This is a genomic window from Rhodoferax sp. BLA1, assembly GCF_013416775.1.
Lineage (GTDB): Bacteria > Pseudomonadota > Gammaproteobacteria > Burkholderiales > Burkholderiaceae_C > Rhodoferax.
The window spans coordinates 287,293-342,192 of sequence record NZ_SZVI01000001.1; the positions used below are offsets into that span (position 1 = coordinate 287,293).

Below are 54,900 nucleotides of genomic sequence, written 5' to 3' on the forward strand. Positions count from 1 at the left end.
CGATGGTGGCTTCGGAATGGTTGAACTCAAAGGCCTTCTTCTTCTCGAAGAGGTCTTGGTACTCGGGTTCACGAAACAACATTTCGTGGTCAATGACTTTGTCGGCAACTTGAGGCATGGTGGGCTCCAAAAGTGGTTAAAGGTTGGCGGCTGGCAGTTTTGCGTGGCACCCACGGAACCGGCTAAGCCGGGCCGTTGGGTGCGCCCCTTGAGGGGTATGCGGCTACACGCAGTGAGCAAGCAACGGGGAGAATCAGGCCTTCCAGGGGGCCTTGGTCAACCCCCAGACCGGGCTGGAGATCGCCATGTCCATGTCACGGGCAAAGATGGCAAAGCCGTCGTAGCCGTGGTAAGGGCCGGAGTAGTCCCAGCTGTGCATCTGACGGAAGGGCACACCCATCTTCTGGAACACGTACTTTTCCTTGATGCCTGAGCCCACCAGGTCGGGCTTGATGCCTTCCACAAAGTGCTCGAACTCGTAACCCGTCACATCGTCATAAATCAGCGTGCTGTCCTTGACGTAGTGGGTGGTGCGCTGGTAGTCGTCGTTGTGGGCGAACTCGTAGCCGGTGCCCACAATTTCCATACCCAGGTCTTCGTAGGCGCCAATCACGTGACGCGGACGCAGACCGCCCACATACAACATCACTTTCTTGCCTTGCAGACGGGGTTTGTATTTATCGATGACAGCCTGCATCAGCGGTTTGTACTTGGCGATCACTTCTTCGGCCTTGGCCTTGATGCTGTCGTCAAAGTGGCTGGCGATCTCGCGCAGGCTGGCTTCGATTTTGCTCGGGCCAAAGAAGTTGTACTCCACCCATGGGATGCCGTATTTTTCTTCCATGTGCCGGCTGATGTAGTTCATCGAGCGGTAGCAGTGCAGCACATTGAGCTTGGCCTTGGGGGTGTTCTCGATTTCAGCGATGGTGCCGTCACCGGACCACTGCGAGATCACACGCAGACCCATTTCTTCGAGCAGGATGCGGCTGGACCAAGCATCACCACCGATGTTGTAGTCACCAATGATGGCCACGTCATACGGGGTCGACACAAACTGCGAGGTGTGGCCGGTGTCGGTGCGGTCAAACACCCAGTCGCGAATGGCGTCATTGGCCAGGTGGTGGCCGAGCGACTGGCTGACACCCCGGAAACCTTCACAACGCACGGGTACGATGGTCTTGCCTTCGTACTCCTTGCTCTTTTTCTTGGAGACGGCCTCGATGTCGTCACCAATCAGGCCAATCGGGCATTCAGACTGGATCGAGATGCCTTTGTTCAGCGGGAACAGCACCTGGATCTCGTCAATGATTTTGTCGAGCTTCTTGTCGCCGCCAAAAACAATGTCTTTCTCTTGAAAGTCAGAGGTGAACTGCATCGTCACAAAGGAGTCGATGCCGGTGGTGCCGATGTAGTAATTGCGGCGGTTGGCCCAGGAGTACTGGCCGCAGCCAACCGGGCCATGGCTGATGTGCACCATGTCCTTGATCGGGCCCCAGACCACCCCTTTGGAGCCCGCATAGGCGCAGCCACGAATGGTCATCACGCCGGGCAGCGACTTGATGTTGGACTTGACCCCGCAATCGGGGCGGCCTTCTTCAAAGGTGCTGAGGTGTTTGGCGCGCCGTTTGGCCATTTTTTCGGGGTAGGCCTTCAGCACTTCTTCAATCAGGGCCTTGTTGGTGGCCTTGCGCTCTTCAACGGTGGCGGTCATGGGGTAACTCCAGTAGGTGATGTTGTGGGTGTGGTGAAAGTCCCGGCCTGGTCACGTAGCGCAACGCAGACCGGAATTCACACCTCTTAGGCAGCGGCGAGCTGCGCTGCGGCGGCTTGAGCGGCGGCCAGTTCTGCGGCGGCCTTGCCGACCAGGGACTCGTCGATCACATCCATGATCCCGAACTCCATCAGCATGTCTTCGAGCTGGTCCATCGTGATGGGGGTGGGGATGGTGCCGTTGCCCGCGTTGTTGTGGACCTTTTGCGCCAGCGTGCGGTATTCACCGGCCTGTTTGGAGTCAGGGGCGTATTCGATCACCGTCATACGGCGCAGTTCAGCGTGTTGCACCACGTTGTCACGCGGCACAAAGTGGATCAGTTTGCTGCCCAGCATGCCCGCCAGCGCGTCGGCCAGTTCGTATTCCTTGTCGGTCTTGCGCTCGTTACACACCAGGCCGCCCAGACGCACACCACCCGAGTTGGCGTATTTCAGAATGCCCTTGGAGATGTTGTTGGCGGCGTACATGGCCATCATTTCGCCAGACATGACGATGTAGATTTCCTGCGCCTTGTTTTCACGGATGGGCATGGCAAAACCGCCACACACCACGTCACCGAGCACGTCGTAGGACACATAGTCCACACCGTCGTAGGCACCGTTTTCCTCGAGGAAGTTGATCGAGGTGATCACACCGCGGCCAGCGCAACCGACACCTGGCTCTGGGCCACCGGATTCAACACAACGGATGTTTTTGTAACCAATCTTCATCACGTCTTCGAGTTCCAGATCCTCCACCGAACCCGCTTCGGCGGCCAGTGACAGGATGGTGTCCTGCGCCTTGGCGTGCAGGATCAGACGGGTGGAGTCGGCTTTGGGGTCGCAGCCGACGATGAGGATTTTCTGGCCCAGGTCAGACAAGGCTGCCAGGGTGTTCTGGGAGGTGGTGGACTTGCCGATGCCACCTTTGCCGTAGAAGGCGATTTGCCGAAGTTTAGCCATTGCAGTACTCCAATCAGGAAGGGTTAAAAGAACCAAGCTTGCGTAGCCGCGACTTGTGTCTGCCTGGCGTGTCCGATGGTCTTCTTCTTGTAGTCACGTTTGGCTGGATGTGAGCCCGCGCAGCCTGTTCATTGCAGCTTCCGTGCCATGCCGTTTGGGCCACGCCTCAAAGCCGGTGTCACACCCTGTTTTCATTGGGAAAAGCTGTTTTTCTCAGGGCAAAAACCTGGCGTTCCGGGTTTTGTTAACTTCCCGACAAAACCCCTGACCGTGTCGCAAAAATCCCGGTCGCAGGCGCTTGGGATGTGTGTTTGTGTCGGGTTTGCAGCGGGTTTCAGGTTGGTACGGTCATTGCAGTTAGAGAGGGGCTTGTATCAAAGCTATCTCTGCCAGCTCAACCACCCAAAGGACCTCCCATGACCGCCACCCTCGCCCGACCAGAGATCGACGACACCGCTTTTGCCCGCCTTGAGAACGAAGGGCGGCTGCTCAACCCCTTGCACAAAGCGATCACCGGCGTGCCCGGCCGCGTTGGTTTTCGGGGTGAGCTGGCGCTGCGCTTTGCCCCCAAGCTGGCCGACGAGGCGCGCCCACCCGAGCTGATGTGCCCCCAGGTCATGGCGATTGCCAATGTGGGCGAAAGTTTTGTGCCGTTTTTTGCCGGTTACCTGCTGAGTTTTGAGAGTCTCAAGGACGTGGCCGAGGTGTTGGGCGACACCTTGAGCGCCAGCGGCAAGTACTTCTTGTTTTGCGACAACATCGACCTGTCCAAAAAGTACCAGGTGCCCTACAACGGCGCCACTTTCTACGTGTTGCCGATTCTGGAGTCCACCGTCTACAACGAGTTGCTTGACCTGTTGTACCTGGAAAAGAACTACCTGAAGAAAAAGGACACCGCAGGCAAGCTCGACGCGGTGGCCAATGCCGCGCTCAAGTTCAGCGCCAACTTTGAGACGATTTCTTACGAAGAGGGGCTCAAGCTCATGGGGCCGGTACGCAACCCCAACGAGAACCGTCCTGTTTGAGCGGTGGCTGGCAGCTGCGCAACCCGATCTCAAAGCTGCGATGCTCGCCGTACGGGAGTACGGCTGTGCGCCTCGCTCTGACCTCGGGCTTCTCGCGACGCCATCCATTCGCTCAAACGTGAGCAACTGCTCATGGATGTCGACTCCGATGAACTTGATCAGCCCCAGCGCTGGTACGGCACCAACCTGGTGGGGGTGCCCTCGCTCTTACTCGGCAGCGCGGCGTTCAACGCCCACCCGGTGCCCTTGGCCATTGCGGGCACACGTGAGTCGCACATGGGGCTGTTTGCGCTGCTGGAACGCAGCCAGGACCTAAGCGAGGCGCAGGACATGTTCACCCACTACATGGCGATTGCGTTTGGGCTGCGCAAGCCTGATGCGGATGAGCTGCGCAGCATGGGTGCCTCGGAGCAACGGCGCTGGCACAGCAGTTGGCGCAAGCTGCTGCAGGGTTGGGGCATGGATGCCAACGGGGTGGCGGGTGCGGTGCTCAAGGGTTGGGTCGAGAGCCGTTTTGGGCTGGTGCCGAGTTTTCACAAAGCGCCTCTGGTGCGTTTCCCGTCGCCGGCCTGGGTGACCTACCTGCAGGAAAAAACCGCCAGCCGCCACAACAATAACAACATCCACCAGCAGCTCGACCTGCTGTACGAGTTCTGCCAATGGGCGCTGCGCCGTGGCCTGCTGCCGGGGGTCACACCGCAGAGCAAACACCTGCAACTCTGGCGTGGCAGCAACCGCTGTGAAGAGCAGGTGATCCATGGCCGGCTGCAAAACCGGCGCTGCACCGTGCGACTCAATAACCTGGTGTCGTTCAGCCTGAGTGCGCAGGACGCCTCGGTGTTTGGCGACTGGGTGTTTGAGGTGCAGGTGCCGGTGTGCAAGGTGCTGGTTTTTCCCGGCCTTTTGCCCGGCCAGGTGCTGCAGGGTGAGCAGGAGGTGCTGGCCCTGGGTGGCAACTACGAGGTCACGGCACGTTATGCGTGAACCCCTCGACCGCGCCCTGGGCGCTTACCTCGGTTTGGCCATTGGCGACGCACTGGGCGCCACCGTCGAGTTCATGCGCCCGCGCGAAATCGCCCACCAATACGGTGTGCACCGCGACATCATCGGCGGCGGCTGGCTCAAACTGGCGCGTGGTCAGGTCACCGACGACACCACCATGAGCCTGGCCCTCGGTGAGGCGCTGCTGCAAGCGGGTGCACCCGCGCTGATCGCCCATGCACATGGCGACGAGACCCTGACCCGGCGCATCGGCCAGGCCTATGTGCAGTGGTTCAGAGCCAAACCGGTGGACTGCGGCAACACCTGTCGGCGCGGCATCATGCGCTTCATGCACGAGGGAACACTCTCGGGTGAGCTCAACCCCGGTGACGGCGGCAACGGCGCGCTGATGCGCAACCTGCCCGCCGTGCTGGCCACCCTGGGCCACGACGGCTTGTTTGAGCGCCTGTCGATCACTCAGGCGCGCCTCACCCACCACCACCCCTTGTCCGATGCCGCCACGCTGGGCCTGGGCCAGTTGCTGCGCCTGCTGCTCACCGGCGCCAGCCACCCAAGCTGCCAGGCCTGGGTGGCCCAGTGGGTGGCCAACAACCCGAGTTTTGGCTTCACCACCTACCGAGGCCGTGCCACCGCCTATGTGGTCGACACGGTGCAGACCGTGCTGCACTTCCTGACCCAACACGAGGACTTCGAGGCCGCGATGGTGGCCACGGTGAACCAGGGCGACGACGCCGACACCACCGGCGCGCTGCTGGGCATGTTGGCCGGTGCCCGCTGTGGCGCCACCCGGCTGCCTTCGCGCTGGTTGCAACGCCTGCGCCCCGACGTGGTACGCGTCATCACCGACCAGACCTATGGTCTGCTGGCCCTGGCGGCCAGTCTTGACCCCGAGCCAATATCCGCCTCCACCTGAGAATCGCCATGGCACACATCAGCTTTTATGAAAAACCCGGCTGTGGCGGCAACGCCAGGCAAAAGGCTTTGCTGCTCGCCGCCCACCACACCCTTGATGTCAAAGACCTGCTCCAGACCCCATGGACAGAGGAGGAGCTGCTCCTGTTCTTGAGCCCTCTGGCGGTGCCGGACTGGTTCAACCGCGCGGCACCCCAGGTCAAGTCCGGCGAGGTGGTCCCCGAGTCGCTCAGTGCCGATGCCGCGCTGGCGCTGCTGTTGGCACAGCCTTTGCTGATCCGTCGGCCATTGATGGCTGTGGGTGAGCAGCGGATGGTCGGCTTTGACACCGCTGCGGTGCACGCCTGGGTCGGCCTGGGGGACCAGCCACCACCTGGCTCGCTCGAAGGCTGCGCCGCAGCCGCTGGCCACTGCAGCTCACCCCTTTGAACTGGAGATCACCATGCCCCTGTATGACTACCAATGCCAGGCCTGCGGCCACCACTTTGAGGCGCTGGTGCGCTCTGGCAGCACCCCCGCCTGTCCAGCCTGCGCCAGCGTGGCGCTGACCAAATGTGTCTCACCGATTGCTCCTGCCGGCAAGATCGAAGCCATCCGTATGGCGCACCGCCGTGTCGCCGCCGCCCAGGGCCTGTTTGACAACTACAGCCCATCCGACAAAGCCAAACTGCTGCAAGGCAAGAAAAACATCTGATCTGACATGAACACCGTTGACCGCTACCGCAGCTTCAAAGGCATTGACTTCGACGGCCAGGCCGCCCGCATGATTGCCCGCATCGAGGCCCACACCCAGGGGCTGGACGACCCGTTCTGGGCCTATTTCTTCCAGCGCCGCAACGCCACCGAGGGCATGCGTTACGACGACCAGTTGCTGCTGTCGAGTTTTGTCAACCAGATCCGCGAGCTGCTGGAAGCCAGACACGACGAGACCGGTCTGGCCTGGCTTGACCAGCTCGAAACCGAGTGTTTCTGAGCCGTTTGCCCTGGCGGGTTTGCCACGACCCTGGCGGTTTTGCCACACCGATGCGACGGCCTTGGCCCGCGCCAGAAGCCTATATCGCTATCTAATTAAAAGCATTCAGCCATTCATAAATAAGGGCTAGAGGCCAATTTCCTCCATAACCTCTCCAAAAAACCGGCTTGGGCGCGCTATTTGCTTTTATATACAGCGAGCACAGGATGTGTCGGCTTCGCTCCATCTGCGCCAACACCCCACCCTGTTTCACCACCGACGCTGGCACCTGCCACACGCCGGACCACCTTGGAGGCTGGAATGTTCCCTACACAAGCTGCATCGTCTTCTCTCGAAGTTCAGGCCCACTGCCCGTTTGCCCCTGAGCCCCAGGTGGCCTGGAGCGAGGCTTTGCCCGCGCTGCTGAAACCGCTGGTGGTGGCACCGGTGCACTTTCGGGTGTTTGAGGACTATGAGCTGCGGGCGGGTCGTATCACCGGCTGCGACGAGGCCAACCAGCCTTGTTACTGTGCCTCGTTTTTTGTGCTGACCGATCTGCGCTCGGACGACGACGAGGTGTTTTACGAGACCCCGGTGTACACCGAATTCGTCACCGCCTGGCGGTTGATTGACCAGCGCTGGCTGGTGTGCCACACCAGCTTCAACCGACTCAAGCCCGGCGGCAAAACCACCCGCTTTTCCGTCAGTCAGACGATGCCCAGGTAAAACCCGAGCCCAGCCAGACTGTGCCGTTTGTCAGTGACTGTGTGCCATTGCCGACAAGGCTTGATATCGTTATGTAGGCATTGATACATTGCCTTAGACAATGCTTTGGGCAACAGGACGCCTCTGTGCCTGTATGTTCAGGGAGGAACCCGCAAACACCAGGGAAAACCTCAGTCATCAACTTATCAAGCTCACGTGGCACGTCGTTTGCTTTTGTATATAACGACAACCAAGGAAAGATGTCCATGCACACCGCCCAGCCCCTGCCCCAACAACTGGCCAGCATCACATGAGCCCCACGTCCACCCAACTCACCGGCAAGTTACACATCGACACCGCTTTGGGCAGTTTTCTGGGCGACAAACGCATCCGCCTGCTCGAGGCCATCGACAAATGTGGCTCCATCTCTCAAGCCGCCAAGGCGGTGCCCATGTCTTACAAGGCGGCCTGGGACGCGGTGGACGACATGAACAACGTGGCGCCTGAGCCGCTGGTCAACCGCTCTGCGGGTGGCCGCCACGGCGGTGGCACCGAACTCACGACCTTTGCGCGGCGGCTGATTGCGTTTTACCGTGCGCTCGAAAAAGAGTCCCAGCTGGCGCTTGAGAAACTCACCAGCAACCTCCAACAAAGTGGCGTCTGCGATGTGGACGACTTTCGGCAAGTCTTGAGGAGAATGTCCATGAAAACCAGCGCGCGCAACCAGTTTGCCGGCACCGTCACCGCGCTCAAGGAAGGCGTGGTTGACACCGAAGTGAGCATCCGCCTGGCGCCCGACCTGCAACTCACCGCCATCGTGACCCGTGAGTCGGCCGAAAACCTCGGGCTGGCACTCGGTCGTGATGTGCTGGCCTTTGTCAAAGCCTCTTCCATCTTGCTGATGGCCGGTGAAGATGGCCAGATCTCGGCACGCAACCGCTTTGCCGGCACCATCACCCACCTCCACCAAGGGCCGGTCAACGCCGAAGTCACGCTGGCCATGCCGGGTGGTCGGCATGTGATCACCGCGGTGATCACCGACGACAGTGTCAAGCGGCTCAAGCTCGCCGTGGGCCAGCCTTTGACCGCGGTGTTCAAAGCTTCCAGCGTCTTTCTGGCCGCTGTCGACTGATGTTTGTTTTTTCCACAGGAGTTCCCATGAAAGCTTCCCGCCTGCTGCCAGCCTTGCTGGCCTCCCTGATCTGTGCCGCCGTTGGCGCCCATGCCGACGAGGTCTCGGTCGCGGTGGCCGCCAACTTCACCGCGCCGATGAAACAGATCGCTGCCGATTTTGAGAAAAACACCGGCCACAAGCTGGTCGCTTCGTATGGCGCCACCGGCAAGTTTTACGCCCAGATCAAAAACGGCGCACCGTTTGAGGTGTTGCTGTCGGCCGATGATGAGACCCCCACCAAGCTGGTGAAGGAAAACGCCGCTGTTGCGGGCAGCCAGTTCACCTACGCGATTGGCACCCTGGTGCTGTGGTCGGCCAAACCGGCCATTGTGGACAGCCAAGGCCAGGTTCTGAAAAACGGCGGCTTTGACCACCTGGCACTGGCCAACCCCAAACTCGCCCCGTATGGCGCTGCGGCGGTGCAAGCCATGCAGGCACTGGGTGTGTATGACAGCCTGGCAGCGAAGGTGGTGATGGGTGAGAACATCAGCCAGACCCACCAGTTCATCAGCACCGGCAATGCTTTGCTGGGTTTTGTGGCGCTGTCACAGGTGCTGGTGGACGGCAAGATCGAGGGCTCACACTGGGTGGTGCCGACCAAGTTGTATTCACCGATCCGCCAGGACGCAGTGATCCTGGACAAAGGCAAAGGCAAACCAGCGGCAGAAGCGCTGATCAAGTACCTCAAATCCGACAAGGCCAAAGCCGTCATCAAAACCTTTGGTTACGCCTTGTCCTGACAGGCCCCGCGTGGTCGGCATGAAACTGGCTAGGCTGATGCAGGATGTACTTCACAAGGATGTCAGGCCATGAAGATTGCCATTGCCACCAAGGCCAACGGCACCCAGGTGTCCGGCCACGCCGGGCAAGCCACCGACTGGCTGGTGTATGACTGCCAGCCCGGTGCCCCCTTGCCCGAGCCGCAGCACATCCAGCTCACCAAGGCCCAGTTGCCGCACCACTTCCAGGACGACGGGCCGCACCCTTTGCATGGGGTCGAGGTGGTGGTGGCCGCCAGCGCGGGTGATGGCTACATCCGCCACCTGGAGAAATGGGGCGCACAGGTGCTGCTGACCGGCGAGAGTGATCCGTTAACCGCCCTCCAGAAGATTCTGGCCGGTGAGGCCCTGGCCGACACCCGCTTTGACATCACCACCACGCTGTGCAAGCTGCGTGACCTGTTCTCGCGTCATTAACATGCTTGTGCTGAACGACGCCCAGCTCAACGCCCTGCTGCAGGACGACGTGCCTTTTGGCGACATCACCACCGACAGCCTGGGTATCGGCGGCCAGCTGGGTCAGCTCAGCTTTCAGACACGCCAGGCCATGACCGTCTGTGGCTCCGAAGAAGCCTGCCGCTTGTTTGAACTCGCGGGCGCCCAGGCCACGCGGGTGCTGCCATCAGGCGCAGTGGCCCAGGCGGGTGAACTGCTGTTGCAGGCACATGGCCCGGTCGCTGGCCTGCACCGCGCCTGGAAAGCCGCCCAGACTTTGGTGGAGTGGGCCAGCGGCATCAGCAGCGCCACGGCTGCCATCGTGGCAGCGGCCAATGGGCTGGCCGTGGCCTGCACCCGCAAAAATGTGCCGGGCACCAAAGCCTTGTCGGCCAAGGCGGTGAAGGCTGGTGGCGGTATCCTGCACCGGCTGGGCCTGTCGGAAACCATTCTGGTGTTTGCCGAGCATCGGCTGTATCTGGACGAGGCCCCTGCCGACACCCTGGCACGGCTGCGCCGGACCCAGCCTGAGAAAAAACTCGCCGTCGAGGTCGCCAATGTGAGTGAGGCGCTGATGTGGGCACAGGCCGGTGCCGAGGTGTTGCAGCTCGAAAAATTCACGCCCGAGGCGGTGGCCGCCTGCCGCTTGGCTTTGGCAGAGATTCAACTGCCGACCCGCCCCTTGCTCGCCGCTGCCGGTGGCATCCACGCCAACAACGCAGCCGCTTATGTGGCTGCCGGGGCAGACTTTTTGGTGACCTCCGCACCCTACTGGGCACCGCCCAAGGATGTGCAGGTGGTGTTTGGAGCCCACCCATGAACACCCCCTTGGCTCACCGGCCCGGGCTGATGGCCGAGCTACTGGCCCGGCCTGCCACTGCACCCGCCACCGCCGACCCGCTGCGCCCGGTGCTGGCCAGTCTGCTGGTGGGGCGCGCCTTGCAGCAAGGGGTGTTGAGCGCCACCCTGGGTTTGTCACAAGCGGATTTCGCCGCACTCTTGGACGCGTACTTTCCGGGTGAGCCGATGCCGTTACAAGATGGCCCCGGCAAAGACTCGCTGGAGCTTGACGACATCCACCAGCTGCTGCTGGGCCACCGCGCGGGCAACCAGGTGTCTGAAGTCTGGCTGGCGCGCATTGTGGCCTGCGCCTGCTGCGGACGCGACCACCTGTGGCAGGACCTGGGGCTGGCCAACCGCACTGAACTATCAAGCCTGATGGACTTGGCCTTTCCGACACTGGCGGCATTGAATGTGGGCGACATGAAGTGGAAAAAGTTCATCTACCGCCACTACTGCAGCACCGAGAGCATTTACCTGTGCCCGGCACCCAGCTGCGGGGAATGTGCCGACCACGCCAAGTGTTTCGCCCCAGAGGAATGAAGGCCGCTGCGGAAAGCCTCTTGTGAACACGCTAAGCTGACGACATGTTGTTGACCCCTGATGACTTACAAGCCCTGTGGCTGACCGTGCGCCTGGCTGGCACGGTGACACTGATCCTGCTGCTGCTGGGCACGCCGCTGGCCTGGTGGCTCGCGCGCGCCAAAGCCTGGTGGAAAGGGCCGCTCAGCGCGGTGGTGGCGCTGCCGCTGGTGTTGCCCCCTTCGGTCCTGGGCTTTTATCTGCTGCTGGCCATGGGGCCGAACGGCCCGGTGGGGCAGCTGACACAGACGTTGGGGCTGGGTCTGCTGCCCTTCACCTTCTGGGGGCTGGTGGTGGCCTCGGTGTTTTATTCGCTGCCCTTCATGGTACAGCCCTTGCAAACCGCGTTTGAGGCGATTGGTGAGCGTCCGCTAGAGGTGGCAGCCACCTTGCGTGCCTCGCCGCTGGACGCCTTTTTCACCGTGGTGGTGCCATTGGCGCGACCCGGTTTTATGACCGCGTGTATTTTGACCTTTGCCCACACCGTGGGGGAGTTTGGGGTGGTGCTGATGATTGGCGGCAACATCCCGGGCGTGAGCCGTGTCGCCTCGGTGCAGATCTACGACCATGTCGAAGCTTTGGAGTACGTGGACGCCCATCGCCTGTCAGCGGTGATGCTGGTGTTCTCGTTTGTGGTGCTGCTGGCGCTCTACGCCCGGCGGCCAAAACCTGTCCGAGAAAGCTGAGATGGCGGACATACAGGCGCGTTTTCACATCGACTGGCCGGGCTTCACGCTGGACGTGGACCTGGACCTGCCCGCGCGCGGGGTGACCGCGCTGTTTGGCCACTCAGGATCTGGCAAAACCACGCTGCTGCGCTGTATTGCCGGGTTGGAACGCGCGCCGCATGGGCAGCTGCGGGTCAATGATGAGGTCTGGCAGGACGACACCCACTGGCTGCCCACCCACCAACGCCCGCTGGGCTATGTGTTTCAGGAGGCCAGCCTGTTCCCGCACCTGACGGTGCTAGGCAACCTGCGTTATGGCCTCAAGCGCACAAACGCTGCGGCGCGCGTCAGCCTGGATCAGGCGATAGCTTTGCTGGGTATTGCGCATCTGCTGGATCGCCAGCCCGAGCATCTGTCAGGTGGTGAACGCCAGCGTGTCAGCATCGCACGCGCCCTGGCCTTGAGCCCGCGCATCTTGCTGATGGACGAACCCCTGGCCGCCCTGGACATACAACGCAAGCAGGAGATCCTGCCCTACCTGGAACGCCTGCACCACGAGCTAGACATTCCGGTGCTGTATGTCAGCCACGCGCCCGACGAGGTGGCGCGGCTGGCCGACCACATCGTGGCGATGGAGGGTGGCCGTGCGCTGGCCTGCGGGCCGCTCGGTGAGACGTTGGCGCGGCTGGATTTGCCGATTCGCCTCGGTGAAGATGCCGGTGTGGTGCTGGATGCGGTGGTGGCCGAGCGCGACGCCACCTGGCACCTGGCGCGTGTAACGTTCCCCGGTGGCAGCCTGTGGGTGCGTGATGGCGGCCACGCCCTGGGCAGCGCGGTGCGGGTGCGCATCCTGGCGCGTGATGTCAGCGTCGCCCTGCACCCGGTGCTTGATACCAGCATCCTGAACTGCCTGCCCGCCACGGTGGACCAGCTGGCGCCAGATGACCACCCGGCGCTGATGCTGCTGCGTCTAAAGCTCGGGGACTCACCGCTGATCGCCCGACTGACCCAACGCTCGGCCGCTGGCCTGGGCCTGGCCCCCGGCCAACCGGTGTGGGTGCAGATCAAGGCGGTGGCGCTGATTGGTTAGCGCCTGGTTTAACGATAAAAACTAGCTGTAGCCCTTTTTGAGAAAGGGCCATATGCTGCATTTGTCGTAGCAAGATGGTCGCTTGTGACCTGCCCGTTGAAGCACACCAGCGGCGGCACCCATTGGTGGGTGACAAGCGACAAAACCGACAAAGCGGCGCTGCCACAGTTCTTGCTTGACACCCCCCGTCTGCGCATTTGGCCTGTGGCACGGGGCCACAGCAAGTCACCTTGGCAGCACGGCATCCGGTGCAGCATGCACTGCAATTCATAGCACATTACCCAACATTCATAAGGGCTACAGCATGGTTTCTCACACAACCCCTGCCGACCACACCCCCATGGCGCCCACCGACCTGTTTGTCCACAACCGGGTGATCCTCACCCACTTTGACAGTTACAGCGCGGCCTTGCTTTTCCCGCGCTGGGACCAGACCTTGCTTTGGCCCTCTGCCCTGCCGGGCGACGCCGTGCCGATGCGTTCACCCGCAGTCATCACAACCGAGTTTTCGGGCCAGGCAGTGCGCCAGGCGGTGATCGACTGCTGCGGTTTTGATCCCGCCACGCTGGAACGTGTCCAGGAGTTCAACCACTGGGCCAGCACCGAGGACGGCCCGGTGCGTATCCACCTGCTGCGTTTCACCACCCGCGACGCGCCCAAGGCAGCCATTGAGGCGTTGGGCGGCGAGTTCAAGCCAATCAGCCTGCTGCGCAGCAGCGCGATGAGTGAGCTGGTGCTGCTGCGCGAGGTGTTCAACCTGATCGTCAGCGCGGGCATGCCCTGAGTTCTGACCCGGCCGACAATGGGGGCATGAACACTTTTTTGCCCTCTATCGCACGCAGCGCCCTGCCATCACGCTGGCTCGCCCCCTGTGTGCTGGCCTGCCTGGGCCTGGCCGCGTGCACCACGCCACCCCAACCCACCGCCCCCCAAACCGCACCGCCAGCCCAGCAGACCACTGCGGCAAACGCAGCCTCGGCAGACCTGGACGTTCATGCCCAACAGTTTGCGCGCTGGGTGGCGGAGTTCAGCGACAGTGCCCGTGCCGCTGGCATCGACGAAGCCACGCTGCACAGTGCGTTTGACACCGTTCGTTTTGTACCTCGCGTGATTGAACTCGACCGCGCCCAGCCCGAGTTCAACCGGACGGTGTGGGACTACCTTGACAACGCGGTGTCCAAACAACGTGTGATACGCGGTCAAGACAAGCTCCAGCAATCGCGCACGGACATCGAGGCCGCAGCGCGCCGTTACGGCGTCCCAGCGGAGATCCTCGTGGCGATCTGGGGCATGGAGAGCAACTACGGCAGCTTCATGGGCGACATACCCACCATCGATGCACTGGCCACATTGGGCTTTGAAGGCCGACGCGGGCCCTGGGCGCGTGGGCAATTGCTTGCCGCGCTAAAGATGCTGCAAAACCACGAGCTTGAACGCGACCAGATGATCGGATCGTGGGCCGGCGCCATGGGCCAGACCCAGTTGCTGCCGTCCAACTACCTGGCCTATGCAGTCGACGCTGACGGCGATGGCCGCCGAGACATCTGGGCCAGCCTGCCCGATGTGATGGGCTCAACGGCCCATTTCCTGGCCAAATCCGGCTGGCAGGCCGACCAGCCCTGGGCGGTTGAAGTCCGGTTGCCAGCAGGATTTGACTTTGCACTAGCCGATGGCGACCTGCGTCAGCCAAGCTCAGCATGGCAGCAACAGGGTGTGCAGTCGCTCGACGGCGGCCCCTTGCCTGATCTGCCCGACAGTGCGCTGCTTCTGCCAGCCGGTGCACGCGGCCCGGCCTTCCTGGTCGGCGCCAACTTCCGCGCCATCCTGCGTTACAACAACGCTACCAGTTACGCGCTGGCGGTGGGCCTACTGGCCCAACAACTGGCGGGCGGCCCCGGCGTACAAGCCCCTTGGCCGCGCGATGTACAAGCCTTGTCTCGCACGCAATTGCAGGCTTTGCAGACCGCCCTCAGCGCGCGTGGCTTTGACACTGGGCCTGCCGACGGGGTGATGGGCCCGGCCACGCGCCGCGCCATTCGCGCGTACCAGCGCAGTGTGGGCCTGCCGCAGGACGGTTACCCCACACTGGAGCTACTGACCCAACTGCAGTGAACGCGTGGATAGGCGCGGGCTGGCCCACCGACTAGCTGATGCCCAGGCGTTCCTTGATCTCTGGCAACAGGCGTCGGCTGATCGGAATGACGCGACCCCGTTGCGTGACAAACTCGGCCAGACCACTCTCCAAATATTGCAGTTTGTGCACCAGGTCGATGTTCACAAGGTACTGCCGATGGCAGCGCAGCAGCTTGGTCCGCTGCTGCAGGATGTTCAGGCGCAAGGCGGTGGGGCGCTCCTGGCCATCGGTGTCTGACACATAAATACCGGTGTTGCGTGCTTCGACAAACTCGACCTCATCGGCCTTTACAAAAATCACACTGCTCTGGCTGAAACACGGGATTTGCCGCAAGTGGCAGGCCTCGGGCAATACACTGAAATCCTGCTTTAAAAAACTGTTGCGCAGGCGTTCCAAGGTCAGCTCCAACCGGTCTGCGGTGACCGGTTTGAGCAGGTAGTCAAACGCGTTTTTCTCAAACGCCCGCACCGCATACTCGTCATAAGCGGTCAGAAAAACAATCTGCGGCATGGTCTGCGGGTCCAGCATGCCCAGCATCTCGATGCCGGTGATCTGTGGCATCTGGATGTCGAGAAACACCACATCGGGCTTGTCGACATGGATGCGTGTCAGGGCGTCGATGGCATTGCCACATTCGCCCAGAATCTGGATGTCTTTGGATGGCTCCAGGGTGCGCCGCAACTCGCGCCGCGCAAAGGGTTCGTCGTCAACGATCAGGGCGGTCATCATCTCAGGTCAAAGCCTCCATGGGGATGCGGACAGTGGCACGGGTCGACACCTGGCGCTCACAGGCCATGGTCACACCGAAGGATTCACCGTAGCGGTTTTTGATGCGCCGATCCACGATGTTCATGCCCAGGCCGCCACCGCCGGGCTGGGGATCATAAAGGCCGGCGTTGTCCTCCACCACCAGGAAGACGGCCTGCCCGTCCTGATGGGCCCGGATGCAAATCCGTCCGACGCGGATCATTTGCCCGGTACCGTGTTTGATCGCGTTCTCGACCAGCGGCTGCAGGGTGAACGCGGGGACATGCACACCCAGCAGCGGCTCGGGGATGTCGATCTCGACCGAGAGCCGATCTTCAAAACGCGCCAACTGGATACCCAGATAGGCCTTGGTGTGCTCGATTTCTTCAGACAACACCACGTCCTCGGTCGGGCGCTTGAGGTTTTTGCGCAGAAACACCGCCAGGTCACTCAGCAAGGCGCGCGCCTTGGCGGGGTCGTCATGGGTGATCGCAATGATGGTGTTCAAGGTGTTGAACAGAAAGTGCGGGTTCACCTGCGCATGCAGCAGCTTGAGCTCTGACTCCAGCAACAGGCTCTTCTGCCGCTCGTAACGTCCGTCCAGGATCTGACTGGACAGCAGCTTGGCAATGCCTTCGCCGAGCGTGCGGTTGATGGTGGAGAAGATCCGGGTCTTGGGCTCGTAGAGTTTGATCGTGCCGATGACCTGCCGGTTCTCGCCCACCAGCGGAATCACCAGCGAGGAGCCGAGTTTGCAATGTGGGCTGAGTGAACACTGGAACGGGACTTCGTTGCCGTCGGCAAAAATCACCTCGTTGCAGCTGATGGCGTGGAGGGTGTGCTGCGACGCAATCGGGGTGCCTGTCAGATGGTGGTCGGCACCGATACCGATGAAAGCCAGAATTTTCTCGCGGTCGGTGATGGCCACCGCACCGACACCGGTTTGTTCGTAAATGATGCGCGCCACACGCATGCTGTTCTCCTGGTCGAAACCATCGCGCAACACACCGTCCACATGCGCGGCAATCTCCAGCGCCTTGGCCGAGAACGCGCGCGACTGGCGGTCAATGCTGTCGCGCCGATCCAGCAGGATCTTGACAAACACCGCCGCACCGGCGGAGTTGGCAATGAGTTCGGGCAGTGCAATCAGGGTGACGATATCCAGCGCCTCGGCGAAGGGTCGCGACAGCGCCAGATCAATGCCCAACTCGATCAGGATGGTGACAAAGGTCAACCCACCTGCCAACAAGGGGCTGAACAGCAGCCGCGTCTTGCCACGCTTGATCAAATAGCGGTGGGTCAGGCCACCCGCCAGCCCTTGCATCACGATATCGATGGACGCCGCCAGACCAAAGGAGCCGCCCAGGGTGTATCGGTGCAGCCCCCCCGTGATGCCAACGGCGAGGCCCACCACCGGCCCACCAAGCAAACCGCCCAGCACCGCGCCAATCGCCGGGGTGTTGGCGATCGCATTGCCACTGACCACGGGCAGCCCGAGCAAGGTCCCCATGATGCAGAAGGCCGAAAAAATCAGATAACAGGCGATCCGGTGGGGCCAGCGGATGCTGGCCCGGGTCAGGGGTATGAACAAGCGTGTCCGGCTCAGCGCATACGCCACCACCAGATAGACGCACATCTGCTGCAGCAGCAAGACCGACAGTGAGGCAATCGATTGCAAGTTCAACGCGGAACCCTTTGTGATACGGGTGAGGCAGCGGCTTGTGTCAAGGCGCCCAGCAAATGCACTCGGGCTCGAGGTCAGCTGCCACCGAAGGTATCGGTGCCAACATTTTCAGGGCCAAGCCGCCACAGGAGGTTTCACGGTATTTGGGATTCATGTCTTTGCCAACTTCAAACATCACCTCGATCACTTTGTCGAGGGGAACAATCGGCTCACTGGTACGACACAGCGCCATGCGCGCCGCATTGATGGCCTTGACCGCACCCATCGCATTGCGCTCGATACACGGGATTTGCACCTGCCCGCCAACCGGGTCACAGGTGAGGCCCAAATTATGTTCCATGGCAATTTCCGCGGCGATGCAGACCTGCTCGGGCGAGCCGCCCAGCAACTCGGCCAGACCGGCAGCCGCCATCGAACACGCCACCCCGACTTCCCCCTGGCAACCCACTTCGGCACCCGAGATCGACGCATTGCGTTTGAACAAACCACCAATGGCGGCGGAGGCCAGAAAGAAGCGGTTGCAGCTGTCTTCGTCGAGCTTGTGGATGAACTGGTCATAGTAGGCCAGCACCGCCGGCACGATGCCACAGGCACCATTGGTCGGCGCGGTGACCACGCGGCCGCCAGCGGCGTTTTCTTCAGACACCGCCAGTGCAAACATATTGACCCAGTCAATGATGTTCATCGGGTCTTTGGACAGTGGTCCGGCCGAGCTCAGCCGCCGGTGCAGCGCCACCGCTCTGCGCGGCACACGAAACGGACCGGGCAACACACCTTCGGTCTTCATGCCCCGCTCCATACACTGGGACATCCGCGCCCAGATGTTGCCAAAGTAGCTGCTGATCTCTTGCTGGGTGTGCAGACACAGCTCGTTCTCCAACACCAGACCAGAGAGAGACAGACCTGTGCGGCGGCATTGGGCCAGCAGCTCTGCGGCATTGGTATAGGGATACGGGGCGGCGGTCTCTGAGTCATCCGCGCTGGTGGCGCAGCCATCCTCGATGACAAAACCACCCCCAATCGAGTAGTAGTTTTTGTCCAGCAACAGGCGCTCTCCCGCAAAGGCTTTCAGGGTCAGGCCGTTTTCGTGCCTGGGCAGGTTGGAGTGATGAAAGGTCATGGCTGTGCGCCCGAAATCCACCTCGGGGCCATCCAGCCCCAGCTGGATGCGCTGGGTGCTGCGCACCTTCTGGATCAGGCCGGGGATGGCACCCACATCAATGGTGTCGGGCAGCTCACCCATCAGGCCCAGCAGCAGCGCCACATCGGTCTTGTGGCCCAGCCCGGTCAGGGCCAGCGAGCCATACACATCGATCACGACCGAAGTGGCTTGGGCCAGTTTGCCCAGCCCACGCAGATCATCCACAAAACGCCTGGCGGCATTCATCGGACCCAGGGTGTGGGAGCTGGAGGGGCCGATCCCGACCTTGTAGAGGTGAAACATGCTGATCATGGTGTGAATTCCAGTTTGAAACGGAGGCTCTTGCCAGCGCCACCAACCCAGTTGGCTTGGGGCGCAAAGGCAAAAGGAAGCGTTGGTTGACGATCAGAGGCCAAGCAGGGAGTAGAAGATCGCCGACATCGCCACGGCACCGATGAACAGCACCAGGACATTGGTCGGGTTGTTGGCATATTTGCGCATCGACGGCACTTTGCGGATCGCATACATCGGCATCACAAACAGCAGGGCTGCAATGACCGGACCACACAGGGATTCGATCATGCCCAGGATGCTCGGGTTGAGCGTGGCCACAGCCCAGATCGTCACGAACATGAACAACATGCTGTAGCGGTTGATGGTCTTGGTGCTGGCAGACTTGTTGCGGCTTTCGAGTTGCTGTGCAATAAAACCGTTCAGGCCTTCACGTGCACCGAGGTAATGGCCGAGGAAGGACTTGGACATCGCAATAAAGGCCACCATCGGCGCGATCAGGGCCACGTAGGGGTTCTGGAACTTGTTGCCGATGTAGGACAGGATAGAAATGTTCTGGTCTTTGGCTGCGGACAGATCGGCCGGAGACAGTGCAAACACACAGCTGAAGACAAAAAACATCACCACCACCACCATCAGCAAAGCCGCGTATTTTTCAATGCGATCGGCCTTTTTGACCGCGCTGTTGCCGTACTGCAGCTGTTGCGCCACCGCAAAACGGGAGATCACCGGCGAGTGGTTGAAGGAAAACACCAGCACCGGAATGCTCAGCCACAGCGTCACGCTGAACTTGCTGGCCGACGGCACACCTTGCAGCACCGCGCCATTCCATTCGGGAACCAGGAACAAGCCAAGACCGATCAGAACAAAAATGAACGGGTAGACCAACCAGCCCATGACACGTACCACCATCTGCTCACTGGCGCAGACAATACCAATCAGCCCTGCCGTCAGGACAAAGGACAGAAGCACACGTGGCAAAGCCGCCATGCCCATCTGGTGCACCATGAAGGATTCGACCGTGTTGGTCAGGCCAACACCGTAGAGCAACAGGATCGGCAGGATCGTGAAGAAATAGAGCAGCGTGATGAGCTTGCCAGCCATCGGGCCAAAATGTTCGCCCACCACCTCGGTGATGTCGCTGCCAGGTTTGGACGACGACAGAATGAAGCGGATCAAACCACGATGCGCCAGGTACGTCATCGGAAAAGCCAGGACCGCCATGACCAACAGGGGCCAGATGCCGCCCAAACCTGCGTTGATCGGCAGGAACAAAGTGCCCGCACCAATGGCGGTTGCAAACAGGCCCAGAACCCATGTTCTGTCGTGGGCTGTCCAGGATGACGCGGCGGCGGGGCGGAAGGTGCCGCCGTCTAGGGTATTGCTGATGGACATAACTACTACTCCTTTTTGATGGCCGTGATCGTTGAAGCTGACCTCGGATGCGGCGCAGTGTAGGAATGCCAAATTGGCCTTGTTGGCCTAAATTCGGAGCGGCAGAATAGGCAATGGAATGGTCGATTCAGCACACGAGCGGCGGCACTCGGCGCACACTTTGTGCATGTCGACACAGGCGCAAGAGAGGGCAGCAGTTGCCCGCCCCAAGCGCATGGACTTGCCAGACAAGCAGGTGTTTGTGAGCCCTTTGTGTGATCTGCCTGGTTTTTAAGCACCCCTCACCAAGCCAAGCCTGGCGCGGGTTCTGGCAGTTGTTCAGCAGCTTGTCCACAGCTTTGGTCCCGCGTTTTGGGGACAAGGCAGCGCGTCCTGCCCCAGCAGATCGTCAGCGTGGGGCCAATGGCGCCTGCGGTAAGCTCAACCCATGCCTCAAACCCACGTCCGCAAGCTGTTTTCCCAAGGTCCCTTCATGCGTTTCTGGTTCGCCCGACTGGCGGGTGTGAGCGCCAATCAGATGCTGATGGTGGCGGTGGCCTGGCACATGTATGACATCACCTCCAGCGCCTGGGATCTGGGCCTGGTGGGTCTGTTCCAGTTTGTGCCCGCCCTGCTGCTGATGCTGCCCGCTGGGCATGTGGCCGACCGATTCCACCGTGCCCGCATCTTTGCGGCCTGCCTGGGGCTCCAGGGCATGGTGGCCTTGGTCTTGATTGCTGCCACCCAATACCACCTTGCCTCACGCGAGCTGATGCTTGGCATCTCGATCCTGCTCGGGGTGGCGCGGGCTTTTCAGATGCCGGCCCAACAAGCCTTGGTGCCACAGCTGGTGCCACAACAGCTGTTGCAAAGCGCGGTGGCCTTGAGTTCCAGCGGCATGCAGGTGGCCATCATTGGCGGCCCGGCGCTGGGCGGCCTGTTGTACACAACCGGTGCCACCACCGTGTATGTCACCTGTGCAGTGTTGCTGGTGCTGGGGGCCGTGCTGGCCCTGACGGTGCGATACCAACACCAGCTCGCGCCACTGAACACCACCTGGCAGACCGTGCTGGCGGGGTTTACGTTTGTCTGGCAACACAAGGTGATCCTGGGCGCAACCTCTCTGGACCTGTTTGCGGTGCTGCTGGGTGGTGCCACCGCCTTGTTGCCGATTTATGCCCGCGACATCCTGCACACCGGCCCGGTCGGTCTGGGGGTGTTGCGCTCGGCCCCGGCGGTCGGCGCCCTGTGTATGTCGCTGGCCATCATGCGCTGGCCATTGGCCCGGCATGTGGGGCGACACCTGCTGGTGGCGGTCGCGGTATTTGGTCTGGCCACCCTGGTGTTTGGGTTGTCCAGCCATTTTGGGCTGTCGCTGATGGCCCTGGTGGTGACCGGTGCGGCCGACAGCGTCAGTGTGGTGATCCGCTCCACCCTGGTTCAGTTGGAGACACCCAACGAGATGCGGGGCCGGGTGTCGGCGGTCAACTCGATGTTCATCGGTGCCTCCAACCAGCTGGGGGAGTTCGAGTCGGGCGCCACCGCCGCCCTGTTTGGCGCTGTGGGCTCCGTCGTGCTGGGAGGTGCTGGCACCGTGTTGATAGCCGCATCTTGGCTCAAACTGTTCCCAACCCTGGCCCGCCGTGACCACATGCAGGTTTGACAGCTGACAGTCTGCCCCCAGGCAGCCAAGGGCGCTCTAGAAAACAGAGCTATCAGCCCTTTTAGGTATTGGGCCAGAGGCCGATTTTGTCGAAATGTTCCCAATGGAGGCGACCGGTGTGTGGCTGGGCAAAAAGGCGTGACCAAGCCTCACGCAGCCACGCTGGGCTGCATTGCGCCGATCAGCAGCGGCGCAAACTCGGCCAGCGGCATCGCCACGCGGGTGATGTTTTGCTCGGCCAGAAAACGTGCTTCCATGCGGGTCGGCTCGTTTGGCAACACCGCCCAATGCTGGTCGCTGGTGCGTTTCATGATCTGGCGGGCAAACGAGCGGGTCAGTTGGTCGTCAAAACGGCAGCCCAGAAACAAAAAGTGGCGCCCGCTGCGCCAGGCCTGCACCTGGGGCGGGATCGGTGTCTGGATGTCGATCTCGGTCAGCACCTCGACATAGTCGCTGTCCGACACCAGATAGTTGCCTGCCGGGCTGTGTGCGCCCCAGGGTTTGTAGAGCAGCCGCCCGGGCGCCTCTGACAGCTCGGCCAGCGGTGTGCCATCTGCCGCGTAGGCACCGGTCCACTGACCAAAGTGTTCGGACTGCGACAGCCCCTGCACTTGCACCCAGGGCTGCTGGCTCTGCACCAGCGCGCTGGCAAAGCTGTCGTCGTACCAGGTGTCCACCCACAGCTTGGCGCCACTGCTGGCCAGCGCCAGCTGCAGGGCCGAGGGGCTGGGTGTGGTGGCAAAAGCCTCGTTCATCAGGTGCACCACCGACTTGCGGTGTTTGAAGTTCTCGATGAACTGCGCGGTTTGCGTCAGGCGCTTGCGGATCTTGTGCGGCACACTGACCTTGGCCGTCATGCTGTCGGCCAGCGCCAGCGGCGTCATCGGCACCGCCACATCGCTGCACAGCGACAACATCTCCGGTCCCATGTAAGGGATGACCGAGCCGGTGGCCAGTTGGCTGGCAATGTCGTTGATCAGATCAGTCATAAGTTTCTTTCAGTGACAGTGGAAGTGGCAGGAATGGGGCAACTAAGCCAGAAATGCCGCGGAACTGGCTTTGCCAGGCCGCTGGCATTGCCCCCTGAGGGGGTATGCGGCTACGCGCAGCGAGCAAGCAACGGGGGGGAGCCATCAATAAATCGTAGCACCGGCGCCGACATTGGAAGCCGTGTCCTTGAGCGTTTTGACGATGTACTGCACCTGTTCTTCGTCCAGATGTGTGTGCAGAGGCAGCGCCAGCGCGCGGTCGCCGATACGTTCGGTGTCGATCAGCAGACCACGCGGCTGCCCAGTGGTCTCGCTCGTGTTCATGTAATAAAACTGCTGGTGTAACGGGTGGCTGTAGGCAGCGGACTCGATGCCGCAGGACAGCAGGTCATCCATCATCTGGGCGCGTGTGCTGCCCGAGAAACGTTTACCCAGGTGCACCACGTAGAGCATCCAGTGCACTTCGTCCACGTCCTGCCCGATGTAGGGCGGCTTGATGCCTTCAAAACTTTGCATCTGCTCGTGGTACCAGGCCACCACCTGCTGGCGCGCCGCCAGCCGATCATCCAGCCCTGCCAGCTGCGCCAGACCGAGTGCGGCGGTGAGTTCACTCATGCCCGCCTGCAGCGGCACCCGTGCGCCGACCGAGACCGACGCCCGGTCAGCCAGCCGACGCTGGCGCAGGTAACGCAGCTCATGCACCAACGCGTCGTTGTCGGTGACCAACATGCCGCCCTCACCAGTACACAGGGCGCAGGGCGCCGAAAAATCAAACACCGACACATCCCCAAACGTGCCCACCACCTGCCCCTGGTAACGCGAGCCCAAGGCCTCGGTGCTGTCTTCGATCAGAGCCAAACCATGCGCATCTGCCAGCTGGCGCAGCGCCTGCCAAGCCGCCGGGTGGCCGTTGGTGTTACCGGCCAGCACCGCACGCGTCTGGAGGCTGATCTTGAGCGCGGCTTTGTCGGGGCTCAGGCAACCAGTCCAGTAGTTGATGTCGGCAAACACCGGCGTCGCCCCGGCCAGGGTGATGGCTTGTGCCACCTGGTGCCAGGTGTGGGCGGTGCAGATCACCTCGTCACCGGGGCCAATGCCCAACGCACGCAGCGTGATCCAGCAGCCCAAGGTGCCGCTGCCCACCGCCACCGCGTGTTGGCGCCCAACCCAGGTCGCAAAGGCCGACTCAAACGCCTGCACCATCGGGCCGTCCCCCCAGCAGCCAGACTGCAGCACCGCGCGCACCAGATCGTGTTCACGCGCGCCACAGTCGGGCTCAAACAAGGGGATGACGTCAATGTCCATGGCACGGCTCAGTCTTGCGTCAGGATCAGTGCAGTGGCCTCTTCGGGCTGCGCGGTGGTGCTCCAACAATGCCCGTTGGAGGTGGCCAGGTAGATGCTGCGCGCACCACAGCGCAGTGCGGCGGTTTCACCACGCATGTCCATCGCATCCACCACCACCACGCGCTGCTCGGGGTGGCTGGCACGCCAGCTGGCGGCGGCCTCGCGCACACTGGCGGCCGAGACCAGCAGCTGCGCGGCGCTGTGTAAATCAGCCTGGGTGATAGCCATGCTCAATCACCCGCGTCTTCGGTCAAGGCCAAGCGGCGCGCCTCCACCGTGATCGGCAGCGGGGTGTCGGCTGGCATCTCGGGCAGATCAAACTGCCAGCCGTTGCCCAAGGTGACCACCCCACCCCACATGCCGGGATTGGCCATGGCCACAATCGGTTCCTCCAGGTCTTTTTTGGCGACATAACCGGTCAGCGTGCCTTTGCTGTCTTTGCGAATCATGAGTTTCATGGGTGGGTGTCCTGGTGAGTTTGTGAAAATAAAGGGGGCGTTTCAGGACGCAGTCAGCAGGTCTTCCTGCAACAGGGGTGCCAGCAAGGGGGGCAATTCGCGCAGCACATAGGCCACATCCTCCGGCGTGGTGGTGGCACCCAACGAGAACCGCACGGCCGCCAGCGCCTCATCGTCCGGCACCCCCATGGCGCGCAACACATGGGAGGGCTCACTGCCGCCCGAGGAACAGGCGGCACCGCTGGAGGCTGCGACATGCAGGCGCTCCAGGCGCTGCAGCACCACATCAACCGACAGGTGGCCAAAACGCAGATAACTGGTGCCGGGCAGGCGCGCTTGGCCCTGGCACCACACATGGGTGGTTGGCAAGGCGTTTTGCAAACCAGCCTCCAGGCTGTCACGCAGCTGGGCCACCCGCGCCGCCTCGGCCTCCAGGTCACCAAGCAAGTCCAACGCAGCCGCCAGGCCCACAATGCCAGGCAGGTTCTCGGTGCCGCCCCGGCGACCGCGCTCCTGGCTGCCCAGACTTTGCGGCACCAGCGGCACACCCTGGCGCAACAGCAGCGCCCCTACCCCCTTGGGGCCACGGAACTTGTGCGCCGACAGCGACACCGCATCGGTCCCACAGCGGGCAAAGTCAAAAGGCAGCTTGCCAATGAACTGGGTCGCATCCAGGTGCAACAGCGCGCCCGCCGCATGGGCCAGATCAGCAACTTCAGCCACCGGCATCAACACACCGGTTTCGTTGTTGGCCGCCATCAAGGACACCAGCGCCACATCGGGGCCCAGCATCGCCTTGGCCGCCACCAGATCAAGCTGACCACTGGGCAGCACCGGGAAAAAATCAACCTGTACACCGGCTGCCGCCAAGGCCTTGGCCAAACGCAGGTGCGCGCTGTGCTCAACACGGCTGAACAACACCCGCTGGCGGCCGGGCGCAGCACCCGTCAGCAGACCACGCACCGCCAGGTGGTTCGACTCGGTGGCGCCGCTGGTGAAGATCACCTCCACCGGCTTGCAGCCCAGCACCCTTGCCACCGTGGCGCGGGCACTGGCCAACACCCGTTTGGCCTCCTGCCCCGGGCCATGTTGTGACGAGCTATTGGCCCAGACACCCGTCATCACCGGCAGCATCGCAGCGATGACGCCGGGGGCCAGGGGGGTGGTGGCGTTGTGGTCGAGGTAAATCATGGCAGAAACAGCCGAGGCCTCAGAGCCAGAAGACGCGCTCGGTATCCACACACAGCGCCTCCAGCAAGACCTCCAAGGGCTGGTCTTGCAGCTGCGGCACCCAGGCACTGATCGCATGGTCGCGCGAACTCAGGCTCCAGTGGCCACAAGTCATGGGCATCAGCAAGGCAATGTCGATCACCCCACCCTGCGGGTCCACATGGCGCGAGCAGCAAGGGCTTTGAATCAGAAAACCCTCGCCTTGGACCGTGACACGCGGTGTGACATAACGATAGCGCTGGCGCTCACGCAGGGCGCGTTGCAGGCGCAGCTGGATCAGGTCCAGCACCTGGGCCCCGGGCGCCACCTTGACCGCGCTGTCGGTGGTCACACCGGCTCCTCGGTTTCCGGCAGCAGACCCGGCGGGGCTGGTACCAGCTCGATCTCCAGGCAGCCCACCACACAGTCGGCAAACTGCACCAGGTACACCGGCTCATTGAGCTCGGGAGCGTGGCCGATGTTGACCACCTCCCCCACCGTGCCACGCGCAGCCAGCAAGGCATCAGGTTCACGCTCGGGATAGCTGCCGTCGTTGACCAGATCGTCCAGCGCAATCACACGCTGGCCCCAGGCATAGGCGGGGGCACGCGGTTCCAGAACCGGCAAATTGGATTCAGTCATGGTGTGTCCTCCAGGGGTTGGGCCGAGCCCAGGGTGGCCAATGCGGCGGCTTTGTCGCCCAATTGCGCCAGCACCTCGGGTGGTAACTTGTCCAGGGTGCAAAGTTCCTTGGCACGCATGCCCACACGGTGCCCAGACTCGATGAAGTCCACCGCGTAGATGTAGTACTGCTGCAAAAAGGTGTTGATGCTGTTCACATAACCAATGTCGCCCTTGTGCACCAGCACGTCACCGATGTCGTAACCCCGGTAGGTGCCGTCGTTGCGCACCACCGAACGCGCGACCACCCGCTCGCCAAAACTGAAACGCGGCGGGTAGGCGGTTTCCAGCTCGTCGTCATCGCGGTTGATGTCAGCCATGGTCAACCCCTTCAACTGCCCCTACCACCTCGCAGCGTGCCTTCACGGCCGCACGAACCTCCTCATCCGGGTCGTCCTGCAGCTGCTGTAACAGCGCGTGATCGGCGCGCTGGGCGACCTCCCAGCGCACGCGCCAGTCGGTGTCGTGCACCAGTTGAAACAACAGCGGCACCGGCAGGCGCTCGGCCACCACACGGCGCACCTCGGGTTCGGCATCGTCGACCATACGCAGCAGGGCCGGCATGGCCAGGCGCTGCGCCACACACAGGCGCACCGAGCGATCGGGGTCATGGACCATGGTGGGCAAAATCGCCAGCGGCAGCCGCTGTGCCACCCGCTCACGCACACCGTAGTCGGAGTCATGGCGCAAACGCGCCAGTTCAGCCGCGGGCAGCCGATGCGCGACCCGGATGCGGACCTCGCGGTGCGGGTCATCGGCCAGCCGCGCCAGCTGGGTCAATGGCAGGCGCATCGCCACCTGCATGCGCACAGTTTCATCGGGGTCATCGATCAGGCTACCCAGCCGGAAGACGCTGACATAACGCGCCGCAACCGCCCGCACCTCGAAGTACGGGTGCGCCAGCTGCCCATCGGCCAGTTCAGGATGCCAACGGAAGAAGCGGTCAATACGCCGCGCATACACATCCTGCATACAGGCGTGACCCGGGGCACAACCCTGCCGGTGTGGCAAAGGCCGCAGCGCCACAAACGCACACGCGGCACAGTGGATGGGCCCACCCTGCCAATCCTGGGGCGCGATGTCGTTGTCGGGCAGGTGCGCGCTGTCTGCGGCCTCGGTGTGGGGGGTGGGGCTCAGCAGCAAGCTCATGGGGTGGCACTCCCCCAGCCACGCAGCGGGTAGTCGGCTGGAGCATCCAGCGGGGTGCCGTTTTCATGGCGGCTCAACACATGCCACAACAAGGCCGCACCCACATGGTCTTGCGGGTCCAGGCGGCGCAACTCACCCAGCATCAGCCGGGCCTCGTCCAGCTCACCCAAGCGCAGGTTGAGGTAGGCCAGCCCCTTGAGGGTGAACAGGTAAAAACGCACGGCAGCGTTGTGCCGAGTGGCCTCGTCACCGGGCGGCACATCGCCAAAGTCTGGCCCCAGTGCGGTGCGCGCAATGGCCAAGGCATTCTCACCCATGCCCTTGGCCTGATTGAGCTGATGACTATAAAAATAGTAGCGATACAAGGCAATCACCGGGGCCGGGTGGCGGGGCGCGGCGGCACGCGCCTGCTCCAGCAGGGCCAGGGCCTGTTGTGGCTTGTCGCGGCAACGACCCGCCTCGGTGATCAGTGCCTCCACCTGCGGGCTCAGGCCGCCACCAATGACCCCGTCGGCAAAAGCCGCCAGGTCATTGGCAAACTGCAGGCGGTCAGCAGGCATGGTGCTGGAGCCGCCGTCAGGACGGCTGCACAGGCGCCACCGGGCGGCCCCGGCCAATCGCGCTGATGTTGATGTGTGTCACACCCGCCTGAGGGGCGCCCGCGCTGCTGCAGGCGCAGGCCTCCTTGTTGGGGTCGGTGAAGCTCAGTCCCGACTCGGTGGCGGTCTCGACAAAGTCCATGGTCAGGCCATTGAGCAACAAACGACTCTCAGCCGCCAGAAACAGGCGCACACCGCCCACCTCACACAGCTGCTCGTCGGCAGCGGGCGCCAGCTGGGCGCTGAAGTCGCTGGAATAACCGGAGCAGCCACCCGGCTTGACCGCCAGCCGCAGGCCTGCGCCTGCGCCCAGGCCAGAGAATCGCACAACACGGTTGATGAATTTCGCTGCAGCAGGGGTGACGGTGAGGTTTGGCAACATGGCAGGGGGCTTTCAGAGAAAGGGAATCAGACTTCGGTGATGCAGTCGTCCACCGGACAGATGGCCACACACTGCGGGTCGTCAAAGTGGCTTTCGCAGTCGTTGCACTTCTTGGGGTCAATCGCGTAGATGCCACTCTTGACGCGGATGGCGGCGTTCGGGCACACCGGCTCGCAGGCGTCACACGAGGTGCAGATGTCGGTGTTGATCTTGTGGGTCATGGCTAATCTCCTGTCGGGTTGGCTAATGAAAAAAGTTAGGCGGCCAGCGCGGTGTAGGCGCCCTGGCGGATGGCGGCGTCACCACGGTGCTGGTGCAACACGGCGCCGCTGGCCACCCGGGCGCGGTAGTCGTTGAACCAGTCGAGCGCGGCTTTTTCGATGAATTCACCGACATAAGCGTCCACTGGCTCAACACCGGCCAACATCAGTTCGTCGCGCGGGCAGGCGCCGATCTTGGCCACCAGCACCGCGTGACAGTCGTTGATGGCACGCACCACCGAGGGCAGTTGCTCGTCGTCACCGGCGCCGCCCTGGCAGTACTGGTCCACCCGGCGATGACCCACAAAATGGGCCTTGGCAGCGGAGACCTCATAGACCTGGAACTCGGTCACATGGCCAAAATGTTCGTTGACACGCCCGCCGCCCTTGGTGGCGACCGCCACCAGCACCTTGAGATCCTGCGCGGCCTGCAGCGCACTGGCCGCCGCCAGGGCCTGCTGTTTGGCGGCCTGCTGGGCACTGCGCTCCTGCTCAACCTTGTCCTGGTAGGCCTTGCGTTTTTCCAGGTCGTAGACCACCTCCATGGCGTCCAGCTTGTCCAGCGTGAACTCGTCGCTGCGGTCTTCACCGAGCAGGCCCACCGCGTCGGCACGGCATTGGCGGCAGTGGCGCATCAGGTTGGCACCGCCCATGCAGGCGTCCTGCACGGCTTTGAGTTCCTGGGCACTGGGGCCACGCTGGCCGGTCAGGCCAAACACCGTGCCGTGTTCGGGCTCGGAGATCAGCGGCATGATGTTGTGCAGGAAAGCGCCGCGTTTTTTCACCTCGCGGTTCACATCCATCAAATGCTGGTCATTGATGCCGGGGATCAGCACCGAGTTGACCTTGGTGAGCACACCACGTGCGGTGAGCATCTCCAGGCCCAGCATCTGCCGCTGGTGCAAAACGGTGGCGGCCTCAATGCCGGTCAGCCGTTTGTGGTTCCAGAAAATCCAGGGGTAAATCTTGGCACCGATCTCGGGGTCCACCATGTTGATGGTGATCGTCACGTGGTCAATGTTGTGTTTGCAGATCTCGTCCACCAGGTCGGGCAAGGCCAGCCCGTTGGTCGAGAGACACAGCTTGATGTCCGGTGCCCTCGCTGTGAGCATGCGCATGGTGTCGAAGGTCTTCTTCGGGTTTGCCAACGCGTCTCCCGGGCCGGCAATTCCCAGCACCGTCATCTGCGGGATGGCGCTGGCCACCGCCACCACCTTCTTCACCGCCTGCTCGGGCGTGAGCTTTTGCGAGACCACACCTGGGCGCGACTCGTTGCTGCAGTCGTACTTGCGGTTGCAGTAATTGCACTGGATGTTGCAGGCTGGCGCAACCGCCACATGCATGCGGGCAAAGTGGTGGTGGGCTTCCTCCGAGTAACAGGGGTGGTTCTTGACCTTGTCCCAGACCTCGGCCGGCATGTCCTGCGGACCGTCCGACGAGCCGCAACTGGCCTTGCCCTCCCCACCGGTGGTGCTGCAGCCACCACCGTTTGAGGCCAGTTCGAGCTTGATCTTCAGAGGTTTGAGCTGACCCATGCTGACATAGGTCGTGCCGGGTTGGCTACCGGTGAGCGCGCTTGTTGGCATGGAGAAACCCTTCATGCGGTCGACCGTGACCGCTCTGGGCTTGATTAGCGATATCCATGCCACGCCAAAACACCGGGTTTTGGCTGGATTTTGTCGGTTGTGACACACCCGACCCGGCGCGGCCAGAGCTACTTTGCGGGCGGCTTGTCAGTGATGCGACAAAGCTGACACAGCGCCGGAAGTCGGATGTACCTGTCTTGGCGAGGGCCGCCAGCAGCGCAAGGTAAGCGCGTACTCATTGCGCGGGATGCAGAAAAACGATGAACTCGCGGTCTGCGGTGAGCATGTGGCGCGCCACCACTTCCTGGGTCAGGTAGACAAACAACTCACCCACCAACAGCTGCCCCCCCTTGAACTGCACCGCCAGCGTGTGGGCCTGGTCCAACAACTCGCGGTGTAGTCTGGCGTGCTCGACCGCACCGGGATAACCGGTTTGGTGAAGAAACACCTCTTCTTCACGAAAGTGTTCCGCAATGTCGGCCACAAAGTCGTCGATATGTTGTGCGATTTCGGCCACACCGCGCCCGGCCACAATCACATCCAGAATTCTGTTGGCCTCACTAAACAGCCTGTGGTGGTGGCTATCGATGACCAGATTGCCACTCTCATAACGCTGGTGCCAGACCAAGGGCAGCAGTCTGCCGGGCACCTGCGCAGACACGGCGACCGTCTGCGCCAACTGCACCCGATTGCGCCCGCCCTGTTTGGCCAGGTACAGCGCCTCATCAGCGGCACTGAGCAACGCCAAAGCGTCAACATAACCACCGTCAACCATGGCCGCCACCCCCATGCTCACGGTCAGACGCCCCAAAGGCGCCTTGGCATGGGGCAGGTTCAACTGCTCCACCGATTGCCGCACGGCATCCGCCAGGCGCTGGCCATCCTCGGCAAGGGTGTTGGGCAGAATCAGCAGGAACTCTTCGCCCCCATAACGCGCCGCCAGATCACCGGCCCGGCGCATGCCCGACTGGATCACCTGCGCAATGTGCCGCAGGCACTCATCACCGGCCAGATGGCCATAGTGGTCGTTGTAGGGTTTGAAGAAATCAATGTCGATCATCACCACCGCAAAGGGCTGCTTGGAGCGCTTGAACCGCGCCCACTCCTGGGTCAGCACTTTGTTGAGGTGGCGGCGATTGGCCAGCCCGGTGAGTTCATCCTGGGTGGCCAGCTGGCGGTTCTGGTCATCGGCCCGATCTTTGGACATCAGCACAAAACCAATCGACAGCAAGACCAGGGTCACCAGCGCCCCCAGCAAACTGATGACCTGCACAGGGTTGGTTCCGGCCGCATCCCGCAGCCCAACAGACCCGGCACGCAGCACCTCCAGCATCCGAAAAGTCAACAAGGCCATCGCCATCACCAGCCCGGTCATCAAAAAGTACTGGCCGTGTCCGGGTGTCTGACGGCGAGCCTGCAACATCAGCCCCAAGGCCAAACCGGCCTGAAACAACGAGATCAGACTGACCAGCAGCGAGCGGTAGGCTGGGTGCTCAAAAAGGACCACAAAGGCCACCGCCTGGGCCACCACAGGCGCCCAGACCAACACCCGGGGTGCTGGCCGCCGGTAAAACTCGAACAAACCCTCTGCAAACAAAGCCCAGGCACTGGCTCGCAACAACACGGCAGAAAACAAACCCACAAACTGGCCCAAGGTGCCAACCTGGCTGAAAAACACATACGACGCAATGTGCAGAGCCAGCCCAACTGCCCAGTACCGCATGCCATCACGTTGGTCCTGATGCGCCACAACAGCCACCGATACGGCCAGTACGGCCCCCATCAGGACGATCACCAAAAGCAAGGTACGGATATCAACTGTCATGCGCCTATTGTCTCGCATGGTTGCTATGAGATTGGAAGTCCATCGCGTGCTGCCGGAAACTGGTGAACGTGGAGCTGTTTGCGCCCTTGATGGTTTGATTTCTGTGGGTTCAATCCCGCTTTCTCGAACCCCTGGGGTGCCATACCGAGGCAATGTCCTTTTGGCGCGGCGGCTGTGGGTGGCAGGAGATGGGCAGGGGCGGCGGCCTCATACTGCCAAATGCGCAGAAATCGGCCGCCACCCCTACCCATCCCCTGCTGGCGAGCGACATTTGAACGCGAAAAAGAAGACAAAAGGCAAGGAGGGGCAGACGACCGAGATGCAGCGGGAGGGGTAACCCAGTCAGTCATTGCATGGAACATGAGGGGCTGCGTAAACCGGCTAGATCCTCCACGTGAGCCCCGAATGCGCTATCCGATTTGAGTTTAGATGGTCGCCTGCCGGTCGCCGCTGGCAGCGTTGCCATTGCGGACTGGTGTGAAGCCATCGGCTACAGCGAGACTGGGATGAGCTTCGCCTTCAAGTGCTGAATCGACACCAGCGGCTCTGTGTGGCTAAACGTCACTTGCGCCGTTTCGACTCATGGATAGAGTTGATGCAGAAGCATCATGATGGGCCCCCACTCGGGGAAGTCCGTGCGCGTGAAGTACACCCGTTTCAGGATTTGCCGCAGGATTGGCAATGGGCCGGCCTTGGGGCTCAGCATCCTCAATTCGTGTTCGTGCGCCCAGTCGGAATGCTTGATGGACACGGCTCGTGACATCGAGCGTGCCATCCACCTTGCAATGAATTCATGAGTTTGCGAGTGCTTGTGAAGTTGCTCCACTGTCCAGTCCGGATGCTTGTCCCCCACAGCGAGCAGCTCTGCCCGCATGTCCTCAAAGCGATCATGAACGCGCGGCTGGTCGGTGTAGTGGACGAACGTGGGCCGCAGGCTGAACTGTTCGATCACATCCCTAGGCCACTCGAACTCAAAGCACACTCCGCGCCCGTCGTTGCAGTAGTAGGCCCACATCGGCTGGTTATCGGGGCGCTTGGTGCCGGAGAAGATGCCCACGCGCTGGCAATTGGCCGCGAAGGTCTGGTCCTCCTCTCGGATCAGTTTTGAGAGGTACTCAGCACTTTCCTCCTCTGGCTCGTACTTGGCGGGCTCCTTGCGTTGAATTGCCAGTTCTGTGAGCGTTTGCGCCAAGGTCCGGGCGTAGGAGAAGGGGTCTGCCGGAGCGAACTTGGCCTCCAGTGAGTCGTTTAGTTCGCCAGCGTGGGCGAAGTAGCAGGCGCCGTCCGACAGGCCACGTAGGGCAGCTGCGCCTGAACGGTACTTGAAGTTCACGAGCAGACGGTCTGTCATTTAGATAGATTTGTGGTCGCAGTTACGCGGAGGCCCTTGCAGCGCCAGTTTACAACTCGCTTCGTGGAGTGTCGGCTGCCAGCGTCAAGCTGACTTGTCTCCACCATCAACGCATCCAGGTATGTTGAAGGCGGGTGGTGGGGTTGCCGGGCGCAGAACCTATTCGCGTGATGAGACTGGCGGCGCACCACCCTCAGCGGCAACACCCCAACAAGCGCTCAACCAACACCGTATCCCGCGAGGGGGCCGGAGAACGGCAACCCCACCGCCCGACTGGCGCCACGCGAACCCAAGAGCCAAAGACACTGCGTAATCAATAGCTACTAGCCCTTATTCCAAAAGGGCTAGAGGCCAATTTCTCTTAGAACTCTCAAACACAGCCGCGAGCGGCTTTGGCCTGAACCCAGCAGCAGCGCTCCATGGACCAGATCGACCTTATCAGGCGCGTAGCGTGGTCAGCAGTGTGACCAGTTCGTGCAAGGCGGTGAAGGGTTCGGGGGCGGTGTAGGCACTGAACTTCGCGGCCAGTGATTGCGCCCGTTGCGTCGCAGTTTCCAGCCGTGTGCGGGTGGTTGCAAATGCACCGCCTGCGCCCTTCTCGTAGCCGAGAATGTGCTGCTTCAAACGCGCCATCACCTCGTCGCGGTGGATCGGTGCCTGAATATCCTCGTAGTGCAACAGCAACCACAGCTCGAAGCAGGGAATGGATGCGATGGCCTTGAAGCTGGCCACCTGCCTGTCGTCATTGCGTAGCTTGCCGTTGAGCGATTTCGCCAGATTCAGTGCATCGAAATAGCTGTCGTGGTCGTCGCGGTCAAACACCGCATAGACCTGATCGAAGCTCTTGGGGCGAATGCCTTTGACCAAATCGCCTTCGTCAAACAGTTGCTGGGCGTAACGCACCACCTGGATGGGCGCGGTGCCCAGTTGCCCCGGTTGCACTGCCACGTTGGCGGAATGCAGCTGATGCGCGGTGCGAATCTCTTCCAGATACAGCGGTTCGGTTTTGCTGCCCTCGGTCACGATCAGAATGCGGGCGTAACTGGCGCGCCGTGCCTGTTTGACCGTTTTGCGGCGCAACTGACGGTCTTTGGCCTGGTTGTCGCGCCCCATCAGCGTGTCGCTCCCAGGGCCTGATTGCGCAGCAAGGGCAGTGCCCCGTAGCGCCCTTGCAGATAACCGCGCTCCAGCGCTTCATTCTTGCGCGGGCTGAAGTCGAGCAAGGGATACAGCGATGAGCTTTGATCCGGGCGCTTTTCCACAAACCAGACCTGATCGCGGCGAAACAGGCCGTAAGCATCGAGCAGCGAGGTGTCGTGCGTGGTAAAGATCAGTTGCGCACCGCCAGTGTTGGCTTCGGGGTTGTGGAACAAGCGCACCAGCGCCTGCACCAGCAGCGTGTGCAGGCTGGTATCGAGCTCATCCACCACCAGCGTCAAGCCCTTGTTGAGGATGTCCAGAATAGGCCCGGTCAGGAACAACAGGTTGCGGGTACCGCTGGATTCGTCCATCAGGTCAAACACCGCCTTGCCGTGTTCGGTGATGTGGTGAAACTTCACTTCGTCCACCGCCTGCTCACTGGCTGCCTCCTCGCGTTTACCGGTGGCGAGGTCGAACTTGATGCTATGCACCATGGCCTGCTTGGTGGCCACTTCAATGTCGGCAATGCTGATGTCGGCGGCACGCAGAAACTCACAAATGGCCTTGCGCTGCGTCTCTTGCTTGAGCAATTGCACCGAAAACTGCGGCGATAAAGGCGACTGCTCATTGATGATTACCAGCCGGTTGGCGAACCAGTCAAACACCGGGCGCAAGGCCTCACTGTTGAGCTGCACCGCCACCGACAGAAACAGGGCATTGGGTCGGGTGGCGCCCTCCCACAGGTTCTTGGCGCCCTTCAGGCTGGGGGCGGACTCATACACATCCTTGCCACTTTCGGCATCGAAGTGGCGCTCGACCCAGCGTTGTGGCTTGAAGGCCTTGTAGACCAAGAGATGCTCGCTGACGATGCGTTGCGCATTCATGGCAAATCCATATTGGTAGCGCACACCGGCGAGGATGAAGGTGACCTCAAACTCGGTTGGTTGGCTACCTGATGTGGTATCCAGCTTGAAGGGCTGGAGTTTGTCAAAAGTCTGGCCCGGCTGCAGAGCGGCCGACTCCAGCACCACGCCACGCATGTACTGCAGCGCCTTGATGAGGTTGGACTTGCCACTGGCGTTGGCACCATACACCACCGCGCTTTTGAGCAAATGCGGTGCCGCCTTCAGCCCGGTAGCCAGTGCATGGGTGTCCAGCAAGGTCTGGTCCGTGGACGCAACCAGGCTGAGCACCTGCTCGTCGCGCAGGCTACGGAAGTTCTTGACACGGAACTCGGTCAGCATTGAATTCACCTACCAAATATAAAAATATATTCGAATTATGAACCAATACTGCAAATTGTTTATTTATTTTTTAATCTACATGGATTTTCTGATGAACTGCAAACTGACCAACGCCAGGTGCGGATTAACACCAACTGAAGGCGGGCGGTGGGGTTGCCGGGCGCAGAACCCATTCGCGTGATGAGACTGGCGGCGCACCACCCTCAGCGGCAACACCCCAACAAGCGCCCAACCAACATCGCATCCCGCGAGGGGGCCGGAGAACGGTAACCCCGCCGCCCGCCTGGCGCCACGCGAACCCAACAGCCCAAGAGCCCAAGAGCCCAAGACACTACGCAATCAATAGCTAAAAGCCCTTATTAAAAAAGGGCTAGAGGCCAATTTTCCTCACAAAATGACCAAAAAGCCAAGCCTCAAAACTTACGCACCTCGATGCCGTTTTTCTGCAAGGCGTAGCCCATCTGGCGCGGTGATATTTTCAGCAGGCGGGCAGCTTTGGCCTGAACCCAGCCGCAGCGCTCCATGGCCCAGATCAGGCGCTCGCGTTCACCCTCGGGTTTGCCGTCGTTGTCGGGTGCGGCGGCAGGGACCGGGCTGCTGGCGCTGGCGGCCTCCTCGGCCGTAACGCTGTCGGGTGCGGCAGCGGCCGGTGCGGGTGGTACGGCGCGGGCGGGCACCGGGCCTTCCACCACCGGGATCTCACTGATGCGCTGCGGGGTGACTGCGTCCAGCCGCTCAATGTGGTGCAACACCTGGGTCAGGCAGCCATTGCCCTGGCACGGGAAGGCCAGGTTGGTGATGGCGTCGTCGTGCGCCATGGTGGCGGTGCGCTCCACACAGTTCTCCAGCTCGCGCACATTGCCGGGCCAATAACAGCTGGTCAACACGCGCATAGCGGCCGGGCTGAACTGGGTGTTGCGGCCGTTTTCCTTGTTGAAACGGTCCAGAAACAGCTTGGCCATGGCGGGGATGTCTTCGCGGCGCTCGCGCAGCGGCGGCAGCTGGATGCTGACCACATTGATGCGGTAGTACAGGTCGGCGCGGAACTCGCCGGCCTGCACCATGCGCTCCAGGTTGCGGTTGGTGGCCAGGATCAGCCGCACATCGACCTTGACGCTGGTGGAGCCACCCACACGCTCAAACTCGCGCTCTTGCAACACCCGCAGCAGCTTGGCCTGGAAGGACGGCGAGATGTCGCCAATCTCGTCCAGAAACAGTGTGCCGCCGTGTGACATCTCAAAACGCCCCTTGCGCTGGCCCTGGGCACCGGTGAACGAGCCTTTTTCGTGGCCAAACAGCTCACTCTCGAGCAGCGACTCGGTCAGCGCGGCGCAGTTCACACGCACAAAGGCTTCACGTTTGCGGGGCGACAGGTTGTGCAGGGCGCGGGCAATCACCTCCTTGCCGGTGCCGCTCTCACCACGCAGCAGCACCGTGGTGCGCGAGGGCGCCACCTGGTGCACCTGCTCAAACACTTGCTGCATCGGCTTGGACATGCCTACCACTTGGTCGATCTGGTGCAGCGGCTTGAGCTCCTTGCTCATGCGGCGCACCTCGTCCTGCAAGGAGTCGTGGGCCGCCGTGACACTGCGGTGCAGCAGCAGCGCCTGGCCCATCAGGGTGGCCACCATCTTGAGCAGGCGCAGGTCGTTGGAGAAGCTGCGCTGCTCGCCCGGGTTCAGGCAGTCGATGGCCAGCACACCAAAGGTACGCCGGTCGGCGCTGATGGGGGTCACCAGCATCGCAATCGGGATGTCAGGGGTCTGGTCGGCGCCACCGGTGCGGTTCAGGAACAGCGGCTCGGTGCGCACATTGGGCACCACCACCTGGATGCCGTTGGCATACACCCGCCCGACAATGCCTTCGCCTGACTGAAAGTGCAGGCGCTGCTGCTCCTCACGGGTCAGGCCCACGGCACACAAGCCGTGCAAGCCACCTTCGGTTTCGCCCAGCACCACAAAGGCACGCCGCCAGTCGTAGGCATGCATCAGGTAATTGAGCGCCTCGCGAAAGGTCTTGGCCACGTCCAGCGACATCGCCAAGGTCTTGCTGACTTCATAGATCGCATTCAGCTCGCGCTGAGAGTCATTTGTCTGTGTGTTCACCATATGAAACTCCGTGTGACGCAATGCGGTACCTCTGCACAGGCCCTGGTACCCGTTCTAGCAATAAACGCACCAGCAAGAGGGTTTTGTCAGCCGGTTGCGCGGTGATGGCGAGCGTTCACGACAAACATGACAAGGCCGCAGGGCTTTGACTGGCGCCAACTGACAAAAACAACAAACCCACAGGTCCAAAGTGCCTGCCAAGTGCCCATTTGGCGTGGCACCGAAATTGCGGACGGGGGCTGTCACCCCTTTTTTTGGAGCAGCCCATGTCAGAGTCCCGCCAAGCCAAGCCCGCCACCCGCTCGGCCCAGCCTGTGTACCTGGACTACGCGGCCACCACCCCGGTGGACCGGCGTGTGGCGGCCAAGATGGTGCCGTACCTGACCGAGATGTATGGCAACCCGGCCAGCCGTTCCCACGCCTATGGCTGGGCTGCCGACGAGGCGGTGGAGTTGGCACGCGAACAGGTGTGTGCGCTGATCAATGCCGACCCGCGCGAAATCGCCTGGACCTCGGGCGCCACCGAATCGAACAACCTGGCGATCAAAGGCGCGGCCCATTTCCACAAAAACAAAGGCAAACACCTGGTCACCGTGGCCACCGAGCACAAGGCGGTGCTCGACAGTATGCGCGAGCTGGAGCGCGAAGGTTTTGAGGTGACGGTGTTGCCGGTGTTGCCCAGCGGCTTGTTGGACCACGCGGTGTTTGAGGCAGCGCTGCGCCCCGATACGGTGCTGGCTTCCGTGATGTATGTCAATAACGAGACCGGTGTGATCCAGGATGTGTCCGCTTTGGGTGCCATTTGCCGCGCCAAAGGGGTGCTGTTCCATGTGGATGCCGCGCAGGCGGCGGGTAAAGTGGCCATCGATCTGGCGCAGTTGCCCATCGATTTGATGTCTTTGTCAGCGCACAAAATTTATGGCCCCAAAGGCATTGGTGCCTTGTATGTGCGGCGCAAACCGCGCGTGCGACTGGAGTCGCAAATGCATGGCGGTGGCCACGAGCGCGGCCTGCGCTCGGGCACCCTGCCCACGCACCAGATTGTGGGCATGGGCGAGGCCTTCTGGCTGGCGCGCGACACCATGGCGGCTGACAACGCCCGCATCAAAACCCTGCGCGACCGCCTGTGGGCCGGTTGCCAGAAGCTGGATGCGGTGGCCCTCAACGGCGACGAAACCCAGCGGGCGGTGCAGTACCTCAATGTGAGCTTCAACTATGTTGAAGGTGAATCCCTGCTGATGGGCATCAAGGGGGTGGCGGTGTCGTCCGGCTCGGCCTGCACCTCGGCCAGCCTGGAGCCCAGTTATGTGTTGCGCGCCATGGGGCGCAGCGACGAGCTGGCGCACAGCTCGGTGCGTTTTTCGATTGGCCGTTTCACCACCGAGCAAGACATCGACTATGCCCTTGAGCAGGTGACCCAGGTGGTGACCCGGCTGCGCGCGATGAGCCCGCTGTGGGACATGGTGCAGGCGGGAGTCGACCTCAACTCTATCCAATGGTCAGCGCATTAATGAACGCCCCCCTCAACTGACAACAGGAGAACACATATGGCCTACAGCGACAAGGTGGTGGACCACTACGAAAACCCGCGCAACGTCGGCTCGTTCGCGGCGGACGACGAGAACGTGGGCACCGGCATGGTGGGTGCGCCCGCCTGTGGTGATGTGATGCGCCTGCAGATCCGGGTCAACGCCCAGGGCGTGATCGAAGACGCCAAGTTCAAGACCTACGGCTGCGGCTCGGCGATTGCGTCAAGCTCGTTGGTGACCGAGTGGGTGCGCGGGCGCACGCTGGACGAGGCGCTGGCGATCAAAAACTCGGACATCTCCGAAGAGCTGGCGCTGCCGCCAGTCAAGATCCACTGCTCGATCCTCGCCGAAGACGCCATCAAAGCGGCGGTGGCGGACTTCCGCGCGCGCCACCCGGCGGGTGCGGCCACCCTGGTGTCGGAGCAGATCGCGTGTGCTTCGAGCACCCGCTGACCCCTTGCCCACTTTAACTTTTGTAGCAAAGGACTCACCATGCAAGCGGCCTTACTCACCGAAAGCCCCGTGTCTGTGGGCGACATGCCCAGCCTGCTCGAATTCACGCCCGCCGCGGCGGCCAAGGTGGCAGAGCTGGTTCTGGAAGAGGGCAACCCCGAACTCAAGCTACGCCTGTACGTCACCGGTGGCGGCTGTTCGGGCTTTTCCTACGGGTTTGCTTTTGACGACACCGTGGCCGCCGACGACACCCTGACCGTCACCGAAGGGGTGACGCTGGTGGTGGACGCGATGAGCCTGCAGTATGTGATGGGTGCACGGGTCGACTTTGAGGAGGGCCTGGAAGGCTCCCGTTTCATCATCCACAACCCGAACGCCCAGACCACCTGTGGCTGCGGCAGTTCGTTTTCGGTCTGAGAGGTTTGCCATGAGTGTGTCCCTCACCCCCGCAGCGGCCAGGCATGTGCAGAAGTCGCTGTCCAAGCGAGGCAGTGGTTTGGGTCTGCGCCTGGCCGTCAAAACCAGTGGCTGCAACGGTTTTGCCTACGGGCTGGAGTTTGTCGACGCCACCAACCCCGAAGACGCCTGTTTTGAGCAACACGGTGTGAAGGTCATTGTGGACCCACGCAGCCTGAGCATGCTGGACGGCACCGAACTCGATTTTGTGCGCGAAGGCCTCAACGAAGGCTTCAAGTTCAACAACCCCAACGCCAAGGCCAATTGCGGATGCGGCGAGAGCTTTACTGTATGAGGCTCCCCCCCGTTGCTTGCTCGCTGCGCGTATGCGCTGGAGGACGCAGTCACAGCCTGCGTCACTGCAGGCACGTCCAAACCTGCGCAGGCAGGTTTGGAGCCGCGGCCTTCAGCCCCCTCAATGGCGCAACACCAGTGGCCCGGCGGAGCCGGTTCCACGGTGTTTCTGGCTTGGGCCTGCTGGTGCCTCTACTGGCAGTGGTCTTCGGCTCGGCCTAACGGAGAAATCATGGCACTGTTGCAAATTGCCGAACCCGGTCAAAGTGCCGCACCACACCAGCACCGGCTGGCGGCGGGCATTGATCTGGGCACCACCAACTCGCTGATTGCCACCGTGCAAAGTGCCCAGGCGCGGGCTCTGGCCGATGAAGACGGGGCGCTGCTGCTGCCCTCGGTGGTGCGTTACCTGCCGGGCAATGGCATTGTGGTCGGGCGCGAGGCGCAAGAGAGCCAGGCTGACGACCCCGAGAACACGATTGTGTCGGTCAAGCGCTTCATGGGCCGCAGCCTGGCCGACGTGACCCAGGCCGCTGGCCTGCCTTACCGTTTTACCGACGGACCGGGCATGGTGGGCATCCACACCGTGAGTGGTGAACGCTCGCCAGTGCAGGTGTCGGCCGAGATCTTGACGGCCCTGCGTGAACGCGCCGAAGTGTCCTTAGGCGGGCCGCTGGCGGGCGTGGTGATCACCGTGCCGGCCTATTTTGACGACGCACAGCGCCAGGGCACCAAAGACGCGGCCAAGCTGGCCGGGCTCAACGTGTTGCGCCTGCTCAACGAACCCACCTCAGCCGCCATTGCCTACGGGCTGGACAAAGCCGCTGAGGGCATTTTTGCGGTGTACGACCTGGGTGGCGGCACCTTTGACATCTCGATCCTGCACCTGAGCAAAGGTGTGTTTGAGGTGCTGGCCACCGGAGGTGATTCGGCGCTGGGGGGTGACGACTTTGACCACGTCATTGCCGAGTGGTTTTGCAGCCAGCACGGCATCGCTGGCTTGGCCGCCTTGCCACCCGGCGCGCAGCGTGGCCTGCTGGCGGCCTCGCGCCAAGCCAAAGAAACCTTGTCAAACCACGAGTCAGCGGCCTTGGCGCTGACCAGTGCCGACGGCAGTACCCAACAGGCGATCCTGTCGCGTGCCCAGTTTGCCGAACTCGGCGAACCGCTGATCAAGCGCACCATGGCCGCCACCCGACGCACGCTACGCGACGCCAAACTCGGCATCGAGGCCATCACCGGTGTGGTGCTGGTGGGTGGCTCCACCCGCATGCCGATGGTGCGCGCGACGGTGAGTGAGTTTTTCGGGCGCGAACCGCTGGTGGACATTGACCCCGACCAAGTGGTGGCGATTGGCGCCGCGCTGCAGGCCAATGTGCTGGTGGGCAATGGCAGTGGTGAGGACTGGCTGCTGCTCGATGTGTGCCCGCTGTCCCTGGGGCTGGAGACCATGGGCGGCCTGGTCGAAAAAATCATCCCGCGCAACTCCACCCTGCCGGTGGCGCGCGCGCAGGAGTTCACCACCTTCAAGGACGGCCAGACCGCGATGTCATTACACGTGGTGCAGGGGGAGCGTGAGTCGGTGTCGCACTGCCGCTCGCTGGCACGCTTTGAGTTACGCGGCATTCCGCCAGCGGTGGCGGGCTCGGTGCACATCTGCGTGACCTTTCAGATTGATGCCGACGGCCTGCTGTCGGTGACAGCGCGAGAGCGCATCAGCGGCATTGAGGCCCACATCGAGGTCAAACCCACCTACGGCCTGGCCGACACCCAGATCTCGGCCATGCTGCAGGACGCCATCAGCGCCAGCCAGGAAGACATGCAGTTGCGATCTCTGCGCGAGGCGCAGGTGGATGCCCGGCGCCTGCTCGACGCCACCGAAGCCGCACTGCACGCCGACGCCGCACTGCTGTCTGCACAGGAAATCCAGGCCATTCACCTGGCCATGTACCGGGTGGGCGAGATGCTGGAAACCGATGCGCCGCTGGCTGACCTGCGCCGTGCCACCAGTGCGCTGAGTTCGGCCACCGATGAATTTGCCGCCCGGCGTATGAATGCCTCGATCAGCCAAGCGCTGGCCGGGCAGACCATGGACAGCCTCGCCTAAACCCCAGCCTTCCGCCAGAGTCACCCACCACCACAAAAAACACCACATGCCCAGAGTCCGCCTGCTGCCCCACCCCGAACTGTGCCCACAGGGGCTGGACATCGAGATCAAACCCGGCAAGTCTCTGTGCGAAGGCCTGCTCAAGGCCGGTGTGGCGATTGAACACGCCTGCGAGATGGTGGCGGCCTGCTCTACCTGCCATGTCTATGTGCGCAAGGGCAGCGATTCGCTGGCTGAGGCTGATGACAACGAAAACGACCAACTCGACAACGCCTGGGGCCTGGAGGCGCAATCGCGCCTGTCGTGCTGTATCAAGCTGGGTGAGGCCGACATCACGGTTGAGCTGCCCAAACACACCCGCAACCATGCGCGGGAGCATTGAGGCCTTTGCACCGCAGCTGCCCATCTGAGAGCAAACTCAGCCCAATACTCAAGCCGCTTCACTCTCCAACTCAAGCGCAGCAACCAAGCCCAGCCGGTTCACCCCGCTGAGCAGCGCCTTGACCGAGGCGGTGACGATGTTGGTGTCCATGCCCACACCAAAACGCTCAGGGCCACCTGCGCCGGACACCAGCTCCAGAAAAGCGCAGGCCTGGGCGTCCCCAGCGTGGGTGCTGGCGCGGGTGGAGCGCTCTTCATAACTGCGCACCTGCACCTGGATGCCAGCGCCCTGGAGCGCATGCACCGCCGCGTCGATCGGGCCATTGCCCTCACCGGTGAGCAACATGGGCTGGCCGTTCACCTCCACACCGATACGAATGCCCTGCACACGGTTTTTGCTGCCCGGTGTGACATGGTCAAACAGGTGGTGCTCCACGTAATGCATCGACGCGCTGGGGGCGTCCAGATAGGTGCTCTCGAACAGTTTCCAGATGTCCTGTGCCGTCATCTCACCGCCGTGGCTGTCGGTGTAACTCTGCACCTCACCCGAGAACTCCACCTGCAAGCGCCGCGGCATCACCACACCAAATTCGGCCTCCATCAGATACGCCACGCCGCCCTTGCCAGATTGGCTGTTGACACGGATCACCGAGTCGTAGCTGCGGCCCACATCGGCCGGGTCGATCGGCATGTAGGGCACATTCCACAAGGCGCCCGGCCCGGCGGCCTGCTGGGCGGCAAAGCCTTTCTTGATGGCGTCCTGGTGCGAGCCACTGAAGGCGGTGAACACCAGGTCACCCACATAAGGGTGGCGTGGGTGGATCGGCAGCTGGTTGCAATGCTCCACCGTGCGGGCCACGGCGTTGATGTCAGAGAAATCCAAGCCCGGGGAAATGCCCTGGGTGTACATGTTCAAGGCCAGCGTGACGATGTCCACATTGCCAGTGCGTTCACCATTGCCAAACAAACAGCCTTCGACCCGGTCGGCGCCCGCCATCAGGCCCAGTTCAGCAGCGGCCACGGCCGAACCCCGGTCGTTGTGCGGGTGCACGCTGATGAGCACGCTGTCACGGCGTGCCAGATGGGTGTGCATCCACTCGATCTGGTCGGCATGCACATTGGGCGTGGCCACCTCCACCGTGGCAGGCAGGTTAAGAATGACCTTGTTATCAGGCGTGGCGCCCCACTCGGCGGTGACCGCGTCACACACCTCGCAGGCAAAGTCCAGCTCGGTGCTGGTGAACACCTCGGGGCTGTACTGCAAGACCCATTCGGTCTCAGGATGCTGCGCACACAAGTCCTTGATGAGCCGCACGGAGGACACTGCCAGCGCCTTGATCTCATCCCGGCTCATGCCAAACACAATCTCACGAAACGCGGGCGAGGTGGCGTTGTAAACGTGCACGATGGCACGGCGTGCGCCCTTGAGCGACTCGAGGGTGCGCCGGATCAGGTGTTCACGCGACTGAGTCAGCACCTCGATGGTCACGTCATCGGGAATGTGGCCACCCTCAATCAGGTTACGCACAAAGTCAAAGTCGGTTTGCGAAGCGCTCGGGAAAGCCACCTCAATCTCCTTGAACCCGACCTGGCACAGGGTGCGGAACATACGCATCTTGCGCTCGGCATTCATCGGCTCAAACAGCGACTGGTTGCCGTCACGCAGGTCCGAACTCATCCAGACGGGTGCCTGGGTGATGCTGCGCGAGGGCCATTGGCGGTTTGGCAAGTCGATGGTGGGAAAGGCGCGGTATTTGGTGGCGGGGTTGGACAACATGGAGCAAGTTCCTCTGGAAACGATAACGGACATTGATGCTTATCGTAGGCTTGAAGTCGGGGTGAATGATTGCGTATTTGTCGATCAATCAACAAATTAAGGCAGTTTATTGCTGATGTTTAATTTTTCCAGCAATTTATTTCAATCAAACCGCCATTTGAGCAAAGAATGCCTGGGGCAGAACCTCGCAACGCCTCCACATCCGAACCAGAGATCAAAATGACCTCTAGCCCTTATCCTATAAGGATCAAAAGCTCTCCAAAAAATAGCAATCGACACAACACACTTTCACAGCGCACCACTTGCCACCGACAGCGTCATCCGGCTAACCACCTGGCGCAACATAAAGCTGGAGTGCACACCGGTCACGCCCTCAATGCGGTTGATTTTGTTGAGCAACAAGGCCTGGTAATGGTCCATGTCGCGCACCACCACCTTGAGCTGGTAGTCGGCCGACTGGCCGGTGATCAGCAGGCACTCCAGCACCTCGGGCAGCAGGCTCACCGTGGTCTCGAAGTTGGCAAAACGCTCCGGTGTGTGCCGGTCCATCGAGATATGAATCAACGCCATCAGTGACAGGCCGAGTTTCTTGGCGTCCAGCACGGCGTGGTAACCGGTGATCAGGCCCGACTCCTCCAGCGCCCGCACCCGACGCAGGCAGGGCGACGGCGACAGGCCAATGCGGTCCGCCAGGTCTTGGTTGTTGATGCGGCCATCGGCCTGCAGGATGTCGAGGATTTGCTGGTCGTAGCGGTCAAGCTTCATTTTTCTGCCAATTTATATATTGATTGAAGCATGTTATGCCATAACTAACGACATTCAAAGCAACAACGCAATCTTCTGCCCTGACCTGCGGCCTACACTGAAAGCATCTGTTATCCACAGCACCCAGCAAGCCGGTCACGAGCCAGCCTTGCGCAGTAAGGTCTCACAAGGGCCACATTTGCAAGTCATATCCCCCAGGCAAACCCACTGCCTGCGGGGCACGGCCTTTGAATCACAAGGCTGGCTTTGGCGGCACGCGCAAAGCCCCAACAAATCTCCCGGCGGCCCCTACCCACACTCGCCCATCAGCGACAACAAGGCAAGTAGGTGCCACCCCATCGTTTTAGTATTCGATAAGAATCAACGCGCTCTTGGAGTCAGTTTTGATGGCGCTTTGATCGTTCATGATCGTAGTCTTTGAGATGGGCGTTGTTGAATCGTTCGGTTTAGGCCGCATGGATGGCTTGATGCTGACGGAGGTGTTGCTGGAACCGCTCGGCGTAGTCTTTCCCCACGGCGGCGATAACGCTTTGACGAGTCGCCAATCCCGCCCGCCACGTTGACACGCGGGGAAGGTTCTCAAAGATCGGCTGCGACACCATCGGATCCAGGATGTCGAAATAGCGAAAGAGGGGCGCAAACACTGCATCGACCATGCCAAAGGCGGCACCACCGAAATAGGGGCCCTGCACCAACACCGACTCCAGTTGCTGGAGCCTGCCCCGGAACGCCGCCTGCTTTGCATCTGCGGTCGGGCGATCCTTGGCGTTGAGGAACTGCCAGGCCTCGGCTAGGGTTGCGGTGCCGAACTCAATCCAGCCCCGCTGACGGGCACGGGCCAGCGCATCGCCTGGATACAGCCCTGGGCCGGCCTGAGATTCCTCGAGATACTCGCAGATCACCATGCTTTCAAAGAGAACAGCGTCCAGCCCATCCGCCTGGCTAACCTTGAGCAATGGCACCTTGCCAGTCGGCGAAAGTGCCAGAAACCAGTCCGGCTTGGCCGCGAGATCGACGTCGATCCTGTCGAATGACACGCCCTTTTCCAGAAGGACAATCGCCGCCCGTTGAACGAACGGGCAAAGCGGGTGGCTGATGAGCGTGAGGCGGGTGTTGGGCATGGTGGTCTCTCGAAGTGCCGGCAAAGAACGGGTGCTACAGCAACTGCCCGCCAGAAATGTCGAAGGTCGTGCCGTTTGCCCAACCCATGTCGTCGGACAGGATGGCGGCGACTGCGCCGCCCACATCGTCCGGCAGGCCGACGCGACCAAGGGCAATACCCTTTGCCACATAGGCGTTCACATCGTCGTTGTCGCGCACCGCACCACCGCCGAAGTCGGTGGCAATGGCGCCTGGTGCGATCGCGTTCACCCGGATACCGCGTGCGCCAAGCTCGACTGCCAGATACCGGGTCAGGACCTCGACCGCGGCCTTCATCGACGCATAGAGGCTGTAACCCGGCAGCGTGAAGCGGACAAAACCAGACGAGACGTTCAGAATGCGCCCGCCATTCTCGATACAAGACAGTAGCTTCTGGGTCAGAAACACCGGTCCGCGCAGGTGCGTGCTCACCAGCGATTCGAATTGCTCTTCGGTCGCGTCGGCAAAGTTGGAGAAAAGACCGTTGCCAGCATTGTTGACCAGAAAGTCGAACCGCTCGCGACCGAAATGGGTCTTCAGGGTTGCTGCCACCTTCTCGGCGAATGCCGGAAAGCTCTTCGAATCGGTGACATCGAGCGCCAGCATGGACGCCTTGCCGCCCAGCGCCTCGATCTCTTGGCGCAGCGCCTCGGCTTCCGCCGCACCGCTGCGGTAGGTGCCGATGATGTGGACGCCGCGTTTAGCCAGATGCAGGGCCATGTTGCGACCTAGCCCACGGCTTGTGCCGGTAATCAGTGCGATCTTTGTTGTCATAGCTGTACTCACTTCACTTTTGTGTGGTTGAAATGGCGGATATCGCCAAGAGCCCATAATCTATTTCGACGCGCGTTTTAGGGCTTGCCCGATGCGCTTGTTCTTTTGCACGATTGACTCATTCACTTCGATACCCGCAGAGCCACCCTATGGACACCCCCCCTTCAAGCCTGCTGGAAACCGCGTTGCGAAACATCCGACCCGGTACGACAACGTCGGGCATTCCTCGCATCGAGTTGCACGTCGACCAGGGGCAGGTCAGTGAAAGCGCGTGCCAGTACCGCGCCATGGCGTGTTTCGTTCTGCAGGGGAGCAAGCGCGTCTCTTTTGGCGACAAGGTGCTGCGCTACGAGGCGGGCCACTATCTGGTCAGCGCACTGGATCTGCCGCTCATGGGGCAGGTCTACGGGGATGGCCGCCAGCGGCCCTATGTCGCTCTGACGCTGGTGCTGGACCCGGTGCTGCTCAATGAGCTGATCCTGTCCATGCCTGTTGCGCACGATGACGAAGGCAGCGAGTCGGGGCTGTCAACTGCGCCCATGAGCCAAGCGCTTGAAGATGTCTTGGCTCGCGCCTTGGCGCTGATGGATAGTCCCGAGGACATTCCCGTTCTGGCCCCGCTGGTTGAGCGAGAGCTGCTCTATCGACTGTTGTCGGGCCCGCACGGAAAGCTGTTGCGCCAGATTTCGAGTGCCAAGGGCCCGCTGCCGAAGGTCCGAAAGGCCATCGGCTGGATTGGTCAGAACTTCGCCCGGCCCATCAAGGTCGAGGACGTCGGTGCAGCATGCGGGATGAGCCGGGCGAGTCTGAACCGGAGTTTTCGGGAGATCACGGGTCTCAGCCCGTTGCAGTATCAGAAGCAACTCCGGCTACTGGAGGCGCGCCGCCTGCTGATAGGCGGCGAGCACAACGTATCCGGTGCTGCGTTTGCCGTTGGCTACGAGAGCTCTTCGCAGTTCAGCCGCGACTATCTGAGGCACTTCGAAACTAGCCCCAGCCAGGACTTGCGACGAACGGTGCATGCCAGAACGGTTGCTTAGGAAACACTCAAGGGCATATCAAACCCTTCATTCCGAGGCTTCTGCCTACGTCCATCCGGGCACGCTGCACCCGATCCGACCCGTCAATCTCTGATCCTCATCGCGGTCGTTTGCCATTCCGTGACAGCGGCAAAAAGGCCTGTTGATCCAGCTGTCCATCAATCGTGCATGCTGGCCTTTGACGTGAAATGGCACCCGCCAAACGTTCGGATGCGGCGGCAGCTACAACACCCCCTGTAAATGCTCACAACAACCCAGTCACGACCTGCCCCAGCCGCCTGAGTGCCTGCTCCACCTCCCTGTCCACTGGCCAGCCGCAGCTGATGCGCAGAAAGGCGTCAAAACGCAGCGAGTTGGAGAACATCAGGCCAGGGCTGACCAGAATCTGTTCTTTCAAGGCCGCATCAAACACCCGTTTGCTCGACAGCTGCTGCGGCAGCTCCACCCACAGCGACAAACCACCCTCGGGCAGAGTCAGGCGGGTGCCGGGTGGGAAATGGCTGGCAATGGTTTCCGCCGTGTGTTGCCGCTGCACCTGCAAGGTGGCGCGCAAGCGGTGTAAATGGCGGTCATAAGCGGGGGAGGCAATGAAGTCTGCCGCCGCCAGTTGTGACAGCTCCTCGTTGCTGCGGGTCTGGGTGAACTTGAGCATTTCGACCCGGGCTTGCCAGCGCCCGGCGGCCATCCAGCCCAGCCGCATACCGGGTGCCAGGATTTTGTGCAGCGAGGCGCAGTAAATCACGTTGCCGGTGGTGTCCCATGACTTCATGGCCCGCAGCGGGGTGTCGCCGCGTTTGCCTTCATTGACCAGCTCGCTGTAGGTGTCGTCTTCAATCAGCGTGATGGCGCTGGCCTGGCACAGCTGCACCAGCCGCTGCTTGTGGGCGTCGGGCATGATGCTGCCCAGCGGATTTTGCAGGTGCGGCACCACCACCACGGCCTTGATGCTGTCGTCCGTCTGGATGGCCAGTTCCAGCGCGTCGATCGACATGCCGGTGTGCGGACTGGTGGGGATCTCCAGCGCGCGCAGGCCCAAGGCCTCCAGCACCTGCAGCAAGCCGTAAAACGACGGGGACTCCACCGCAATGGTGTCACCCGCCTTGGCCACCGCGCGCAAGGCCAGGTTCAGCGCTTCCATACAGCCGTTGGTGATTTGTACCTGGTCGGGCGACAGCGTCATACCCAGCGCCAAGGCGCGTTTGGCCAGCACCGCACGGGACTCGGCATTGCCCCTGGGCGATGTGGCGGACACCAGAATGTCTGGCCTCTTGCGCAACACCCGCATGGCGGCCTGTTTGAGGGCTTCACCGGGGTAGAGCGCGGGTGCACAGCGGGCCACCGCCAGATTGGTCTTGACCATGTGCAGTCGACCGCGTGCGACGAAATCGGACACCCGGGCGTGGATACCGACGTACTGTGCCGGGTCGGGGGCGCGGTCCATGCGCGGCTCCGTCACCGCCGCGAGTGTGCTGCGCAGTGGGCGACGTACAAAGTACCCCGAGCGGGGACGCGCCTCCAGCCAACCCTCACTCTCCAGATGGCGGCTGAGTTGCATGGCGGTGGACAGGCTGATGTCGTGCTGGCGCATCAGGGCGCGCAGCGAGGGCATGCGGTCGCCCGGCACCAGAGAGCCCGCATGGATGGCGCCGCGGTAGTGTGAGGCCAGCCGCTGGTAGAGCGGCGGCAAAGGGGTGGGGGTGGCCAAAGTTGGTGTGTCCATGCGCCATGATCCTTGATGCGGTTTACAGAAAACAGATGCAGATAAGTGCAAAACGTACCGTAACAGATGCCGAATAGGTGTGCTGTTTTGGTCCAGATACAGCCCGTCTGTGGCTGTTGGTTTTGGCCCCTGCCCCCTACGATGCCCAGACCAGGACGTTGAACCATCGACGACCACCCACCACAGCAGCACCGGGCCAGACCATGCAGACAACCGATACACCGATGGCGCTTTCACGCGGGCAGTCTTATGCCGCCCACTTCAAGCGGGGCGCCGTCATCACCGTGGCCGCAGGCTCGGTGCGGGTGATCAGCCGGGTGTGGCTGGACCACACCTCGCTGACCACCCAAACACCGGTGCTGCGCGGCGGCGTGTTGTGTGTGCCTTGCGCGGGCTGGCTGGAGATCAGCGCCGACAGTGATGCGCAGGTGGGTCTGGGGCAACCATCGGGAGGACTGAAGTTGATCAAACGCGGGTGGCGGTTTCTGGCCGGGATTTGTGAACGTTTTCGGCCTCTAGCCATTGTGTTGTCTGGGCGAGAAGCTATGAACTAGGTAGCATCCATCACGGGGGCCTTGGGCAACAGCTTTTCTGGCAAACTGCCGGGCGGTTTACCCACCTATCGCCTGCCACCACATTCCATGGCAAGACGGTGATCGTGGCGCAAGCCATCATCTGGCCCAGCCAGCAGCACGCCTTGTCACAACACTGAAGCACCTTCCTCATGCCTTTCCCACTCGAAGAACGCAGAGCCTTGTTGGCCGTGAAAGGGGTTGGCCCCACGGTAGTCGCCCGGCTGGAGCAAATGGGCTTTGAATCATTGGCGCATCTGGCCAAAGCCAACGCGCTGGATATCGTTTCAACAGCGGCCGACATCGTTGGCTCCACCTGCTGGAAAAACAGCCCGCAGGCGCGGGCGGCGATACAGGCGGCCATCGCCCTGGCGCAGTCGCGCCAAGTCTGACGCTGCGAAAATTCACCGACACATCAGCGATGGTTCACGACCATCCTTCTTTTTAACCATCTCAACATGAAAAATATTTGCGTTTATTGCGGCTCCAACCCTGGACGGCTGGAGGCTTATGCAGACGGTGCGCGCTCACTGGCCAAGGCTTTGGTCGACCGTGACCTGGGTCTGGTGTATGGCGGTGCCAGCGTCGGCATCATGGGGCTGATCGCCAACTCGGTGCTGCAGTTAGGCGGGCGCGCCGTGGGCGTGATTCCCGAAGCACTCAAACGCAAGGAGATCGAGCACACGGGGCTGACCGAGCTGCATGTCACCCGCTCCATGCACGAGCGCAAAACCCTGATGGCCGAACTGTCCGATGGCTTCATTGCGCTGCCGGGCGGCATCGGCACGCTGGAAGAAATTTTCGAGGTCTGGACCTGGGCGCAACTGGGCTTTCATGCCAAACCTTGCGGCCTGCTCAATGTGGCGGGTTATTACGACGGTCTGACCACCTTCCTGGACCACACGGTGGCCGAGCAGTTCGTCCGGCCAGCACACCGCAGCACCTTGATGGTTGAACCCACACCCGACGCACTGCTGGACCGTTTTGCCAGCTACCAGGCGCCCACGGTCCACAAGTGGGTGGAAAAGAGCCAGACCTAGTCGCGGCTATCGGGCTGCGGCCCAGATTGCGAATGAAATCACCTTCTAGCCCTTGTCAATCAAGGGCTAGGCACTATGGAAGTCGCAGCAATTCTGCTTCCACCACAGGCAGGGCCAATGTCTGTTGCTGCGCAGCCCCACTCTGTGCGAAACACCACAATTCCGACAAGCGCCGTCGGCCAGCTGGGCTGAAAGTGCCACCCAGAACCGACAAACGGGCCCGCCAACCGGGCTAAATGGCTGAAAAAGGGCGCAAAAGCAGATGGCATAAGCCTTGCGAAGAGGTAGGCAAAGGACGCCACACCATGCCTCTGAACCCCATCATCAACGACACCACCTTGCGCGACGGCGAACAAACCGCCGGTGTCGCGTTCACGGTGGCCGAGAAGTGTGCGATTGCCAGCGCCCTGTCCGCTGCGGGGGTGTCGGAGATGGAGGTCGGCATCCCGGCCATGGGTGAGGAAGAAATCGCCTGCATCAACGCCATTGCCGCTTTGAGGCTGCCGGCCCGGTTGATGGTCTGGGGCCGTCTGACCGACGTCGACCTGGCCAGCGCGCTGCGTTGTGATGCGGAGATCATCCACCTGTCGATTCCGGTGTCAGACATCCACCTGCAACACAAACTGAACCAGTCGCGCGACTGGGCGCTGGCGCAGGTCACCCGGGTGATCAGCCAGGCGGTGGCCAGTGGCCGCACGGTGTCACTCGGCTCCGAAGATGCCTCACGCGCCGACCCAGACTTTCTGGCGCTGGTGGCGCGCCGGGCGCAAGCCTGTGGCGCCAGCCGCCTCCGTTTTGCCGACACGCTGGGGGTGCTGGACCCGTTCACCACCTATGACGCCATTGCCCGCCTGCGCGACGCGGTGGACATCGAGATCGAAATCCACGCCCACAACGACCTCGGCCTGGCCACCGCCAACACCCTGGCCGCGCTGCGCGCTGGCGCCACCCATGCCAACACCACCGTCAACGGCCTGGGTGAACGTGCGGGCAACGCTGCCCTGGAAGAAGTGGTGATGGGGGTGCGCCACCTGCACCATGCCTGCACCGGCGTTGACACACAGGCGCTGGTGACCATCTCGCACCTGGTGGCGCACGCCTCGGGCCGTCAGGTGGCGTTCAATAAAAGCATTGTGGGCGAGGCGGTGTTCACGCATGAGTCCGGCATCCACATCGACGGTCTGCTCAAAAACGCATCCACCTACGAGAGTTTTGACCCGTCGGAGCTGGGGCGCCAGCGCCGCACCGTGCTCGGCAAACACTCGGGCTCGCAAGCCGTGCGCCAGGCCTATGTGCAAATGGGTGTGGTGCTGGACGACGACGCCCTGACCGCCCGCCTGCTGGCACGCATCCGCGACCACGCCATGCGGGTCAAGCAGGAAGCCACACCCGACGAATTGCGCGGCTTTTTGCTGGAGTCGCTGGCGCAGCCGACACCACTGGCCTTTGCCCGGGCCGCCTGAACCACTGATCGCACACACCACACCGGAGGACACACCATGGAAACCTTTCTTCAGCAACTCAAAGCCCTGTCGTCGGCCGAGGACTTCCTGCAGTACTTTGGTGTGCCGTTTGAGCAAAGTGTGGTCAACGTCAGCCGCCTGCACATCCTGAAACGTTTCTTCCAGTACATCCGCCAGGAGAACCTGCTGACCGAGGGCAACGAGGTGGGCTTGTACACCTCGTACCGCGAGCAGTTGGTCAAGGCCTACAACGACTTCGTCAAGTCCACCCCGGCGCAAGAAAAGGTGTTCAAGGTGTTTCAGGACGTCAATGGCCGCCAGCATGTGTCGCTGGACAGCCTCAAGTCTTCGCTGCCGCGTCACGCCCTGGCCTGAAGCGCAGCACCTCGACAAGCCCCAAGGAGTCACCGTGTCCCACCGCCCTTCAAACCCTGTCACGGCTGTCAGTCAGGCTGTTGTTGCGCCCCGGCAGGGTCTGCTGACCCGGCGCCGCCTGATGCTGATGGCTGCGGCGGTGCCACTGGTGGCTTGGCGCGTTCAACAAGGCGCCCATGCCGCCCCGTTGCAGTGGCAGGGTGTGGCCATGGGTGCGCCCGCCTCGGTCACCCTCCACCATGGGGGCGACACGACACGCGCCCAGGCGGCGCTGTCGGCCACGCTGGCCGAGGTGAACCGGCTGGAGGCCATGTTCAGCCTGTTTCGTGCTGACTCACAGATCTCTGAGCTCAACCGCTCGGGCCGCCTGAACAATGCCCCACCCGAATTCGTGTCACTGCTGCGCACCTCTTTGGACATGGCATCTGCCTCCAACGGGGTGTTTGACCCCAGCATCCAGCCGCTGTGGCGCCTGTACTTTGACCACTTTGTGACCGGTGGCAACACCCAGCCACCCGCAACGGACAAAGTGGCACGGGCGCGTGCCCTGGTGGACTGGCGTGCGGTGCAGCTGTCTGGCTCGGAGGTGCAACTGGCACGCCCTGGCATGGGCCTGTCACTCAACGGTGTGGCGCAAGGTTTTGTGACCGACCGCTGCAGCGAAATACTGCGTGCCCACGGTTTTAGCCACATGCTGGTCGACATGGGTGAACCCCGCGCGGTAGCCCCCAAACCCGATGGCTCGGCCTGGCAAATTGGCCTGGCTGACCCGCGTGA

Annotated in this window: 60 protein-coding genes (2 of these 60 cut by a window edge); 30 read left to right on the forward strand and 30 right to left on the reverse strand. The window is 61.9% G+C overall.

Annotated features, from left to right (window positions below):
* The 3 genes from nifK to nifH form a co-directional block, all read right to left on the reverse strand.
* Positions 1-118 carry the 5' portion of a nitrogenase molybdenum-iron protein subunit beta gene (gene nifK, locus FDG13_RS01360; protein WP_180125001.1) on the reverse strand. 1,439 nt of this gene lie to the left of the window's left edge, so the window shows 118 of its 1,557 coding nt (coding positions 1-118); the start codon lies at positions 116-118; its stop codon lies beyond the left edge, outside the window.
* Positions 119-253: 135 nt separating this feature from the next.
* Positions 254-1,711, reverse strand: coding sequence for a nitrogenase molybdenum-iron protein alpha chain (nifD, locus tag FDG13_RS01365; protein ID WP_180125003.1), 1,458 nt, complete (start codon positions 1,709-1,711; stop codon positions 254-256).
* Between the two features lie 86 nt (positions 1,712-1,797).
* Positions 1,798-2,712, reverse strand: coding sequence for a nitrogenase iron protein (gene nifH, locus FDG13_RS01370; protein ID WP_078365407.1), 915 nt, complete (start codon positions 2,710-2,712; stop codon positions 1,798-1,800).
* Between the two features lie 416 nt (positions 2,713-3,128).
* Here nifH and FDG13_RS01375 point away from each other — a divergent pair, with 416 nt between their 5' ends.
* From FDG13_RS01375 to FDG13_RS01450, 16 genes are all read left to right on the forward strand, one after another.
* Complete coding sequence (locus FDG13_RS01375) at positions 3,129-3,737, forward strand: hypothetical protein (RefSeq protein WP_180125005.1); 609 nt, start codon at positions 3,129-3,131, stop codon at positions 3,735-3,737.
* Positions 3,738-3,869: 132 nt separating this feature from the next.
* Entirely contained in the window at positions 3,870-4,721 is an 852-nt protein-coding gene (locus tag FDG13_RS01380; RefSeq protein WP_180125007.1) for an NAD(+)--dinitrogen-reductase ADP-D-ribosyltransferase, read from the forward strand.
* Positions 4,714-5,652, forward strand: coding sequence for an ADP-ribosyl-[dinitrogen reductase] hydrolase (gene draG, locus FDG13_RS01385; RefSeq protein ID WP_180125009.1), 939 nt, complete (start codon positions 4,714-4,716; stop codon positions 5,650-5,652). Before FDG13_RS01380 ends, draG begins: the two co-directional genes overlap by 8 nt.
* 8 nt (positions 5,653-5,660) lie before the next feature.
* The gene (locus FDG13_RS01390; protein WP_180125011.1) at positions 5,661-6,080 is read left to right on the forward strand and encodes an ArsC/Spx/MgsR family protein; all 420 of its coding nucleotides are present in this window, start codon (positions 5,661-5,663) and stop codon (positions 6,078-6,080) included.
* Between the two features lie 13 nt (positions 6,081-6,093).
* Positions 6,094-6,345 carry a zinc ribbon domain-containing protein gene (locus FDG13_RS01395; RefSeq protein WP_078365402.1) on the forward strand — a complete coding sequence of 84 codons (252 nt, stop codon included), beginning with the start codon at positions 6,094-6,096 and terminating at the stop codon, positions 6,343-6,345.
* Between the two features lie 6 nt (positions 6,346-6,351).
* Entirely contained in the window at positions 6,352-6,624 is a 273-nt protein-coding gene (gene cowN, locus FDG13_RS01400) for a N(2)-fixation sustaining protein CowN (RefSeq protein WP_180125013.1), read from the forward strand.
* Between the two features lie 300 nt (positions 6,625-6,924).
* Complete coding sequence (locus FDG13_RS01405) at positions 6,925-7,329, forward strand: hypothetical protein (protein WP_180125015.1); 405 nt, start codon at positions 6,925-6,927, stop codon at positions 7,327-7,329.
* Positions 7,330-7,618: 289 nt separating this feature from the next.
* Positions 7,619-8,440 carry a TOBE domain-containing protein gene (locus FDG13_RS01410; RefSeq protein WP_180125016.1) on the forward strand — a complete coding sequence of 274 codons (822 nt, stop codon included), beginning with the start codon at positions 7,619-7,621 and terminating at the stop codon, positions 8,438-8,440.
* Between the two features lie 26 nt (positions 8,441-8,466).
* Complete coding sequence (gene modA / locus FDG13_RS01415) at positions 8,467-9,222, forward strand: molybdate ABC transporter substrate-binding protein (protein ID WP_180125018.1); 756 nt, start codon at positions 8,467-8,469, stop codon at positions 9,220-9,222.
* Positions 9,223-9,291: 69 nt separating this feature from the next.
* Positions 9,292-9,678 carry a hypothetical protein gene (locus FDG13_RS01420; RefSeq protein WP_180125020.1) on the forward strand — a complete coding sequence of 129 codons (387 nt, stop codon included), beginning with the start codon at positions 9,292-9,294 and terminating at the stop codon, positions 9,676-9,678.
* Position 9,679: 1 nt separating this feature from the next.
* Positions 9,680-10,516 carry a ModD protein gene (modD, locus tag FDG13_RS01425; protein WP_180125022.1) on the forward strand — a complete coding sequence of 279 codons (837 nt, stop codon included), beginning with the start codon at positions 9,680-9,682 and terminating at the stop codon, positions 10,514-10,516.
* Positions 10,513-11,079, forward strand: coding sequence for a nitrogen fixation protein NifQ (locus FDG13_RS01430; RefSeq protein WP_180125024.1), 567 nt, complete (start codon positions 10,513-10,515; stop codon positions 11,077-11,079). Before modD ends, FDG13_RS01430 begins: the two co-directional genes overlap by 4 nt.
* A gap of 44 nt (positions 11,080-11,123) precedes the next feature.
* Complete coding sequence (gene modB, locus FDG13_RS01435) at positions 11,124-11,804, forward strand: molybdate ABC transporter permease subunit (protein ID WP_180125026.1); 681 nt, start codon at positions 11,124-11,126, stop codon at positions 11,802-11,804.
* A 1-nt stretch (position 11,805) separates the two neighbouring features.
* A complete protein-coding gene (modC, locus tag FDG13_RS01440; protein WP_180125028.1) occupies positions 11,806-12,876 on the forward strand; it encodes a molybdenum ABC transporter ATP-binding protein in 1,071 nt (356 codons plus the stop codon).
* A 304-nt stretch (positions 12,877-13,180) separates the two neighbouring features.
* The gene (locus tag FDG13_RS01445; protein WP_255435022.1) at positions 13,181-13,660 is read left to right on the forward strand and encodes a hypothetical protein; all 480 of its coding nucleotides are present in this window, start codon (positions 13,181-13,183) and stop codon (positions 13,658-13,660) included.
* Between the two features lie 26 nt (positions 13,661-13,686).
* Entirely contained in the window at positions 13,687-14,988 is a 1,302-nt protein-coding gene (locus FDG13_RS01450) for a lytic murein transglycosylase (protein ID WP_180125030.1), read from the forward strand.
* A gap of 31 nt (positions 14,989-15,019) precedes the next feature.
* Here FDG13_RS01450 and btsR read toward each other — a convergent pair whose 3' ends face one another.
* From btsR to FDG13_RS01470, 4 genes are all read right to left on the reverse strand, one after another.
* The gene (gene btsR / locus FDG13_RS01455) at positions 15,020-15,739 is read right to left on the reverse strand and encodes a two-component system response regulator BtsR (protein WP_180125032.1); all 720 of its coding nucleotides are present in this window, start codon (positions 15,737-15,739) and stop codon (positions 15,020-15,022) included.
* 1 nt (position 15,740) lies between these two features.
* Positions 15,741-17,441 (reverse strand): sensor histidine kinase, encoded by a 1,701-nt coding sequence (locus tag FDG13_RS01460; RefSeq protein ID WP_255435023.1) that lies wholly within the window; start codon positions 17,439-17,441, stop codon positions 15,741-15,743.
* A gap of 40 nt (positions 17,442-17,481) precedes the next feature.
* Positions 17,482-18,894, reverse strand: coding sequence for an L-serine ammonia-lyase (locus FDG13_RS01465; RefSeq protein WP_180125034.1), 1,413 nt, complete (start codon positions 18,892-18,894; stop codon positions 17,482-17,484).
* Positions 18,895-18,987: 93 nt separating this feature from the next.
* Complete coding sequence (locus tag FDG13_RS01470; protein ID WP_180125036.1) at positions 18,988-20,268, reverse strand: HAAAP family serine/threonine permease; 1,281 nt, start codon at positions 20,266-20,268, stop codon at positions 18,988-18,990.
* Positions 20,269-20,695: 427 nt separating this feature from the next.
* Here FDG13_RS01470 and FDG13_RS01475 point away from each other — a divergent pair, with 427 nt between their 5' ends.
* Positions 20,696-21,910, forward strand: coding sequence for an MFS transporter (locus FDG13_RS01475; RefSeq protein WP_180125039.1), 1,215 nt, complete (start codon positions 20,696-20,698; stop codon positions 21,908-21,910).
* Positions 21,911-22,059: 149 nt separating this feature from the next.
* On the opposite strand, the gene FDG13_RS01480 is transcribed toward FDG13_RS01475, so the two are convergent.
* The 18 genes from FDG13_RS01480 to nifA form a co-directional block, all read right to left on the reverse strand.
* Positions 22,060-22,899, reverse strand: a complete 840-nt coding sequence (locus FDG13_RS01480) for an SIR2 family protein (protein ID WP_180125041.1) — start codon at positions 22,897-22,899, stop codon at positions 22,060-22,062.
* A 144-nt stretch (positions 22,900-23,043) separates the two neighbouring features.
* Positions 23,044-24,204 (reverse strand): DegT/DnrJ/EryC1/StrS aminotransferase family protein, encoded by a 1,161-nt coding sequence (locus FDG13_RS01485; protein ID WP_180125043.1) that lies wholly within the window; start codon positions 24,202-24,204, stop codon positions 23,044-23,046.
* A gap of 8 nt (positions 24,205-24,212) precedes the next feature.
* Positions 24,213-24,473 carry a hypothetical protein gene (locus tag FDG13_RS01490; RefSeq protein WP_180125044.1) on the reverse strand — a complete coding sequence of 87 codons (261 nt, stop codon included), beginning with the start codon at positions 24,471-24,473 and terminating at the stop codon, positions 24,213-24,215.
* 2 nt (positions 24,474-24,475) lie between these two features.
* Complete coding sequence (gene nifT / locus FDG13_RS01495) at positions 24,476-24,703, reverse strand: putative nitrogen fixation protein NifT (RefSeq protein ID WP_078365372.1); 228 nt, start codon at positions 24,701-24,703, stop codon at positions 24,476-24,478.
* 42 nt (positions 24,704-24,745) lie between these two features.
* A complete protein-coding gene (locus FDG13_RS01500; protein ID WP_180125045.1) occupies positions 24,746-25,894 on the reverse strand; it encodes a cysteine desulfurase family protein in 1,149 nt (382 codons plus the stop codon).
* 19 nt (positions 25,895-25,913) lie between these two features.
* On the reverse strand, positions 25,914-26,264 hold the full coding sequence (locus tag FDG13_RS01505; RefSeq protein ID WP_180125046.1) for a hypothetical protein: 351 nt from the start codon (positions 26,262-26,264) through the stop codon (positions 25,914-25,916).
* Positions 26,261-26,554, reverse strand: coding sequence for a nitrogen fixation protein NifZ (locus FDG13_RS01510; protein WP_180125047.1), 294 nt, complete (start codon positions 26,552-26,554; stop codon positions 26,261-26,263). The genes FDG13_RS01505 and FDG13_RS01510 overlap by 4 nt, the downstream gene beginning before the upstream one ends.
* A complete protein-coding gene (locus FDG13_RS01515; RefSeq protein WP_078365368.1) occupies positions 26,551-26,913 on the reverse strand; it encodes a nitrogen fixation protein NifZ in 363 nt (120 codons plus the stop codon). The genes FDG13_RS01510 and FDG13_RS01515 overlap by 4 nt, the downstream gene beginning before the upstream one ends.
* A complete protein-coding gene (locus FDG13_RS01520) occupies positions 26,906-27,742 on the reverse strand; it encodes a 4Fe4S-binding leucine-rich repeat protein (protein WP_180125048.1) in 837 nt (278 codons plus the stop codon). The genes FDG13_RS01515 and FDG13_RS01520 overlap by 8 nt, the downstream gene beginning before the upstream one ends.
* On the reverse strand, positions 27,739-28,302 hold the full coding sequence (locus FDG13_RS01525) for a hypothetical protein (RefSeq protein WP_180125049.1): 564 nt from the start codon (positions 28,300-28,302) through the stop codon (positions 27,739-27,741). Before FDG13_RS01525 ends, FDG13_RS01520 begins: the two co-directional genes overlap by 4 nt.
* Positions 28,303-28,318: 16 nt before the next feature.
* On the reverse strand, positions 28,319-28,723 hold the full coding sequence (locus FDG13_RS01530; protein WP_180125050.1) for an iron-sulfur cluster assembly accessory protein: 405 nt from the start codon (positions 28,721-28,723) through the stop codon (positions 28,319-28,321).
* A gap of 26 nt (positions 28,724-28,749) precedes the next feature.
* Complete coding sequence (locus FDG13_RS01535; RefSeq protein ID WP_078365364.1) at positions 28,750-28,944, reverse strand: 4Fe-4S dicluster domain-containing protein; 195 nt, start codon at positions 28,942-28,944, stop codon at positions 28,750-28,752.
* Positions 28,945-28,979: 35 nt separating this feature from the next.
* Positions 28,980-30,518, reverse strand: a complete 1,539-nt coding sequence (nifB, locus tag FDG13_RS01540; RefSeq protein ID WP_370528148.1) for a nitrogenase cofactor biosynthesis protein NifB — start codon at positions 30,516-30,518, stop codon at positions 28,980-28,982.
* Between the two features lie 286 nt (positions 30,519-30,804).
* Entirely contained in the window at positions 30,805-32,394 is a 1,590-nt protein-coding gene (locus FDG13_RS01545) for a diguanylate cyclase (protein ID WP_180125052.1), read from the reverse strand.
* 580 nt (positions 32,395-32,974) lie between these two features.
* The gene (locus FDG13_RS01550; RefSeq protein ID WP_180125053.1) at positions 32,975-33,745 is read right to left on the reverse strand and encodes a DUF2971 domain-containing protein; all 771 of its coding nucleotides are present in this window, start codon (positions 33,743-33,745) and stop codon (positions 32,975-32,977) included.
* Between the two features lie 438 nt (positions 33,746-34,183).
* Positions 34,184-34,858: an RloB family protein gene (locus FDG13_RS01555; RefSeq protein ID WP_180125054.1), complete on the reverse strand. Its 675-nt coding sequence runs from the start codon at positions 34,856-34,858 to the stop codon at positions 34,184-34,186.
* Positions 34,858-36,129, reverse strand: a complete 1,272-nt coding sequence (locus FDG13_RS01560; RefSeq protein WP_180125055.1) for an ATP/GTP-binding protein — start codon at positions 36,127-36,129, stop codon at positions 34,858-34,860. The genes FDG13_RS01555 and FDG13_RS01560 overlap by 1 nt, the downstream gene beginning before the upstream one ends.
* Positions 36,130-36,542: 413 nt before the next feature.
* Positions 36,543-38,237, reverse strand: coding sequence for a nif-specific transcriptional activator NifA (nifA, locus tag FDG13_RS01565; protein ID WP_180125056.1), 1,695 nt, complete (start codon positions 38,235-38,237; stop codon positions 36,543-36,545).
* A gap of 266 nt (positions 38,238-38,503) precedes the next feature.
* Here nifA and FDG13_RS01570 point away from each other — a divergent pair, with 266 nt between their 5' ends.
* The 6 genes from FDG13_RS01570 (at position 38,504) to fdx (ending at position 43,458) form a co-directional block, all read left to right on the forward strand.
* Positions 38,504-39,748 carry an IscS subfamily cysteine desulfurase gene (locus tag FDG13_RS01570; RefSeq protein ID WP_180125057.1) on the forward strand — a complete coding sequence of 415 codons (1,245 nt, stop codon included), beginning with the start codon at positions 38,504-38,506 and terminating at the stop codon, positions 39,746-39,748.
* Positions 39,749-39,784: 36 nt separating this feature from the next.
* Entirely contained in the window at positions 39,785-40,219 is a 435-nt protein-coding gene (gene iscU / locus FDG13_RS01575) for a Fe-S cluster assembly scaffold IscU (protein WP_180125058.1), read from the forward strand.
* A gap of 39 nt (positions 40,220-40,258) precedes the next feature.
* Positions 40,259-40,636, forward strand: a complete 378-nt coding sequence (gene erpA / locus FDG13_RS01580) for an iron-sulfur cluster insertion protein ErpA (RefSeq protein ID WP_180125059.1) — start codon at positions 40,259-40,261, stop codon at positions 40,634-40,636.
* 10 nt (positions 40,637-40,646) lie between these two features.
* The gene (iscA, locus tag FDG13_RS01585) at positions 40,647-40,970 is read left to right on the forward strand and encodes an iron-sulfur cluster assembly protein IscA (protein WP_078365356.1); all 324 of its coding nucleotides are present in this window, start codon (positions 40,647-40,649) and stop codon (positions 40,968-40,970) included.
* A 231-nt stretch (positions 40,971-41,201) separates the two neighbouring features.
* Positions 41,202-43,076, forward strand: coding sequence for a Fe-S protein assembly chaperone HscA (gene hscA / locus FDG13_RS01590; RefSeq protein ID WP_180125060.1), 1,875 nt, complete (start codon positions 41,202-41,204; stop codon positions 43,074-43,076).
* Between the two features lie 46 nt (positions 43,077-43,122).
* Complete coding sequence (fdx, locus tag FDG13_RS01595) at positions 43,123-43,458, forward strand: ISC system 2Fe-2S type ferredoxin (protein ID WP_180125061.1); 336 nt, start codon at positions 43,123-43,125, stop codon at positions 43,456-43,458.
* Between the two features lie 48 nt (positions 43,459-43,506).
* Here fdx and leuA read toward each other — a convergent pair whose 3' ends face one another.
* The 4 genes from leuA to FDG13_RS01615 all read right to left on the reverse strand — a co-directional run bounded on the left by leuA (position 43,507) and on the right by FDG13_RS01615 (position 47,913).
* Positions 43,507-45,234 (reverse strand): 2-isopropylmalate synthase, encoded by a 1,728-nt coding sequence (gene leuA / locus FDG13_RS01600; RefSeq protein WP_180125062.1) that lies wholly within the window; start codon positions 45,232-45,234, stop codon positions 43,507-43,509.
* Between the two features lie 288 nt (positions 45,235-45,522).
* Positions 45,523-45,999, reverse strand: coding sequence for an Lrp/AsnC family transcriptional regulator (locus FDG13_RS01605; RefSeq protein ID WP_180125063.1), 477 nt, complete (start codon positions 45,997-45,999; stop codon positions 45,523-45,525).
* Between the two features lie 446 nt (positions 46,000-46,445).
* Positions 46,446-47,120 carry a glutathione S-transferase family protein gene (locus FDG13_RS01610; RefSeq protein ID WP_180125064.1) on the reverse strand — a complete coding sequence of 225 codons (675 nt, stop codon included), beginning with the start codon at positions 47,118-47,120 and terminating at the stop codon, positions 46,446-46,448.
* Positions 47,121-47,154: 34 nt separating this feature from the next.
* On the reverse strand, positions 47,155-47,913 hold the full coding sequence (locus tag FDG13_RS01615; RefSeq protein ID WP_180125065.1) for an SDR family NAD(P)-dependent oxidoreductase: 759 nt from the start codon (positions 47,911-47,913) through the stop codon (positions 47,155-47,157).
* Positions 47,914-48,062: 149 nt separating this feature from the next.
* Between FDG13_RS01615 and FDG13_RS01620 the strand changes: the two genes are divergently transcribed.
* Entirely contained in the window at positions 48,063-48,953 is an 891-nt protein-coding gene (locus tag FDG13_RS01620; protein WP_180125066.1) for an AraC family transcriptional regulator, read from the forward strand.
* Between the two features lie 244 nt (positions 48,954-49,197).
* On the opposite strand, the gene FDG13_RS01625 is transcribed toward FDG13_RS01620, so the two are convergent.
* Positions 49,198-50,673: a PLP-dependent aminotransferase family protein gene (locus tag FDG13_RS01625; RefSeq protein ID WP_180125067.1), complete on the reverse strand. Its 1,476-nt coding sequence runs from the start codon at positions 50,671-50,673 to the stop codon at positions 49,198-49,200.
* A gap of 203 nt (positions 50,674-50,876) precedes the next feature.
* Here FDG13_RS01625 and FDG13_RS01630 point away from each other — a divergent pair, with 203 nt between their 5' ends.
* From FDG13_RS01630 to FDG13_RS01655, 6 genes are all read left to right on the forward strand, one after another.
* Positions 50,877-51,227, forward strand: coding sequence for a hypothetical protein (locus FDG13_RS01630; RefSeq protein ID WP_180125068.1), 351 nt, complete (start codon positions 50,877-50,879; stop codon positions 51,225-51,227).
* A 170-nt stretch (positions 51,228-51,397) separates the two neighbouring features.
* Complete coding sequence (locus FDG13_RS01635; protein WP_180125069.1) at positions 51,398-51,637, forward strand: helix-hairpin-helix domain-containing protein; 240 nt, start codon at positions 51,398-51,400, stop codon at positions 51,635-51,637.
* A 66-nt stretch (positions 51,638-51,703) separates the two neighbouring features.
* Complete coding sequence (locus tag FDG13_RS01640; protein WP_180125070.1) at positions 51,704-52,285, forward strand: TIGR00730 family Rossman fold protein; 582 nt, start codon at positions 51,704-51,706, stop codon at positions 52,283-52,285.
* A gap of 305 nt (positions 52,286-52,590) precedes the next feature.
* Positions 52,591-53,748, forward strand: a complete 1,158-nt coding sequence (gene nifV / locus FDG13_RS01645; RefSeq protein ID WP_180125071.1) for a homocitrate synthase — start codon at positions 52,591-52,593, stop codon at positions 53,746-53,748.
* Positions 53,749-53,784: 36 nt separating this feature from the next.
* The gene (gene nifW / locus FDG13_RS01650; RefSeq protein ID WP_180125072.1) at positions 53,785-54,123 is read left to right on the forward strand and encodes a nitrogenase stabilizing/protective protein NifW; all 339 of its coding nucleotides are present in this window, start codon (positions 53,785-53,787) and stop codon (positions 54,121-54,123) included.
* 34 nt (positions 54,124-54,157) lie between these two features.
* Positions 54,158-54,900, forward strand: the 5' portion of a protein-coding gene (locus FDG13_RS01655) for an FAD:protein FMN transferase (protein WP_218942572.1). 310 nt of this gene lie beyond the right edge of the window; 743 of the gene's 1,053 nt are visible here — the first part of the coding sequence; its start codon is at positions 54,158-54,160; its stop codon lies beyond the right edge, outside the window.

Bases quoted from the DNA above. Each gene is read 5' to 3' on its own strand.
- FDG13_RS01420 (WP_180125020.1), top strand. From the start codon at position 9,292: ATGAAGATTGCCATTGCCACCAAGGCCAACGGCACCCAGGTGTCCGGC.
- FDG13_RS01560 (WP_180125055.1), bottom strand. From the start codon at position 36,129: ATGCTGACCGAGTTCCGTGTCAAGAACTTCCGTAGCCTGCGCGACGAG.
- nifA (WP_180125056.1), bottom strand. From the start codon at position 38,237: ATGGTGAACACACAGACAAATGACTCTCAGCGCGAGCTGAATGCGATC.
- FDG13_RS01525 (WP_180125049.1), bottom strand. From the start codon at position 28,302: ATGCCTGCTGACCGCCTGCAGTTTGCCAATGACCTGGCGGCTTTTGCC.
- FDG13_RS01625 (WP_180125067.1), bottom strand. From the start codon at position 50,673: ATGGACACACCAACTTTGGCCACCCCCACCCCTTTGCCGCCGCTCTAC.
- FDG13_RS01635 (WP_180125069.1), top strand. From the start codon at position 51,398: ATGCCTTTCCCACTCGAAGAACGCAGAGCCTTGTTGGCCGTGAAAGGG.
- FDG13_RS01545 (WP_180125052.1), bottom strand. From the start codon at position 32,394: ATGACAGTTGATATCCGTACCTTGCTTTTGGTGATCGTCCTGATGGGG.
- modB (WP_180125026.1), top strand. From the start codon at position 11,124: ATGTTGTTGACCCCTGATGACTTACAAGCCCTGTGGCTGACCGTGCGC.
- FDG13_RS01410 (WP_180125016.1), top strand. From the start codon at position 7,619: ATGAGCCCCACGTCCACCCAACTCACCGGCAAGTTACACATCGACACC.
- FDG13_RS01640 (WP_180125070.1), top strand. From the start codon at position 51,704: ATGAAAAATATTTGCGTTTATTGCGGCTCCAACCCTGGACGGCTGGAG.
- modA (WP_180125018.1), top strand. From the start codon at position 8,467: ATGAAAGCTTCCCGCCTGCTGCCAGCCTTGCTGGCCTCCCTGATCTGT.
- FDG13_RS01550 (WP_180125053.1), bottom strand. From the start codon at position 33,745: ATGACAGACCGTCTGCTCGTGAACTTCAAGTACCGTTCAGGCGCAGCT.
- FDG13_RS01475 (WP_180125039.1), top strand. From the start codon at position 20,696: ATGCCTCAAACCCACGTCCGCAAGCTGTTTTCCCAAGGTCCCTTCATG.
- nifD (WP_180125003.1), bottom strand. From the start codon at position 1,711: ATGACCGCCACCGTTGAAGAGCGCAAGGCCACCAACAAGGCCCTGATT.
- erpA (WP_180125059.1), top strand. From the start codon at position 40,259: ATGCAAGCGGCCTTACTCACCGAAAGCCCCGTGTCTGTGGGCGACATG.
- FDG13_RS01490 (WP_180125044.1), bottom strand. From the start codon at position 24,473: ATGGCTATCACCCAGGCTGATTTACACAGCGCCGCGCAGCTGCTGGTC.
- FDG13_RS01465 (WP_180125034.1), bottom strand. From the start codon at position 18,894: ATGATCAGCATGTTTCACCTCTACAAGGTCGGGATCGGCCCCTCCAGC.
- FDG13_RS01605 (WP_180125063.1), bottom strand. From the start codon at position 45,999: ATGAAGCTTGACCGCTACGACCAGCAAATCCTCGACATCCTGCAGGCC.
- nifH (WP_078365407.1), bottom strand. From the start codon at position 2,712: ATGGCTAAACTTCGGCAAATCGCCTTCTACGGCAAAGGTGGCATCGGC.
- nifB (WP_370528148.1), bottom strand. From the start codon at position 30,518: ATGGGTCAGCTCAAACCTCTGAAGATCAAGCTCGAACTGGCCTCAAAC.
- hscA (WP_180125060.1), top strand. From the start codon at position 41,202: ATGGCACTGTTGCAAATTGCCGAACCCGGTCAAAGTGCCGCACCACAC.
- FDG13_RS01530 (WP_180125050.1), bottom strand. From the start codon at position 28,723: ATGTTGCCAAACCTCACCGTCACCCCTGCTGCAGCGAAATTCATCAAC.
- FDG13_RS01570 (WP_180125057.1), top strand. From the start codon at position 38,504: ATGTCAGAGTCCCGCCAAGCCAAGCCCGCCACCCGCTCGGCCCAGCCT.
- FDG13_RS01535 (WP_078365364.1), bottom strand. From the start codon at position 28,944: ATGACCCACAAGATCAACACCGACATCTGCACCTCGTGTGACGCCTGC.
- leuA (WP_180125062.1), bottom strand. From the start codon at position 45,234: ATGTTGTCCAACCCCGCCACCAAATACCGCGCCTTTCCCACCATCGAC.
- modD (WP_180125022.1), top strand. From the start codon at position 9,680: ATGCTTGTGCTGAACGACGCCCAGCTCAACGCCCTGCTGCAGGACGAC.
- FDG13_RS01375 (WP_180125005.1), top strand. From the start codon at position 3,129: ATGACCGCCACCCTCGCCCGACCAGAGATCGACGACACCGCTTTTGCC.
- FDG13_RS01620 (WP_180125066.1), top strand. From the start codon at position 48,063: ATGGACACCCCCCCTTCAAGCCTGCTGGAAACCGCGTTGCGAAACATC.
- FDG13_RS01450 (WP_180125030.1), top strand. From the start codon at position 13,687: ATGAACACTTTTTTGCCCTCTATCGCACGCAGCGCCCTGCCATCACGC.
- FDG13_RS01615 (WP_180125065.1), bottom strand. From the start codon at position 47,913: ATGACAACAAAGATCGCACTGATTACCGGCACAAGCCGTGGGCTAGGT.
- FDG13_RS01380 (WP_180125007.1), top strand. From the start codon at position 3,870: ATGGATGTCGACTCCGATGAACTTGATCAGCCCCAGCGCTGGTACGGC.
- FDG13_RS01430 (WP_180125024.1), top strand. From the start codon at position 10,513: ATGAACACCCCCTTGGCTCACCGGCCCGGGCTGATGGCCGAGCTACTG.
- cowN (WP_180125013.1), top strand. From the start codon at position 6,352: ATGAACACCGTTGACCGCTACCGCAGCTTCAAAGGCATTGACTTCGAC.
- FDG13_RS01520 (WP_180125048.1), bottom strand. From the start codon at position 27,742: ATGAGCTTGCTGCTGAGCCCCACCCCCCACACCGAGGCCGCAGACAGC.
- nifT (WP_078365372.1), bottom strand. From the start codon at position 24,703: ATGAAACTCATGATTCGCAAAGACAGCAAAGGCACGCTGACCGGTTAT.
- nifV (WP_180125071.1), top strand. From the start codon at position 52,591: ATGCCTCTGAACCCCATCATCAACGACACCACCTTGCGCGACGGCGAA.
- FDG13_RS01500 (WP_180125045.1), bottom strand. From the start codon at position 25,894: ATGATTTACCTCGACCACAACGCCACCACCCCCCTGGCCCCCGGCGTC.
- btsR (WP_180125032.1), bottom strand. From the start codon at position 15,739: ATGATGACCGCCCTGATCGTTGACGACGAACCCTTTGCGCGGCGCGAG.
- FDG13_RS01485 (WP_180125043.1), bottom strand. From the start codon at position 24,204: ATGGACATTGACGTCATCCCCTTGTTTGAGCCCGACTGTGGCGCGCGT.
- iscU (WP_180125058.1), top strand. From the start codon at position 39,785: ATGGCCTACAGCGACAAGGTGGTGGACCACTACGAAAACCCGCGCAAC.
- FDG13_RS01630 (WP_180125068.1), top strand. From the start codon at position 50,877: ATGCAGACAACCGATACACCGATGGCGCTTTCACGCGGGCAGTCTTAT.
- FDG13_RS01405 (WP_180125015.1), top strand. From the start codon at position 6,925: ATGTTCCCTACACAAGCTGCATCGTCTTCTCTCGAAGTTCAGGCCCAC.
- FDG13_RS01555 (WP_180125054.1), bottom strand. From the start codon at position 34,858: ATGGGGCGCGACAACCAGGCCAAAGACCGTCAGTTGCGCCGCAAAACG.
- draG (WP_180125009.1), top strand. From the start codon at position 4,714: ATGCGTGAACCCCTCGACCGCGCCCTGGGCGCTTACCTCGGTTTGGCC.
- modC (WP_180125028.1), top strand. From the start codon at position 11,806: ATGGCGGACATACAGGCGCGTTTTCACATCGACTGGCCGGGCTTCACG.
- nifW (WP_180125072.1), top strand. From the start codon at position 53,785: ATGGAAACCTTTCTTCAGCAACTCAAAGCCCTGTCGTCGGCCGAGGAC.
- FDG13_RS01390 (WP_180125011.1), top strand. From the start codon at position 5,661: ATGGCACACATCAGCTTTTATGAAAAACCCGGCTGTGGCGGCAACGCC.
- FDG13_RS01610 (WP_180125064.1), bottom strand. From the start codon at position 47,120: ATGCCCAACACCCGCCTCACGCTCATCAGCCACCCGCTTTGCCCGTTC.
- fdx (WP_180125061.1), top strand. From the start codon at position 43,123: ATGCCCAGAGTCCGCCTGCTGCCCCACCCCGAACTGTGCCCACAGGGG.
- FDG13_RS01510 (WP_180125047.1), bottom strand. From the start codon at position 26,554: ATGACTGAATCCAATTTGCCGGTTCTGGAACCGCGTGCCCCCGCCTAT.
- iscA (WP_078365356.1), top strand. From the start codon at position 40,647: ATGAGTGTGTCCCTCACCCCCGCAGCGGCCAGGCATGTGCAGAAGTCG.
- FDG13_RS01470 (WP_180125036.1), bottom strand. From the start codon at position 20,268: ATGTCCATCAGCAATACCCTAGACGGCGGCACCTTCCGCCCCGCCGCC.
- FDG13_RS01480 (WP_180125041.1), bottom strand. From the start codon at position 22,899: ATGACTGATCTGATCAACGACATTGCCAGCCAACTGGCCACCGGCTCG.
- FDG13_RS01395 (WP_078365402.1), top strand. From the start codon at position 6,094: ATGCCCCTGTATGACTACCAATGCCAGGCCTGCGGCCACCACTTTGAG.
- FDG13_RS01515 (WP_078365368.1), bottom strand. From the start codon at position 26,913: ATGGCTGACATCAACCGCGATGACGACGAGCTGGAAACCGCCTACCCG.
- FDG13_RS01445 (WP_255435022.1), top strand. From the start codon at position 13,181: ATGGTTTCTCACACAACCCCTGCCGACCACACCCCCATGGCGCCCACC.